Source organism: Methylocaldum sp., assembly GCF_039794385.1.
GTDB lineage: Bacteria > Pseudomonadota > Gammaproteobacteria > Methylococcales > Methylococcaceae > Methylocaldum.
Genome location: NZ_JBDIVO010000007.1, coordinates 1 through 46,259 on the forward strand (window position 1 = coordinate 1; position 46,259 = coordinate 46,259).

Consider the following 46,259-nt stretch of genomic DNA (forward strand, 5'->3'; position numbering starts at 1 on the left):
GCTCCGGATAAAGCGGGACGATCGAATCGGGACCCTGCCGCTGTACATAAACGTCGAACTCGAAGCGCGCGCCGAACGCCTTCAGCCGTTCCAAATCGTCCGTGGAAGCATCCTCGAGGATGCGAAACACCAGCGCGGTGCGTTCATCGCCCACGGCGACCTCGATCTGCGGGAGCCTATCCTTGATACTCAACAAACCGATCAATTCCGACAGTTCTCGGAGGCGCTCGCCGACCTTTGGATGCAGCACGGGGCAGGATTCCAAATCGGCGATGAAGGGACTGGAGCGCTCGCGAAACCCGACCAGCACCCGCCCTTTCTTCGGCACGTATTTCACGCCGAGACGGGCCTTGTGGCGATAACCCCAGTGGGGGCCGGTCAACGGCGGCCACAGCGGCACCTCGTCGATTTTGCCGATGCGCCGGAACTGATCCGCCAAAAGCTTTTGCTTTTCTTCGATCTGCGCCGCGTCGGTCAGATGTTGAAAGCTACAACCGCCGCAGACGCCAAAGCTCGGACAACGGGGTTGAACCCGTCCCGGTGCCGGCGTTATGACCTCCTCGACCTTGCCTTCGGCATAATCGCGGCGAACGGACGTATAGACGAAGGTCACGTCCTCGCCCGGCAGCGCGCCGTCGATGAAAACGGCCTTGCCTTCGACGCGGGCGACGCCCCGTCCGTCATGAGCGAAGGAATCGATGTGCGCCCGGAAAGCTTCCTGGGGAAGGTTTTTTTTGCGTGCTCGTGCGGCCATGGTCAGTCCGGAAATACGCCGGTGGACAAATAGCGGTCGCCGCGATCGCAGATGATAACGACGATCACCGCGTTTTCGACTTCTTTAGACAGGCGCAGGGCCGCCGACACCGCGCCGCCGGACGAGATGCCGGCAAAAATGCCTTCGCGCGCCGCCAGTTGGCGAGTCGTTTCCTCCGCCTCTTCTTGCGTTACGTCCATGATGCGATCGACTCGGCTGAAATCGCAGATTTTCGGCAGGTATTCCTTGGGCCAGCGGCGTATGCCGGGAATCTTGGCCTGGTCCTTGGGCTGAACGCCGATGATCTGCACCGCCGGATTTTTCTCTTTCAAAAACGTCGACGTACCCATAATGGTGCCGGTGGTTCCCATCGAGCTGACGAAGTGGGTCACCGTGCCCTGCGTGTCGCGCCAAATCTCCGGGCCGGTACCTTCGTAGTGAGCGCGCGGATTATCCGGATTGGAGAACTGATCGAGGATTCGACCTTCACCCTTTCGCTCCATGTCCCGGGCCAGATCGATGGCCGCTTCCATGCTGCCTTCGGCGGGAGTCAAGATGATTTCGGCGCCGAACGCTTTCATCACGGCGCGCCGTTCCGCGCTCATGTTTTCCGGCATGATCAGAGTCATCCGATAACCTTTGATGGCCGCCGCCATCGCCAGGGCAATGCCGGTGTTTCCGCTTGTGGCTTCGATCAGCCGATCGCCCGGCTTGATCTCGCCGCGCTCTTCGGCGCGCTTGATCATGCTGATCGCCGGCCGGTCCTTCACCGATCCCGCGGGATTATCGCCTTCCAGCTTCGCCAGAATGGTATTGCTCGTCTCCCCCGGAAGACGCTGCAATCTGACCAATGGCGTATTTCCGACAAAGGATTCTATGGTGGGAAAAATCATGGCCGTTCTCGAGAGGTTGATATTCCTGAGCGATACGCTCAACTATGGGATAATAGGAAAAGTTCAAATTTTACCATTTCACGTTTTGTGCCATGCAAAAAGTCGAATTGCTGTCTCCGGCAGGCACCCTCAAAAACATGCGCTATGCCTTCGCTTACGGCGCCGATGCGGTCTACGCCGGCCTGCCGCGCTACAGCCTGCGGGTTCGGAACAACGATTTCCTGGAAAGGAATCTCGCAATGGGCATATCCGAGGCTCATGAACAGGGCAAATCCTTCTATCTCGCGACCAACGTCCTCCCGCACAACGCCAAGGTGAAAACCTTCATCAAGGATTTGACGCCGATCGTCGCCATGGGGCCGGATGCCCTCATCATGGCCGATCCCGGCTTGATCATGCTGGCCCGGGAGGCATGGCCGGACATGCCTATCCATCTCTCGGTCCAGGCCAATACGCTCAACTACGCGGCGGTGCGCTTCTGGAAATCGGTCGGGATCGAGCGGATCATTCTGTCGCGCGAGCTTTCCCTGGATGAAATCGGAGAAATCCGGCAACAGTGCCCGGACATGGAGCTCGAAGTGTTCGTGCACGGCGCCCTATGTATTGCCTACTCGGGACGCTGCCTGCTGTCCGGTTATTTCAATCACCGCGACCCGAACCAGGGCACCTGCACCAACGCCTGCCGCTGGAAGTACGATTTGGCGCCGGCGGAAGAAAACGCCGAAGGCGATTACATTCCCGGACAGCTCCGCCTGTCGTTGTCCGACCTCAATCAAAATCTCTCGGCTTGCGGCGATCAGGCCCGCCATCCCTTGGCCGACCAGGTCTATTTTCTCGAAGAAGAAACGCGGCCGGGCGAACTCATGCCGGTCATGGAGGACGAGCACGGCACCTATATTCTCAACTCGAAGGACCTGCGCGCCGTGGAGCACGTGCAGCGCCTGGTGGCGTTGGGCGTCGACAGCTTCAAGATCGAAGGGCGCACCAAATCCTACTATTACGTGGCGCGCACCGCGCAGGTCTACCGGCAAGCGATCGACGACGCCCTGGCCGGGCGGAAATTCGATCCCACGCTGCTGGGCGTGCTGGAAAACCTGGCACAGCGCGGCTATACCGACGGCTTTTACGTGCGCCACCACACCCAAGACTATCAAAACTACATCCGCGGCCATTCGGAAAGCCACCGCCAGCAATTCGTGGGGGAAATCGCCGATTTCGACGAGAACTCCGGACTCGCGGCCGTCTTGGTGAAAAACAAATTTGCCGTGGGCGACCGGCTCGAACTGATTCTGCCGCAGGGCAACCGCGACATCGTGTTGCAGCACATGGAAGACGAACGCGGCAACCCCATGCAGGAAGCACCGGGCGGCGGCTATAACGTCAGGATACCGGTGCCGGTCGGCGATTGCCGGAACGGATTGATCGCCCGGTATCTGTAAGCTTCCTGTAAGCTTCGGAAAGGCGGCCTCCTCGAATGGTCCACCCGCGAAGCTCGGTCGGGTATCATAACGCCTCCTGAATCTTACCGTGCGGAGACTGCTTATGACGTTTACCACCCCCGATCTTTGCGATCGATACTCCGGCACTCATCATTTGCAGATCGCCGAACCGATGTTTCGCCCTTTCGGCGGCAAGAGCGCCTTCAGCGGTCGCGTCACGACGCTCAAGATCTTCGAGGATAATATCCTGCTTCGAGCGGTGCTCGAAGAGAAGGTCGAGGACCGGGTTCTCGTCGTCGACGGAGGCGGTTCCCACCGCTGCGCCTTGCTTGGGAGCAATCTAGCCAGGCTCGCCTGCGACAACGGCTGGCAGGGCATCATCGTCTACGGCTGTATCCGGGACTCGGTGGAAGTCAACCGGCTACCCATCGGCATCCGGGCGCTGCATACCCATCCTTTGAAAAGCCACAAAAAAGGCGGCGGTGATCGGGACATCCTCGTCACTTTTGCCGGCATCAATTTCAGGACCGGTTATTACGTCTACGCCGACGAAGACGGCATCGTCGTGACCGAGGATCAGTTGGCCTGACCATGGGACACCGACTCACCAAGATCTATACGCGGACCGGCGACAAGGGCACTACCGGGCTCGGCGACGGAACCCGCGTCGGCAAGGATGCCCCGCGCGTCGAGGCCTATGGCGCGCTCGACGAACTCAACAGTCATATCGGATTGGTCCTAGCTTATACCGCACCGCCCAAGGTGGCGGACTGCCTGACCGAAGTTCAACAAGTTCTATTCGACCTCGGCGGAGACTTGTGCATTCCCGGACGCCGCTCCATCGACCAAAGTCATATCGACTGGCTGGAACAGTGGTTGGATCATTTCAATAACCAACTGCCTTGGTTGCAGAATTTCATATTGCCCGGCGGAAATCCGCCCGCGGCACATTGCCATGTCGCCCGTGCCGTCTGCCGCCGGGCCGAACGGGTGCTGGTTTCGCTGGGAAAAGCAGAGCCTGTAGATACGTTTGCCCTCGCCTATCTCAACCGTCTATCGGACTTCTTGTTCGTGGTCGCGCGTATCTTGGCTCGGCAGGGCGACGGAACGGAAACGCTGTGGCAGCCTCGTCGTCCCGCTCCGCAGCCGCCACATTGATTCGGCTTGCCTAAAATGTAAGAATCTCCCACCCTCTTAGTCAGAAATTACCCACACGCCTATGGAAATCATACTCGCCAATCCCCGCGGTTTTTGCGCTGGCGTCGACCGCGCCATCGAAATCGTCGAACGCGCCATCGAGGTTTTCGGAGCTCCGATTTACGTACGGCACGAAGTGGTCCATAACCGCTATGTCGTCGACGGCTTGCGCGATCGGGGAGCGGTATTCGTGGAAGAGCTTTCGGAAGTTCCGGAAAACTCCACCGTGATTTTCAGCGCACATGGAGTTTCCAAGGCCATTCAGGAGGAAGCTCAGGAACGCGGTCTCCAGGTGTTCGACGCCACCTGTCCCTTGGTCACCAAAGTGCATATCGAAGTACATCAACACGCGAACGAAGGGCGGGAAATCATATTCATCGGCCACGCCGGACACCCCGAAGTGGAAGGCACCATGGGACAGTACGTCAATCCGAACGGCGGGATTTATCTCGTGGAATCGCCGGAAGATGTCGACACGCTTCAAGTCACGAATCCGGACAATCTGGCCTATGTTACCCAAACCACCCTCTCCATTGACGACACTCAAGCCGTCGTGGATACCTTGAAAAAGCGCTTCCCGAATATCATCGGCCCAAGAAAAGACGATATCTGCTACGCCACGCAAAACCGCCAGGATGCGGTGAAGAAGCTCGCCACCCATTGCGACGTCATTCTAGTGGTCGGCTCCCCGAATAGCTCCAATTCCAACAGGCTGAGAGAAATCGCCGAGAAGCTCGGGCGTGCGGCCTACTTGATCGATGATGCCGATCAGCTTCAACGAAATTGGATAGACGGCGCTCAGAAAATCGGCGTTACAGCCGGCGCTTCGGCTCCTGAAATTCTCGTAACCAAAGTCATCTCCAAGCTTAAGGAATGGGGCGGACGGACGGTAATGGAGACCCGAGGCATCGAGGAAAAAGTCGTATTTTCTCTGCCCAAAGATCTTCGGCGCACGGCCTAAGAATCGTTATCCGCCGGTAAATCGCGTCGCAAGACCGGCGGATAAAACTCCTTTAGCACCTTCTGATCCGCGGCGGACCAGAAGGTGCACCTCCTCTCCCCGCGTCCCGCCTGACTCGTACCTCACTCTAACAATCGAGTTGGCACCGCCTCAGCAATCTATTCACTGCAATTCAACACTGGGAAGCTAGACTTACTTCTAGAGTGCCTCCATCTTGGTGTAGAGTCGCTCATTCGACCGGATTCCGGTCGAGACCGTTGAGACTACAGGAAGTCGGAACCGAAAATGCTCTTTTTGGAGCTTTTCAAGCATGCGGAATCGGGATTGAGCGCCAGATGTTAAGAGCCCAGGAAAATCGTTTCGAAGAACTGAAGACCACAGGGAAGCTGCCTTCCCCTTTCGGCGTCGCACTCGAAATCATGCGCCTGACCCACAAGAAAGACGCAACCGCACAGGAAATCGCCCAACTCGTGCAAATCGATCCGGCCTTGACGGGCAGAGTGATCCAATTTGCGAACTCGGCACACATCGGTGCACGTCGGCCGGTTGTAGCGGTCGTCGATGCCATTGGGCTTTTGGGCACGAATACCGTACGTCAGTTCGCGCTTAGCCTTTCAGTAATCCAAGGGAATCTGAGAGGGGCCTGCGGATCATTCGATTACCGGGTTTTCTGGTCCGATTCTTTAGCCCGGGCCCTATCCATCCAAGCCATAGCGACACGTGATCGTACTTTCGCTCCGGAAGAAGCGTTTACTTGCGCTCTTTTGTCCGAGATCGGCCAACTGGCATTGGCCAGCGTGTACCCGGATGAATACGCTCAGTGCCTAGCCGCATGCAGGCCCGGAGATGACGATGGGTTAATCGAGTCGGAACAGGAACGATTTTCCATAGACCATCGCCAAATCACGCTCGGTTTATTGAAAGAGTGGGGCTTCCCTGCCGTTATGCTCGAAGCGTTAGCGCTTAGTAATACCGACGCGGGGCCATTGACATCAGAGAGCACCAGAGCCGAGCGCTTTGCCGCGCAATTGCGGCTGGCGACTTTGCTCGGCCGCTGTTGCGATGTGGATGCGGACGCTAGAAACGCGCTGCTCCCGCAAATCATCGCCATGGCACAGACACTCGGCCTGGACGAATCCGATTTGGAGGAGCTTTGGGATCAAGTCACTCAACAGTGGCAGATAACGAGCCGTTTCCTGAGCATTCCGGTCGGCGAACTGCCGCTGATAAAACCGCCCGACACCGATCAAATCGGCATCGATCCAAAACCGGCTGGCCTCAAAATTCTCTTGCTGGATAGCGGTTACGAGCGCATATCCGATCTTGAAAAGCTATTAGACGCCGATGGCCACGAAGTGCTCACGACGAGCAACGCCGATGAAGGCATACAGATCACTGTCACGGAAAAGCCGCAGCTTATTATTGCAGCCTCCGACAAATGCCCCATCGACAGCATACAGTTCTGCAAAGCGCTTCGAGCCTCCGAGCTCGGGCGTCAAATCTATTTGATCGTTCTGACCTCCGCGCCGGACAACGAGTTCTTGGTGCAAGCTTTCGACGCGGGAGCCGACGATTTCATCGTAACCCCGGTCCACGACAGGGTGCTTATCGCTCGAGTGCGCGGCGGACAACGCATCATACAACTGCAGGAAGAAATGGCCCGCGAGCAGCAGGAAATCAGCCGATATGCCCGCGAACTGGCGATCGCAAAGCGAAAAATGGAAGTCATGGCGATGACGGACTCATTGACCAAGGTTCCTAATCGCCGCTACGCATTCGCCAGGCTCGACGAAGAATGGTCTGTTTGGCGCCGCACAGGCAGGCCCTTAACCATCATGCTCCTGGACCTGGACCATTTTAAGCAGATCAACGATATCTTCGGGCATCAAGCCGGCGACCAAGTATTGGTACACACAGCCAAAATCATACGCTCCATGCTGCGCTCCACCGATGTCGTGTGTCGATTGGGCGGGGAAGAATTTATCGTAATAGCGCCGAACACCGATGTAGCCGTTGCGAAAACCTTAAGCGAAAGGCTGCGAGGCGATGTCGAAAAGCATCAGATTCAGACGGTAAAGTTGACCAGACTGGTGACGATAAGTATCGGTGTCGCGGTTTCGACGGACCAGACGGTCAATGAGAACGACTTGCTTCACCGCGCGGATCAGGCCCTCTATCGCGCGAAGCACGCCGGACGCAACGCCGTTCGGTTCTACTCGCCGCAGCGAGCCGCTTAGAGATGCCGTAGCAAATCAGGAATTCATTTTCGTAGGGTGGGTTAGGCGCACATCAGCACTGACCAACCGCCGATCACTGCGCTTCGCGTGCGCCGTAACCCACCGAACGACCTAACTCACTCTACATAATGTTCACTCGAATGCCGAACGGAATTAGACTCGGCTTCAAAGAGGGTGAACGGAGGATAATACTTGCACCAGCCTGTCTGGCGCTTCCGCGAGCGATCAGCGAGAAGTACCGGCAATCTTTAATCGACGGACTCGTTTGGAATACTTCGAAAACGGTTTGAGCGCCTTGCGATCTGATGGCATGGAAAAATGATGATCGAACCTCGTTTCACGTGTCTTCCCGGGTTCGTTTGTATCTCCAGCCCCCTGCGGCGGCGGAATTTCTTCAGATGAATTCGTATCCACCAAGGGCAACCGCACCACGAATTCGCTACCCGCGCCAGTGCCGGCGCTGTAGGCTTCCACTTCTCCGCCATGCATTTCTACCAATCGCTTGACCAGGCTTAAACCGATGCCAAGACCGCCTTGTGCCCGATCAAGGGAACGCGGCTCCTGGGTAAACAAGTCGAAGATGTGCGGGAGACTCGAAGGCGATATGCCCATCCCGTTATCCTGCACCCGTATCACCGCCTTTTGCTCCTCCGCCTCGACCAGCAACTGGATAACACCGCCCTCGTCCGTATATTTCGCCGCATTATCCAAAAGATTGGAAAATACCTGCGTCAATCGAGCGAAATCGGCTTCCACCCAAAGCGGCGCGGACGGTAATTGTATGCACAACTCATGCTGACTGGCCTCGATAAGCGGACGACTTGCTTCGACGGCTTGCAGAACAGGCGTCGTGAGCTCCAGGACTTGAGGCTTGAGCGTTACCTTGCCACAGGTGAGGCGCGACATGTCCAGCAGATCGTCGACCAAGCGCGTAAGCTGGCTCAACTGGCGATCGATGATGCCCTGCGCCCAATCCACGTGAAACGGCGTAACATTCGGTTGTTTCAAGACTTCGACCGCATTGCGGATGGGCGCGAGCGGATTGCGCAACTCGTGGGACAGCATGGCGAGAAATTCGTCCTTGCGGCGGTCGGCCTCTTTCAGCGCCTCCTCGATTCGCTTGCGTTCTATGGCATAACGAATGGACCGGATGAGCAGGTTACCCTGAAACTGCCCCTTAATGACAAAATCCTGAGCCCCTTCCTGGATCAGGCGAAATCCGACAGCCTCATTGTCCAGACCGGTGAAGACGACGATGGGAACCGAACCCGCCATATCGCGGATCTTCAACAGCGTATCGACGCCTTCGGCATCGGGTAAGTTGAGATCCAAAAGGATCACGTCGAACCGCTGCCGCCTTAGGATTTCCTTCGCTTCGCTGAGCCGAGCAGCCCGTTCCAAATCGAAACACACCATGCCGACCTGGCCTAACGCATCTTCGACCAGGAAGGCATCGCTCGGGCTGTCCTCCACCAGGAGAACGTGGTAGTGCTGCTGCATAGGCTAAACTACCGGGTAGGAAGGCTCACCACCGTAAACCAGAAACTCTCGATGGCCTGAACCACTTTAACAAAACTGTCGAAATGGACCGGCTTGGTGATGTAGCAGTTGGCATGCAATCCGTACGCCCGAAGAATGTCCTCCTCCGCCTTGGATACCGTCATCACCACTACCGGAATCATTTTTAGATTCGCATCGCTCTTGATTTCGGCGAGAACCTCGCGGCCGTCCTTCTTCGGCAGATTAAGATCGAGAAGAATTAGGTCCGGACGTGGCGCATCAGCGTATTTACCCTCCCGCCGGAGAAACGAGGTGGCTTCCACGCCGTCCTCCACGATAAACAGCTCGGTGAGCAGCTTTGCGGATTCGAGCGCTTCTTGGGTGAGAAGCACATCGGTGGGGCTATCTTCAACCAGCAGGATATTGACGGGTCTCATCGGATCGCTCTGAGCTTGGTAGGAAAAGTAAAAAAGAAGGTCGTACCGCGGCCGGGCTCGGATTCCACCCAAATCCGCCCGCCATGTCGCTCCACGACTCTCTTACAAATCGCGAGTCCGATCCCGGTGCCGGGATAGTCGTTCCGCGCGTGCAATCGCTGAAAAATCCTGAATATCCGTTCGAAATAAGGGGATTCTATACCGATGCCATTGTCGGCGACCGCAAATACCCACTCGTTGTTTTGTTTTTTTACGCCGATATGAATCTGTGGTGTTCGGTCACCGCGGAATTTGACGGCGTTGCTGATCAAATTCTGAAACAGTTGGATGAGTTGGCCGGAATCCGCGGAAATCGTGGGCAGGTGGTCATGGGTTATCTTGGCTCCGCTTTCGCTGATGGGGACTTCGAGATTGGCCAAGACTGTGTTTAAGATCGCTTGACAGTCCGTCGGTTCAAAAGGTTGATCCCGTGAGCCGATACGCGAATATGCCAATAGATCATTGATGAGGTTTTGCATGCGTGCGGCGCCGTCCACCGCATGCGAAATCACCTCATCCGCCCGCACGTCCAGCTTTTCCTGGTATCGCCGCCGAATGATTTCCACGCAACCCGCCACTGCCCGTAACGGCTCCTGTAGATCATGGGAAGCCACATAAGCGAATTCCTGCAATTCGGCATTGGAGCGCGCCAGCTCCTGCGCTTGCGCGGCAAGTTGCTCCTCCGCCGTCTTGCGTTCGGTCACATCGAGCATGATACCGATCATGCGGACGGGACGACCGTACCGACCGTACAAGACTTGGCCTCGATCGTTGACCCACCGAATGCTGCCGTCGGTGTGCAAGACGCGATATTCCAGATTGAACGCATCCTGCTTCCTTTGCGTCATAAACCGTTTGATCACCGAATCCACAGCCTCTTTTACGACGGCTCGATCATCGGGATGCACTCTTTCGAGCCAATTCTTGGCGGACGCCTCGCACTCTCCCGGCTTGAGCCCAAGCAGATGATAAGAGCCATCCGACCACATCACTTTGTCCTGAAGTATGTCCCAGTCCCAGGTTCCCGCCCTTGCAGCGCTCAAAGCCAAATTCAAACGCGCTTCGCTTTGCCGCACAATCTCTTCGGCCTGCTTGCGCTGAGTGATGTCGGCTATGGCTGCCAACACATAGTTTTTCTTATCGACATGTATCGGATTCAGAGCGATTTCGACGGGAATTTCCTCGCCGTTCTTGCACAAACCGTAAAGGTCCCGCCCCATGCCCATGGGTTTTCGCTCGGGATCCTTGTTAAAGCTTTGGCGATATGCCTCGTGCCCGATTCTAAACCGCTCGGGAATGAAAACGTCGATCGAGCATCCAAGCAATTCGTCTCTTGAATAACCGAACAACTGCTCCAAATACGCATTGACTAAAACGATCCTGCCGTCATGGTCGACCAGCACCAGCGCATATGGCGCACTCTCCGTAATCATACGGAAGAAGGATTCTGGTCTGTTGCCTGCTTCATCCATGAGGAGAAACGAGAAGTGAGAATTTAAAGCGTCACAGATTGCGGGACTTACGTTGCCCCAAGCCCGGTCGAAAGCGCATCGACCATCAATAACAAGTGACCTGTTAGGGAATCAAATTTTTGTCCAAAGGTCAACCAGATGTTACGAATGATAGAAAACAAATTTGCATGCGTTTCTGATCATTATGCGCTGACAATTTATTTTCATTCGCGTTCCGGGAACGCATGGAAAATCTCGAGCCAGCGCTCTTTCAATTCGGGTGTAAAGGCAATCGAGTCGTCCCTGTACGTGCATTTAATTCCAAATCGCTTTCAATCAGGAATTAATTTTTGTAGGGTGGGTTAGGCGCACATCAGCACTGATCGACCGCCAATCACTGCGCTTCGCGTGCGCCGTAACCCACCGAGCGACCTCGGACCGGTGGGTTACGCTGCGCTAACCCACCCTACGATTAACGTGCATTCGAATGCCGAATGGAATAACACCGAATGTTGTTAACGCGGAATGAAAATGGTTTAGCGGGGCTGTTGCCCCGGCGTGGTCATGGTTGCAGGATTGTAGGCGCGATTGTGCACGCCGGTTGAAGATTGCAATGATGGCAGCAGCGGAATTCAGCCGTCTAGGTCCGCTGAAATTCGCGTCCTGCCTTGACTTCAAGTACATAGCCCGCCCGGATAACGAAATCGCCGAAAGACTCTCCCGTCCGACGCTCGTGCGCATAGTGCGCGATGATAGGACCCAGTGCATCCACAATTTCGTCTTCCGAAAGCCCTTCCCGGTACAGGGAGTTCAAGCGGCTACCGTCGGAGCCCGCCCCCAGATAAAGGTTGTACTTTCCCAAACTCTTGCCGACCAGTCCGATTTCGCCGAGATACGGACGCGCGCAGCCGTTGGGACAGCCGGTGACCCGGAGAGTAATGGCGTCTCTTTCCAATCCGGCCTTTTTCAGCAGCGGCTCGAGCCGCGCGAGAAGCGCCGGCAACCAGCGTTCGCTCTCGGCCATGGCCAATCCACAGGTGGGCAAGGCCACGCACGACAAGGCTTGCCGCCGCAAGCCGCTCCAGCGCTCGGCGTCCGGAATTCGATACCGGTCGAGCAAGGCTTCGATCTTAGGTCTAGCGGATTCGCCGATCTTGGCGATAATCAGATTCTGGTTGGCGGTCAAGCGGAAGTCGCCCTCATGGAACTCGGCGATTTCGCGCAGACCCGTCAGCCAGGCGGCCTCGGGCGTATCTCTCAGACGCCCGCTGAGGATGCCGAGCGTCAGGTGCCACTGCCCCCGGTCGTCCCGCACCCAGCCGAAGCGGTCGCCGGTGCTTTCGAAACGAAACGGCCGCGCCGGTTCGAGCCGCCAGCCGAGCCGAGTTTCCAATTCGGCCTTGAACCATTCCGTGCCTCGGTCGTCCAGGGTGTACTTCAGCCGGGCATGTTTGCGGTTACTCCGGTCGCCGAAGTCGCGTTGCACCTTGAGTACGTTTTCGGCGACTTCGATGAGACGATCGGGCCGGCAAAAACCGATGCCTTCGGCGAGACGCGGGTAAGTCAAAGGCTCGTTATGGCTCATGCCCATGCCGCCGCCCACAGCGACATTAAAACCGAGCAACTCTCCGCGTTCGGCGATGGCAATGAATCCCAAGTCCTGGGCAAAGACATCGATATCGTTATGGGGAGGCAACGCAATGCCGATCTTGAACTTCCGCGGCAGATAATGCTTGCCGTACAAGGGCTCTTCCTCGGCCGGCGTCCCGGCGACGCGCTCGCCGTCCAGCCAGATTTCGTGGTAGGCCCGCATCTTCGGGAGCAGGTGCGCGCCAAGGCGTTTGCTCCAGTCGTAAAGTTCTTCGTGCAGCGGGGAAAGATAGGGGTTGTTGTGGCAAACCACGTTGCGGTTAACATCCCCGCAGGCGGCGATGGTATCCAGCAAGGCGTGATTGATGCCGGCGATAGTCGCCTTGAGGTGCCGTTTCAAGACGCCATGAAACTGGAAGGTCTGGCGGGTCGTGATGCGCAGCGAACCGTAGCCGTAACGGCGCGCCAGTTCGTCCAGTTGCAGCCATTGCCGAGGCGTGCAGACGCCGCCCGGCATCCGCACCCGGACCATGAAGCCGTAGGCCGGCTCCAGCTTCTGCCGCTGGCGCTCGTTGCGGAGATCCCGGTCGTCCTGCTGATAGGTGCCGTGGAACTTGAGCAGCTTGGCGTCTTCCGGGGATACGGCGCCGGTCGCCCGATCGGCCAGGCTTTCCTCGATTGTTCCCCGCAAATAGAGGCTGCGCGCCTTGAGGTCTTCGTCTTCGCTGGCTTGCATGCGTTCTTCCATCATCGCCTCCTCAATACACGTCACGCTGGTAGCGCTTCGAGGACTGCAAGTTCCGGACATATTGCTCGGCCCGTTCACGGTCGATGCCCCCTTCTTTTGCCACGACGGCGATCAAAGCCTCGTGAACGTCGGGGGCCATACGCTTAGCGTCGCCGCAGACATAGAAATACGCCCCCTCTTCCAGCCACGCATACAGTTGACGGCTTTGTTCGAGCATCCTGTGCTGCACATAGACCTTATTGTCGTCATCACGCGAAAACGCCACATCGATCCGGCTCAAGAGACCGTTCCTCCGATGAGCTAACCACTCCCGCTGATACAGAAAATCGGTGTGGAAATTTCGGTCGCCGAAAAACAGCCAGCTCTTGCCCCTGGCCCCCGCGATCTCGCGCTCCGCCAGAAAGGCGCGAAAAGGCGCCACGCCCGTTCCCGGTCCGACCATGATGATCGGAGCGCCAGGGTCCTCGGGCAGCCGGAAATTGGTGTTGCTATCGACGTATACCGGCACCTGCCTCTCCTCGGCCACCCGATCGGCGAGAAATGTCGACGCGACGCCATGACGCTCCATCCCGTGACTTTCGTAGCGCACGACACCGACGGTGAGATGCACTTCGTCGGGATTGGCATTAAGGCTCGATGCGATGGAATAAAGCCGGGGCGGAAGTTTGCGCAGCATGGCGACGAACCGATCGGCGCTGATGCCGGGCACCGGATACCGCCGCACCACATCGATGATTTCCCGACCGCCGAGAAAGTCCCGAAAACGCGACCGGTTTTCGTCCTTGAGCAATTCGGCCAATTCGGCGGAACCGGACAGCTCTGCATACTTCTCCAAAAACGGACGGGTAAGCGTCGTAATTTCAAAATGATGCAGAAGCGCGTCTTCCAGCGTGGTTTCGACGCCGTCGGAGCCGGAAACGGCTGCGCTTGGATCGAGCCCGATGCTCTCCATAAGATCGGCCGCCCGCTCCGGCCGGTTCGAGGGAACCACGCCCAGAGCATCGCCCGGCTCGTAGCGCAATCCGGAGCCCTCGATGGAAAGTTCGATATGCCGCACGTCCTTGGTGGAGCCTCGTCCCGTCAATCGGACGTTTTCCAGCAGGGTAGCCGGGAACGGCTGTTTCTTAGAGTACGCGGATACCTGATCCGACGCGGCCGGGGTCGATACCTCCACCCGCGGCTCCCGAGATCGGGCCAAGGCCGCCAGTACGCCCTCCATCCAGCCTTCCGCCGTTTCCTCGTAATCGACGTCGCAATCCGCACGGGGATGAAGGCGGGTCGCGCCCAAGTCTTCCAACCGGCTGTCGAAATCGCGCCCGGTTTTGCAGAAATATTCGTAGCTGGTATCGCCAAGGGCCAGGACGGAAAACCGCAAACCCTCCAGCTTGGGTGCTTTCTTCCCGTGCAGGAACTCATAAAACGGGCGGGCATTGTCCGGCGGCTCGCCCTCGCCGTGGGTGCTCGCGATCACGAGGAGGCAACGGTCGCGTCTGAGTTGGGCGCTCTGGTAGCTGCCCATGTCCTCCAGCCGCGCCGCGATGCCGCTTTGCTGCAATCGAGCATGCAGCGCTTTGGCGATCTTTTCGGCGTTTCCGGTTTGCGAGCCGAAAAGCACGGTTACCCCCGCGGACGCCTCCGAAGATCGAAGCGGAGGTGATGGAATGCGTTTCTGCTCGGCATCGCCGAATCCCGCCAGATAACCGCTGGCCCAAACTCTCTGCTCGTGGGAAAGCCCTTCTGCCAAGCGTCTCAAGATATCCCATTGTTGTGGGTTCAAGGGGCCGCTGAGTGTGCTCACTGAATAGTCTCTTGAAGAAGTTGCTGCCGAACTGGCGATTAGACCGGTCCACATGGCCTGCTACGCCACGATCATGGACCTAAAGCCGGCGGCCTTGCCGCATCGCGGTCGGATTCGAATCGCCACTAAACGCCATGCCACAGGAAACCTGAGGATCCAACGCCCTACAAGACAAACGAAAGCCAGTGACCCGCACGGACGCACTGGCTTTCGGCCACCCTGTCGGCATGGCTTGAATACATTGGGAAAAAATATATCAAAAATGCATGAATAACGATAAAGAATATTAATTCATTTCATTAAACCATTTCGGAATAAAAAGATGCCGCAGAACCCGGGGGTGCGCTCTAATCCTTCCCGGCAGACCGAGTATCAATCCCTCACCCAATCCTCGATCAGCCGGCTCGGTATGTGAGGCGATTCGCTGAGCGGCGGATGGGGTTTCCGGGCCAGAATCAGCCCGCACACCCGCAAGGTGTCACCGGCCAGGATCCAGGAAACGGCCAGGAACAGCGCAGTCAACCCGGCGTCGAGATAATCGTTGAAGATGAGCTGTGACGCCTTGGCGGCTTGATCCTCGGGCAGCAGCCCCGCCGCCAGCTTGTCGCTTAAATCCCGTGCATGCGCCAGAAACCCGATGCGAAGCTCCGGGCTGAACAGCTTTTCCCATGCCGCCGAAGTGGTGATGATCAGAAGCCACGCGAGCGGCACGCCGGTTACCCAAGCGAAACGAAGCTTCCCCGTTTTGACCAGGATGGTGGTGGCCACGCAGAGAGCAATTCCCGCCAGCATCTGGTTGGCGATACCGAACAAAGGCCACAGGCTGTTGATACCGCCCAAGGGATCTATGGTGCCGATGTAGAGGAGATACCCCCAGCCGGCCACCACTAATCCGGACGTCAGAATCACGCCGGGATACCAGGAGGTCCGCCCAAGCGCGGGCATCCAGTTACCCAACACGTCCTGTAGCATGAAGCGGGCAACGCGGGTACCGGCATCCAGGGTGGTCAAAATGAACAGCGCTTCGAACATGATGGCGAAGTGATACCAGAGCGAGAGCAAGCCCTGCCCGAAAGCGCTGGCAAAAAGAGATGCCATGCCCACCGCCAGCGATGGCGCTCCGCCGGTGCGGGCGAACAGGGTAGATTCGCCCATTTGCTGAGCCAGCGCATACATCTGCCCGACGGTTACCGGAAATCCCCAGGCGGAAATCTTCGCTACCGCTTCCGCCGCATCTTTGCCCACCACGCCCGCGGGGCTGTTGATGGCGAAATAAACACCCGGATCAAGGACGGTCGCCGCCACCATGGCCATGATGGCTACGAACGACTCCATCATCATCGCGCCGTAGCCGATGAATCGGGCGTCGGCTTCATTGGCCAAAAGCTTGGGCGTAGTCCCCGACGAAATCAGGGAATGGAAGCCGGAGATGGCGCCGCAGGCGATGGTGATAAAGACGAACGGAAACAGCTTGCCGCCGAAAATGGGTCCGCTGCCGTCGACGAACCGGGTCAGGGCCGGCATCTTCACTTCAGGGTGAAGGATGACGATGGCCACCGCCAAGGCTGCTATCGTTCCCAGTTTCATGAATGTGGACAGGTAATCGCGCGGAGCCAGAAGCAGCCATACCGGCAGCACGGCCGCTGCAAAGCCGTAAGCGATAACCATGAGCGCCAACTGCGGTCCCTCGTAGTCGAACCAGCCACGGAGGCCCGCCACCTCGTCGATGGCGCCGCCGCCCCAAACCGCCAGCAGCAGCAGGCTAACGCCAAGCACCGTCGCTTCGATCACTCGTCCCGGCCTGAGATGCCGCATGTAGATACCGACCACCATGGCGATGGGAATGGTTGCCGCCACCGTGGATGTAGCCCAGGGGCTGTGTTTCATGGCGTTCACCACCACCAGGCCCAGCACCGCGATAAGGATGATCATGATGCACATGACGCCCAGCAACGCCGCGTTACCGCCGATGGGACCGAGCTCGTCGCGCGCCATCTGGCCTAAGGAGCGCCCGTCGCGCCGGATCGAACAGAACAGGATCACGAAGTCCTGCACGCAGCCGCCGATGACGGCTCCGATCAGTATCCACAAGGTGCCGGGCAGATAGCCGAACTGCGCCGCGAGGGTCGGACCGATCAAGGGTCCTGGGCCGGCGATGGCGGCAAAATGATGGCCGAATACTACCCAGCGATTGGTCGGCACGAAATCGCGCCCGTCGTTGAAACGCTCAGCCGGCGTCGCCCGCGTGCCGTCCAGACCCAGAACCTTGGCCGCAACGAAGGCGCTGTAGAAACGGTAGCCCAGAGCGTAGACGCAAACCGCCGCGGTCACGAACCAAAGGCTGTTGACGCTCTCCCCCCGATTCAAGGCGATCCCGCCGAACGCCGCCGCTCCGATCAGAGCCACCAAGAACCAAATCGCCAATTTTTGAATACTCGAACCCTGTTCTCTCATTTCTTGCGCTCTTTTCCGAAATAGCCGAGGCAAACGTCGTCAAAATGCGCCATAGGATAAAGCCAAATCCAGCCAAAGCGTGAATTTGGGATATGCCTGTTCCTGAAAGCTTTCCACTATCTTCGAATCCGGCGCTCATTTACTAGCGGTCATACAACCCATCGGCACCTGACAAAATTTGCAATCAACATGATCAGAACGCTGTGCTCGGCCTTGTCCTCAAAACTGTCATATTTCTGTGACATCTTCGTCACAAAATTCTTGGCACTAGCAACACTGTTTCAAGCAGACGTCTCACTCATGACTTTCAAACAAAAAATTTTTCTCTCTGCCGTAATTGGCTTTTCCTGTGTCGGTCTGATTACCGGGCTCGCCTGCTGGGGGCTGTTTGCGCAGTCCGAAAGCGTCACCAAGTTGCACTTGAAAGTTCAAGCGCTGAAAAGCAGCGCCGAAGCGGATCGGTTGCATCACGGCTTGTTCGGCGCAGTCAGCCGCGCGTTGTTGCTGCACCCGGACGCTGCTTCGGAAGAACGTGAGGAAATTCGAGGCGTGTTGCGGGACACCAGCGAACGACTGCGGCAATCCATCTCATCGCTCAGCACCTACAATCTTCCCGAAGCGGCATTGCACGAACTGGACGCGGTCAAGCCGCTGATCGAGATCTACGAGTTCGACGCCAATGTACTGGTTTCGAGGGCCTTGTCGGACGGAGAAACGTCCCGTGATCTTCCTCCCGATTTCCTGGGCACGTTCCGGGACATCGAGACCAAGCTCTCGTCCTTGTCCAGCATGATCGAAAATACCGCCGACGAGGCCAGTGCCGAAGCCGACCGTTCCAAGGAAAAAGCGCTGGCGATGCTACTCTCCTTCGGACTCGTGACCTTGACCTTATCAATGCTTTCCTGTGTTTACCTGTACCAAGGTGTTTATCTTCCCCTACGGAAGGTCGCCGACCATTTCTCGACCATCAGCCAAGGTACCAGCGACTTGACGATTCGCCTGAACGATCAAGGCCGCAACGAAGTCGCGTCGATTGCCGGCAGCTTCAACCGCTTCGCGGCCAAACTCCAGGACACCTTGCATCAGCTGCTGGCCTGCAGCGAAAGGATCAACCAGGAATCAAAACACTTGCTGAACGTCAGCGATTCCGCAAGTCAGGGCGTCCAGCAGCAGCAAAACGGAATACACCAACTGGTTGCGGCCGTGGAGCAGATGACGGTCGCGATTCAAGACGTTGCCCGTACGGCACATGCCACAGCCGAAGCGGTTCAGGCGACTAATCGGGAAACGCAGAACGCCAAACGGATCGTAGACAAGGCAACGGAAGCTATCGACGTCTTGGCGATCGATATGGGCAAAGCCACCGAGGTCGTCGGCATTCTGGAAAAGCAGACCGAACGCATCGGCGCTGTCTTGGATGTGATACGCAATATCGCCGATCAAACCAACTTGCTGGCCTTGAACGCCGCCATCGAGGCCGCGCGGGCCGGCGAATCGGGACGCGGCTTCGCGGTCGTCGCCGAAGAAGTCCGCAGTCTGGCGAGCAAGACCCAGCAATCGACCGCCGAGATTCAAGCCACTATCGAACAGCTTCAAGCGGAAGCGAAATCCGCGGTCCAAGCTATGGAAGACGGCCGCAATCAAATGAAAGCGACCATAACCGAGGCCGGCAAAGCGGGCGAAGCCCTTGCGCGCATCACCCAGATGATCGGCCAGCTCACCGACATGAACACGCAAGTCGCAAGCGCCGCCGAGCAGCAAACGGCGGTCGTGGGCGACATCAATCGCAACATCGTTGCCATCGGACGCATCTGCAATTCGACCGCGGAGGGCGCGACCCGGTCCGCCCAGGCCGCCCGCGATTTATCGCTGACCGCCGATTCGATGAACCGCGTGACGGCGTTGTTCAAGGTCTAAAACTTCCGACGGATGCTCAGCTTCGGAGTCGCCACCCAGAATGCTCCAAAGTTGTAAGCCTTTGGCAGCTTCTCGGGGCAACTGAGATCCGAAGCCATCTTCAGCGAGATAATCCCATGCGTCCAATGCATCCCTTTCCGGCAGTACACAAATATTTGGAGCAGAAATTTCCGGACATGGACGTCTCTGAGGTCATTCACCAAGGGACGGTGGCGCGCCTCTTGAAATACGTACCTCCTCTTTCGCGGAATACCGGCTGCCTTGATGTTTTGAGCTTGTTCATCAAGGATCAGGAGCTTTATTCGGCTGCCATAACGGACGAAAACCTCGTGCCGATCGGCATCGTCGATCGCCATTCCCTGGTCGAAATCTTTATTCAGCCCTTTGCACGCGACCTGAACTACAAGAAAACGATCGACGAGTTCATGGACCCCAGCCCCATCGTCGTCGAAGCGCATACTGGCATCGACGATCTGGCCAGCATCATCGTCGACGCTGGAATGCGGCACATGGTTAACGGCTATATCGTTACCAAAAACGGCATCTATGCCGGCATGGGCACCGGACACGACCTGCTCGACGAGATTACTCGAAGAAAACAGGCTCACCTCTATTATCTCGCCCACTTCGATCAACTCACCGGACTTCCGAATCGCTTGCTCTTCGAAGATCGACTGCAACGGGCATGTCTCAATGCGCAAAGACACGGCAGCAAGGTTGCGCTGCTCTTCATCGATCTGGACCGGTTCAAATTCATCAATGACACCTTCGGACACGCCAGCGGAGACTTGCTGTTAAAGGGCGTGGCCGAACGGCTCGTTGCCTGCGTCAGAAAAAGCGACACAGTGGCCCGGCTGAGCGGCGACGAATTCACCGTCATCCTCGAGAACCTTCACAACGCCTCCGATGCCGTCTTGGTGGCCGAATCGATAACGGCTGCCTTGGCCAGGCCTTTTTCCGTATTGACCAATGACTTGCATATCACTTCCAGCATCGGCGTCTCGCTTTTCCCCGACCATGATCTAACTACCGACGGATTGATGCGCAAGTCGGATGCCGCCATGTATAAGGCGAAGGAAAACTACGGAGGACAGTGCCTTGTTTATGACGAGCACATGGAGAACGGGGTGCTGGAACGGTTGACCATCGAAAAAGGGCTACGTACGGCACTCGACGACAAGGAATTCAGACTCCATTACCAGCCTCAATGCAATGCAGTCACGGGCGAAGTCTTGGGGGTGGAAGTCCTCCTACGCTGGCATCACCCGCGGTTAGGGCTGGTCTCCCCAGCCAAATTCATCCCGATTGCCGAGGAAACCGGACTCATTGTCCCCATCGGCGAATGGGTGCTGCGTGAAGCGTGCCGACAGCATATGGCCTGGCAAGGCGAGGGACTGCCCCCAATCCGCATAGCGGTTAACATTTCGGCCGTGCAGTTCCGCCAGAGGGATTTTCATGGCCTGGTGAAAGGCATCATCGAGGAGAGCGGCATCAAGCCCGAATACCTCGAACTTGAACTTACCGAAGGCGTGGTCATGGGCGATGCGCCAACTACGATCGATTCTCTGGCCCAACTCAGGCGGTTGGGAGTGAGGCTTGCCATCGACGATTTCGGTACGGGGTATTCAAGTCTTAGTTACTTGCGGGAGTTTCCTCTGGATCGACTCAAGATCGACCAGTCGTTCATCCGCAATATCGACAAGGTTCCGGCGAACCTTGCCATCGTGCGCGCCATCGTGGCGCTCGGAAAAAATCTGGGGCTGGAAATCATCGCCGAAGGCATCGAAACCAACTCAGAGTTGGCCTTGGTTGCGGCGAACGATTGTGCCGAGGTGCAGGGTTACCACATTTCCAAACCCGTGCCGCCCGATCATTTCGCCGCATGGTTCCTAAGCCGCCCCGATTGCCGAATGAACTTCGAATCCGGCATCGTCTAGCCCAGATGCTGCTCACCCAGACTCACGCATCGACAACGGCGCGCAATCCCCCCACGAGCCGCCGAGTTCCCTCGGCGGCCGTCTCGGGCTCCAGAGCACCGTAGGCAACCCGCAGATAACAGCCTGTTTCCAGCCCGAAAGCCTTGCCCGGAATGACGGCCACCTTGTGCTCCCGGATCAGGCGTTCCGCGACCATCATTGAGTCGAGCTCGGTATCGAGCTTTAGCAGAAGATAGAAAGCGCCCTGGGCTTCCGGAACCCGGCAGATATCGGCCAGATTCCGCAGTCCGTCCAAAACGATCTCGCGAACCCGGCCGATGGTCTCCAGTTTCTCGCGGCAATAGCCGGAACCTGTCTCGAGCGCTCCGACCGCTGCGTGCTGCGAAATCGAGGGCGCGCAGATGAGATTGGTGTCCTGGGCTTTCAGCACCGCCTCGTACAAATGCTCCGGAATCACCATGTAACCAATGCGCCAGCTCGCGAAACCGTAAGCCTTGGAAAGCGAGAACAGCGAGATGGTGTGCGGCTCGGAATTTTGCACTGAGGCCGGCGAAAAATGCTTCGCGCCGTAGGTGAAATATTCGTAAGCCTCGTCGCTGATATGGTATATCCCGTGTTCTCGGCAAATCGCGTTGACCGCCCGCAAGGCGTCTTCCGAATAAACCGCTCCGCTGGGATTGTTCGGCGAGATGGTGACGATTGCCCGGGTCCGATCGTTAACGGCGGCCCGGATGAGATCGGTCCGAAGTTGATAGTTCTCGTCCGTCGGCACGAACACCGGCGTGCAGTTGAGCATCCGGATCGCCATTTCCTGGTTGAAATAGTACGGAAGCGGCAGGATGATTTCGTCGCCCGGATCGGCGATGGCGAACAGGGCATTGAGAAAACCCATGTTTCCGCCGGCCGTTACTACGATGCGTCGCTCTGCGCCAACGCGGATACCGTTCTCTGCCGCCAGTTTTCGCTCGATCAACTCGAGCAGCCGAGACATGCCCTGGACGGGGCCGTACTTCTGATTTTCCGGTTTCGCGAAGAAACCGCGGATCGCTTCGTGGGCAGCCGCTGGCGGACCGTAGAACACCACGCCCTGCCCCAGCGAAACCGTTCCGGGATGGCTTCGGATCAACTCGGCAATTACCGGAATGATGGGGGCTTGCACGGCGCTCATGCGCCGGCTGACCTTCGGTCGATGCTTCGTCATGTCACACTGCCAAAAACGCGAATTGTAAGGCGCTTTCCCGCATCGGTTAAAATGCCTCTCGCTCGGCGCAGGATGCACAAGCCGGACGCCCCATGATAAAGTTTAGTGAAACACTAGGTTATCGAATGCAAATCGACACTCTGCTAAAGGCGCGCTGGATCATCCCGGTGGAGCCCGATCGTATTGTTCTGGAACATCATGCTCTCGCCATAGACGGCGGGCGGATCGTGGACATCCTGCCGATTTCCGAGGCCGAACTTAAATATCAAGCCGCGTCGGTGGAGTCGCTCGATCGTCATGCTCTGATCCCAGGCTTCGTCAACGCCCATACCCATGCCGCCATGACCTTGTTGCGCGGCGTGGCCGACGACCGGCCGCTGATGGAATGGCTGCTCGACCATATTTGGCCCTTGGAACAGAAATGGGTCGGCGAGAACTTCGTGCGCGACGGCACCGATCTGGCGATGGCGGAAATGATTCGCGGGGGCGTCACTTGCTTCAACGACATGTATTTCTTTCCCGAGGTTACTGCCCGCCAGGCGGCACGTTGCGGCATGCGCGCCGTGGTCGGCCTGATCCTTATCGATTTTCCGAGCGCATGGGCGAGCGGCCCCGACGAGTATTTATCCAAGGGACTGGCGCTGTACGACGAACTTCGCCACAACCCTTTGATCACCACGGCGTTCGCCCCGCATGCGCCCTATTCCGTTTCGGACGAGCCCTTGCTGAAGGTTCGTACCTTGGCTGCGGAACTCGACCGCCCGATCCACATGCATCTGCACGAAACCCGGGACGAAATCGATCAGGGCCGCCAGCGTTACGGCATGCGCCCCATGAAGCGGCTTCAGCAGCTGGATCTTTTGGGCCCGTCCTTCGTTGCGGTACATATGACCCAGCTCACGGATGAAGAAATCGGCCAATTCGCCGAATCCGGCGGCAGCGTCGTGCACTGTCCCGAATCGAATCTGAAGCTGGCCAGCGGCTTTTGTCCCGTCGCCAAGCTCGTTAAGGCGGGTATCAACGTCGCCATCGGCACGGACGGCGCGGCCAGCAACAACGATCTCGACCTGATGGGTGAAATGCGTGCCGCGGCCTTGCTCGCCAAGGCGGTATCGGGAGATGCCGCCGCGGTTCCGGCCCATACCGCATTGCGGATGGCGACGCTCAACGGGGCCAAGGCCTTGGGACTCGAGGCGGAGATCGGTTCGCTGGAAATCGGAAAGTCTGCCGATATCACGGCTATCCATCTCGACGAACTCGAAACCCAACCCTTGTACGACCCGATTTCGAATGTCGTCTATGCGGCCGGACGCCATCAGATCACTGACGTCTGGGTGGCGGGACGCCAGCTTCTGAAAAACCGCGAGCTCACGACTCTGAACACCGAAGAACTTTTCCAGAAAGCCGCCGCCTGGCGGGAGAAATTAATCAGCGTACAGGAACGGCCATGACGAGCACCGAAAACGTCCACGAACACGAAATCCACAAATTCGGCGTGCTGGCCGATCGCTGGTGGGACCTCGACGGGGAATTCAAGACCTTGCATGCGGTCAACCCTTTGCGCATTCAGTTCATTCGCTCCTTCGCGGAACTCGAAGGCAAGCGTGTCGTCGATGTCGGTTGCGGCGGTGGAATACTGAGCGAGGGACTGGCGCGGGCCGGCGCCCAGGTAGTCGGCATCGACCTAGCCGAAGAGCTTTTGGATATCGCGAAATCCCATGCGGACGAATCGGGGATCGAGGCAGATTATCGACGGATCAGCGCCGAGGCGCTTGCCGAAGCGGAACCCGGCAGCTTCGACATCGTGACCTGCATGGAAATGCTGGAACACGTGCCGGACCCCGCTTCGGTCGTCAGAGCCTGCGCCAAACTGGTCAAGCCGGGCGGCCGAGTCTTTTTCTCGACGCTGAACCGGAAGCTCAAAGCCTATCTCCTCGCGATCGTCGGCGCGGAATACCTCTTGAACATGATTCCCAAGGGAACCCACGACTACGCGACCTTCATCAAACCGTCCGAGCTCAGCCGATGGGCACGGGAAGCGGGACTCGAGCTTCTCGGCATGGAGGGCATCGCCTACAACCCGATCACCGGGCAGTTCACCCTGAGCCGCGATTTGGATGTCAATTACCTGGCGGCATTCGCCAGACCCGAGGAATAAACGCATGGCAGCAAACCCGACGGTTTCCGCCGTGCTGTTCGATCTGGACGGAACTCTGCTCGACACCGCGCCCGATCTGGTCTTTGCCGCCAACGCCGCGCTCGCCGAGGCCGATATTCCGCCGCGTTCCGTGGACGAACTCAAGCCCTGCATCTCGGGCGGCGCCGCCGTCATGCTGCGCTGCGCGTTCAACGGGGATTACGAGCCGGCGCTCTTCGGCCGAGTGCAGCAACGGATGCTGGAGCTTTACCACGCCCATGTCGCCGACCGCACCCGCTTCTTCGACGGTACCGAATCCGTGCTCGGCGAGCTCGAACGGCGCGGCATTCCCTGGGGCATCGTCACCAACAAGATGAGCAGGTTCACCGATCCCTTGCTGAAAAAACTAAATCTGGCCGACCGTGCCGGATGCGTCATCAGTGGCGACACCACCGCCGAAAAAAAGCCGCATCCCCTTCCCCTTCTGGAAGCCAGCCGGCGTTTGAATCACCCCCCGGAAGAGTGCGTCTACATCGGCGATGCTCCCGGCGACGTGGAAGCCGGCCGCCGAGCCGGCATGACGACCCTCACGGCGCTGTACGGTTATATCGCGGCGGAGCATGCGCCTCATGACTGGGGCGCCGACGGCCTGCTTGCGACACCTCGGGATCTGCTGCCCTGGCTGGACGGAGCGCTGTCATGAGCGGCTCGATGCTTGCTGACCGCGTCATTCTCGTTACCGGTGCCGGCGGCGGGCTCGGCTCGGCGGTTTCGAAGACTTGCGCCGCCGAGGGCGCGACGGTCATCCTGCTCGGAAAGACCATACCGAAGCTGGAGAAGGTCTACGACGCCATCGTAGCTGCCGGAGGACCGCAACCGGCGATTTATCCACTCGATTTGGCCGGCGCTACCGAGGACGATTACCGCGATCTCGCAGCCTCGGTCGAGCGGGAATTCGGCGCGCTGCACGGACTGGTGCATTGCGCTGCCGAGCTCGGCGCACTCGGACCGGTAAGCGATATCAGCGGTGGACTGTGGCAACGTCTGCTTCACGTCAACCTGACCGCGCCGTTCCTGCTGACCCGGGAACTCCTGCCATTGATAGCGAAATCTCCCGATTCGGGCATCGTATTCATCACCGACTCGGTGGCCCGAACCGGAAAAGCCTATTGGGGTGCTTACGGGGTGGCCAAGATCGGCCTGGAAGGCTTCGGGCGAATCCTTTCGGACGAGCTGGAAAGCCGCAAGGTTCGCGTTCACCTGTATTCGCCGGGTCCCATGCAGTCCCCGCTTCGCCGGCGCGCCTATCCGGCCGAGAACCCGGCGGGGCTGCCTTTGCCGGACATCCATGCGGAGCAAATCGCCCGCCTGCTGAGTCCAAACGAAACACCTTCAAACGCTTATCTGATTAACAACGCATAACACTTATGTACGGTTACGGTCGCGAAAGCATCGTCCTTCAGCGGGATGTCAACGTCGTCCAGATCCCCGACGGCACCCCCGGTTCACTGCCGAAAGGCCACGTAGTAAGTCTGTATCAGTCTTTGGGCGGCAACTTCACCGTGGTCACCGAAATGGGCCAGATGGTGCGCATCGCCGGAAACGACGCCGATGCCCTCGGGAAAGAACCGCCGATCATGGGCAATCTCGTGAGCGGCACGGATCCCGAATCCGTCGAAAAAAACGTTTGGGAAGTGCTGAGGACCATTTTCGACCCGGAAATACCGGTCAACATCGTCGACTTGGGGCTGGTCTACCACTGCAAGGTGACTCCCGTCGAAGAGGGCAAGAACGATGTCGACATCATCATGACCCTGACCGCACCCGGCTGCGGCATGGGCCCTGTCCTGCAATACGACGCCGAAGCGGCGGTAAGAAATCTCCCGGGCGTGAACAGGGTGAACGTCGAAGTGGTCTTCGATCCGCCCTGGTCGCGCGACATGATGTCCGAGGTGGCGAAACTTCAGCTGGGAATGATCTAGAGCATTTTCCGGTTTGGTACGGTCCCCCAGGCTGCCCGTAAGTCGGCCATCCTTTGCCAACAAAACCTCTGGCCGATCTGTAAACGTCGGGAAAGGATTCCCGACCTACTCGGCCGCCCAGGCGCATCGTTGTAGGTCGGCAATCCCTTGCCGACAACCCGCTGTGTTGAGAACCGACGTCCTGGCGCTGCCGGAGCGTCCGTTTGCGATTGGGGTGGGATTCCCGACCTACAACTGATCACACGTCGCCAGACGCGCCTACCACATCAAATCGTCGGGGATCTTGTAATCGGCATATTCGTCGTCGGCATCTTGCGCTTGATCGGGCTGATTGAGCAGAACGATTCGGGTTTCATCCCGCTGCTTGATTTTTTCGGCCACCGGCAGCGGGACGATCTCATACCGAGACTCCAGGCTGGCTATTGCAAGCCTGCCCGCCACAAGACTTTGATGTACCGTTTTGGACACATAGAGGGTTTTGACCTTGTTGTCGTGCGCGAACCGGTAAGCGATCTCGTCCTCCCCCGGCGAGACGCGGTTCATCTCGATCAGCTGCTTGATTTGCGCGGCAAGCGCTTTTCTTTCCGCTTCTTTGGCTTTTTCCAGATTGAGCTGGCGGTCACGCTCGACTTTTGCCGCCATAGCGTCCTGAGCCGCGCGCTTGCTCTCGTCCTTTGCGGCGGCATTTCCGTGGCGATTCTGCTTTTCTTGTTTCCGCGCTTCCTTGCTGGCCTGTTTGGCTTGCTTGTCGTTGACCAAGCCCGCCTTTAGAAGCTGATCTCTCAGGGAGTTACTCATGCCCATGGCTCCTGTTTCGTCTCATATTCAATGCCACACCCACATCTTTCAATACCGACGGCAGAACGGTCAATCCACATCCCGTTTCCCAACGGACGGCCAGGCGACCAGTAAGGCCAATAAGCTGGAGCCCGCCGCCGCCGTATAAACCCAGTGAGGCCCCCACGCCGTCCAGAAGTATCCGCTGTATAGACTACCCAGCGCGCCGCCCAAACCGAAACTGAGGGCACTGTAAAGGGCTTGTCCTTTGCCGTGATGCGGACCGCGGAAATGGCGATGCACCAGATGGATGGCGGCCACGTGGGCCGAGCCGAAACTCGCCGCGTGAAGCAGTTGGCCGGAGAAAATCGCCGCAAGGCTATCGACACCCCAGGCAATCAATAGCCAGCGCACAACGCTCAGGGCGAGGCTCGCCAGAAAGATCCGGCGCAGACTGTAGCGCGCCAGTAAACGGTGCAAGAACGCGAACAGCACGATTTCCGCCAGGACGCCGAGTGCCCATAACTGACCGGTCTCGCCGCTGCTGAAGCCGTGATCCCGAAGATATACCGAGAAAAAGACGTAGTAAGGACCGTGTGCGAGTTGTTGCAGCATACACGCCAGGAAAAAAGCAATGACGTCGCCACGCTTCAAGATATTCGACAAAGAGCTCGGTTCCGGGCCATGAATTTCCTTCGGACCTCTCGGCACAGCCAGGCTGACCAGCCACAGCCCGCCGAACAGCAGCACGATCAACTGCGGTAGACAACCGATCGAAAGGACGCGCTCCAAAGCCTTGCCGATCGACACGACCGCCGCGATGAAGCCAATCGAGCCCCATACCCGCACCCAACTGTAGCGATACGTATCATGGCGCAGGTGATTGAGCGTGACGGTTTCGAAAAGCGGCAGCATGGCATTCCAGAAGAAACTGAATACCAGCATGACCAGGGCGAATCCTGCGAATCCTTGCAGTCTTAAAACCAGGCTGAAAGCGACTAGGGTGAAAAATCCGGCGAGCCGGACGACGGACAGGGTCCGCCCCGTTCGATCCGCCAGCCACCCCCAAAGATTCGGCGCGACGACTCGGGTCGCAGCGGTAATGGCGATCAACTGGCCGATCTCCGCCGCAGAGAATCCCGTGTCCTGGAGATAAAGCGCCCAGTACGGCAAAAAGGCGCCCAGCGCCGCGAAATAGAAAAAATAAAAGCCGGACAACCGGCCGTAAGGCACTTTACGCGCCGAGAGCATGGCTGGCGGAAGATCGTTCGGGGCTACGGAGCCCTGGATGGAATCGGCGCCAATTCCGTCTTCACGTCCGGATTCTGGGCGCGATGCCGCAGGTAATGATCCATCAGCACTAGGGCCGTCATCGCTTCGGCGATGGGGGTGGCCCGGATGCCGACGCAGGGGTCGTGCCGACCCGTGGTGATCACCTCCACGGGCTCGCCCCTGACGTTCACGGAACGGCCCGGCAGGCGCAAGCTGGAGGTCGGCTTCAGTGCGATGCTGGCAACGATATCCTGTCCCGAGGAAATGCCGCCCAATACTCCGCCGGCATGATTGCTCAGGAAACCTTGCGGACTCATCTCGTCGCGGAACTCGGTGCCTTTCGCCTCGACGCAGGCGAAACCGTCGCCGATCTCCACCCCTTTGACGGCGTTGATGCTCATCAAGGCATAAGCCAGCTCGGCATCCAGCCGGTCGAAAATCGGTTCGCCCCAGCCCGGCGGCACGCCGGTCGCGACGACGTTGATGCGCGCGCCGATGGACTCCCCTTCTTTGCGCAGAGCGTCCATATAGGCTTCCAGTTCCGCGACCTTCTCGGGGTCTGGGCAGAAGAACGGGTTGTTGTCCACCTCCTCCCAAACCACCCGATCGATCTTGATCGGGCCGAGTTGGGCCAGATAAGCGCGGATCGTCACGCCGACCCGTTCTTTCAGATATTTCTTGGCGATGGCGCCGGCAGCCACCCGCATGGCGGTTTCGCGAGCGGACGAGCGCCCGCCGCCGCGGTAATCCCGGAAGCCGTATTTCATATGGTAGGTGTAATCGGCATGACCCGGCCGAAAGGAGTCGGCGATCGTGGAGTAATCCTTGGAACGCTGATCCACGTTTTCGATCAGCAAACCGATCGGGGTGCCCGTGGTACGCCCGTCGAACACCCCGGACAAAATCTTCACTTCGTCGGGCTCGCGGCGTTGCGTGGTATGCCGGGATTTGCCGGGGCGCCGCCGTTCCAGCTCCCCCTGAATGTCGGCCTCGGACAACTCCAGGCCCGGCGGGCAGCCGTCCACGATGCAGCCGATGGCGGGACCGTGGCTCTCGCCGAAGGAAGTGACGGTAAAGAGTTTGCCTAGGGTGTTTCCGGACATGGTAAAGATTTCAAACGTTCCTAAACGACGGAGCTATTAAGGTTCAAATCGCCCCCGCCACCTTGAGCCGATCCGCCACTGCCTCGGCCAGCATCCGATAGCCCGGCCCATTCGGGTGTACCCCATCGGATTTGAGCGAATTGTCCCGGATGATTTTGCTCAGCGTCCCGGTTTCGAAGGGAATCGCGAACTCTTCGGCGATCTTTGCATAAAACTCGGGCGGCGAGAACATCAGCCCGAACTTGGGCACGGCGATCAAAACCACGCTGATGCCGCGGTCCCTGGCCAATTTGACCATGGCCCGGACGTTGTCGGCCGCCTGCTGCTCGCCCAAGTTGCGCAGAAAATCGTTACCGCCGTGGCATAGAATCAACAGCGTGGGCTGATGCTCGTCCAGCAGTGCCGGCAGGCGCTCCAGACCTTCCGCACTGGTTTCGCCCGGCACGCCGGCGTTGATGACCTCTCGCCCGATCAAGCCTTGCAATACGGATGGATAACTCTGCTCGGAACCGGCGCCGGTTCCGAAAGTCAGACTGTCGCCAAACGCGAGCACCTTCGCCTCCGTCGGAAGCTTCGGCAGTTTCGCGCTAGAGCCACAGGCCACCAGCCATAACAGCAGAACAGACATACCGGCGAATTTTAACTGAACTCTCATTGTTTCCCTCTGCTTGATCTTGTTCGTTAGTAACGGGTCGATCACGTTGAATCAACGTGCAACAAATCCTGGGCTGTGGTTACGAGGAACCGCATAGTGAACGAAGCATACGGTTCGCGTACTCATCGCCCCCGACAAGAATAGTCGTGCCTCGGATTGCTGCTAGCAGAGATTCCATGAGAGATTGCAATATTGTCCCAGCGCTGGCGGACTTGTCAGCTTCTTCTAACTCTTCTGAAAAAGCTTGTTACACCGGTCGACCTGTTCGGCAGTCAGCAGGAACACACCCTCGCCGCCCCGCTCGAAATCCAGCCAGTAGAAGGGAACTTCCGGGTAGGCGGTTTCCAGGGCTTCGGCGCTGCTGCCGACTTCGACGACAAGAACGCCCTCCGGTTTAAGGTGGCGATGGGCGTCCCGGAGGATGCGGCGCACGCAATCGAGGCCGTCTTCGCCCGCTTCCAGGCCCAGCCTCGGCTCGGCGTGATATTCCGGCGCCAAGCCGCGCCACTCGTCGAGGTTTACGTAAGGAGGATTGCTGACGATCAGATCGTAACGCCGGTCGCCCAACTCGGAGTAAACGTCCGATTTGATGGCGTTCACCCGGTCTTCCAGGTGGTGCTTCTTGATATTGATACGCGCCACTTCCAGCGCGTCCGACGAGATATCGACGGCGTCGACCCGTGCCTCCGGAAAGGCGTAAGCGCAAGCGATGGCAATGCACGCGCTGCCGGTGCAAAGATCGAGCACGTCGTGCACCCGGTCCGCCTCGATCCAGGGAGCGAAATGGTTTTCGATCAGTTCGGCGATGGGCGAACGCGGCACCAGTACCCGTTCGTCAACATAGAAGGGCAAACCGGCAAAAGAAGCCTCGTGAATGAGATACGCCAGAGGCTTGCGCTCGACGATGCGGCGCTGGATGAGTGCGAGGACACGCTCGCGCTCGTCCATGGTCAACGTGGCCGCGAAATAGCCGCCCGGGAGATCGTAAGGCATATGCAAGGTATGAAGCACCAAGGCGGCGGCTTCGTCCAGTGCGCTGGCGGTACCGTGGCCGAAAAACAACTCCGCTTGCACGAAACGGCTGGCGGCCCAACGGATGTAATCGCGGATGGTGGTTAAGGTTACGGACGGATGGGGTGATGTCGACATGGCCGAAGATTCCGGTAGACCCGGTATTGTAATGGAAAATCGCCCCGTACCGACGAGGCTTATGGAAAATCCGCCGACGGACGCACTAGAACCAACGGGTACGTTACCACCAGAGCTACGGTTTACGCGAACGGTCTACTTGAGTCTCTGCCCGTCACCATTGAAACCGCTTTAGGGATAAAGCCCGATATTTCTGAGCCCTTTCGTTTCCTCCAGGCCAAACATCAGGTTCATGTTTTGCACCGCTTGGCCGGCTGCACCTTTCACCAAATTGTCTATGACCGACAAAATTACCACCGTATTGCCGTCCATAGGCCTATGGACGGCAATCTGGCATCGGTTTACGCCGCGCACGTCGCGAGTGTCGGGATGGGAACCCGCCGGCAGAACGTCGACGAAAGGTTCGGCTCGATAGCGCTCCTCGAATAGCGCCTGCAAGTCGCCGTGCGCGGCGCTCAGTTCGGCATAAACCGTGGCGTGAATACCCCGAATCATGGGGATCAAATGGGGCACGAAGGTGAGGCCCACGTCCTGTCCTGCGGCTTGGTCCAATCCCTGCTTGATTTCCGGCCAATGACGATGGCCTTTGACGCTATAAGCCTTGAGGCTCTCGCCCGTTTCGCTCATAAGCATGGGAATTTCTGCTTTGCGCCCGGCGCCGCTAACACCCGATTTCACGTCGGCGATGATGCGGTCCAAGCGAATCGCCCTCGCCTCAATCAATGGCAATAATGCCAGTTGAACCGAAGTCGGATAACAACCGGGGCATGCGATCAGCCGCGCCGACCGAATCAGTGCCCGATTCACTTCGGGCAGCCCGTAAACGGCTTCTTCCAACAGCTGGGGAGAAACGTGCGGCTCTCCGTACCAATGAGCCCATACATCCGGGTTTTTGAGGCGGAAATCGGCGGACAGGTCGATAACTTTGACGCCCCGCGCCAACAAGGCTTCGGCCGTCCGCATCGCAGTACCGTTGGGCGTCGCAAAAAACACCACGTCGCATCCGGCTAGCGCATCCGCCGAGGGCTCGACGAAGATCGCATCGACGAAACCCCGCAGGTTCGGATACAACTCGTCGACTCGTTTTCCGGCATCGGCCCGCGAGGTGACGATGGTTATGGCGACGTCAGGATGAAGCGCGAGAATCCGCAGCAACTCCACACCGGTATAGCCGGTACCGCCTACAATGCCGACTCGGATCATTCTCGGCTCTCTCGTTCGAAACGAATTAGGGACGATTTCCGCGAAGGAAGCAGGTCAAGAAAACTCAAGACCCTCGAGATTTTTTCGCACTCGGCGCTTCGCTTTCTAGCCGAACGTTCTCGGCGTTTTGTCTCGAATACGCTTCCACGCTGACCTTCAATTTCTGTCCCGGCTTGAACGTCACCACACGGCGCGCGGTGATCGGAATCTCTTCACCGGTTTTCGGATTTCTGCCCGGCCGCTGATTTTTGTCGCGAAGATCGAAATTGCCGAACCCAGACAACTTCACTGAATTTCCTTGCGCCAGCGCGGCCTTGATCTCTTCGAAAAACTGGTCGACCAACTCCTTGGCATCCCGCTTGTTAATGCCGTGGTTCTCGAAAAGCCTCTCAACCATGTCTGCTTTGGTCAGTGCCATCTTTTCAATCTCTCAACCTAGCATTGAATTCTATGCTCAGACGTTCCAAAACGCGTCCTACCGTTTCATCGACCCTGGCGTCGGTCAAGGTTTCGGCCTCATCCTGCAACACCAAACCGAGAGCGACGCTCTTCCGACCGGTCTCGACACCCTGCCCCCGGTAAACGTCGAACACCACGACCTGGCGCAAGATAGAGCTATCCGCTTCTTTCACGCACTCGATCAAACGATCGATCGTGACGGATTCGTCAACGATGACCGCGATATCCCGGCGCACCTGCGGGAACTTCGATATTCCGTGGAATACCGGAATATGCCTTCCGAGCAGCACGTCTTGATCGAGCTCGAACAGAAACACGCTCTGTTCGAAGCTTAGTTGCTTTTCCAGGCGAGGATGCAGCATTCCGATCCAACCGAGCCGTTCGCCGTCGAGCCGGATTTCCGCCGATTGCCCCGGATGAAGTGCCGGATGAGCAGCGGCGACAAATTCCAAACCAGCCTCCCGGCCGGTCAGTTTGACGATGCCCTCGACATCGGCCTTCACGTCGTAAAAATCCACGGAGCGAGCCGCTTCTCCCCACTGCTCTTCATGTACCGCCCCTATCGCCAGGCCAGCGATAGATTTCCGCTGTTCGATGCCGCTGCCCCGCCTCGCGAAACGCAGACCTGCTTCGAATAGGCGCACCCGGTTCTGCTGGCGGAACGTGTTCTTGAGAGCCGCGTCCAGCAAACCGCACCAAAGGCCGGTGCGCATGACGGCCAAGTCGGAGGAAATCGGATTCTTCAAGGCCAGATAGGGAATTTCCGGCTCGATCAGCGCCTGCCGAGCTTCGTCCACGAAACTGTAGGTAATCGCCTCCTGGTAACCGCGATCGACCAGGAGGTTCTTAACCCGGTCCAGATCGAGTATTCGTTCGGACACCGGACGCATCGCCGTCGCCATGACCGGATGGCGGCGCGGCAACGATTCGTAGCCGTAGACCCGTCCGAGCTCCTCGATGAGATCGGCCTCTATGGCGATATCGAAACGAAATCCGGGCGGCGTCACGGACCATCCCTCCGGATGGTCCGCGAGAGTCATTCCCAGCCGTTTGAGAATTTCGGCGACCTTCGGTCGTTCGATGCTCATGCCGAGCAGACGGGTAATCCTCTCGTAACGCAGCGGAATCGGCGCGCGTCGCGGCAAATGCGGGGGGCTGGCCGCTTCGACGATGGGTCCCGCTTCTCCGCCAGCAATGGATAATATAAGTTCGCTGGCCCGCTCGATGGCACGAGTCTGCAACTCGGGATCAACGCCTCTCTCGAAGCGATGGGACGATTCGGTATTCAGCCCGTAGCGCCTAGCCTTGCCCATGATAACGCTCGGCGTGAAAAAAGCGCATTCGACGAAAATATCGGCAGTGCCATCGCCCACCGCGGAGTCGCTGCCGCCCATGATGCCCGCCAATGCCAAGGCTTTTCGTTGATCGGCGATCACCAAAACATCGGAGTCCAGCGCGATTTCCTCGCCGTTCAAGAGGCGCAGCTTCTCGCCCGGCGCCGCATAGCGAACGTGGATGCCGCCCTCCAGCTTGGCCGCGTCGAAGGCGTGCAAAGGTTGTCCCATTTCCAAGAGCACATAATTGGTAACGTCCACTACCGCATCTAGGGATCGGATACCGGCGCGCCGCAAACGTTCGCGCATCCATAGCGGCGTCTGAACGGTACGCGATACGCCTTTGATCAGCCGCCCCAAATAGCGCGGGCACGCTTCGGGTGCGGAAACGCTCACCGGGTGCTCTTCTCGAATCGTTGTAGGAACGGCAGGAACGTCCGGTACTGCCCAATCCAGAGCGTTGAGCGAGGCCACTTCGCGCGCAATGCCTTCTACGCTTAGACAATCCGCGCGGTTCGGTGTCAGATCGACCTCGATGATGCAATCGTCCAGTTTCAGATAATCCCGAACATCGGTCCCCACTGGAGCATCCGAGGGCAATTCCATCAGCCCTGTTTGGGGATCGTCTATTCCCAACTCCTTGGCCGAACACAGCATGCCAAACGAGGCGATGCCGCGAAGCTCCGATTTCCGAATGGAAACATCCCCCGGCAGACGTGCCCCTTCGATGGCGAGTGGCACACGCATCCCGACCCGGACGTTAGGCGCTCCGCATACGATTTGAAGAGGCTCACCGGAACCGCCGGACACCAGACAGACTCGCAGCCGGTCGGCCTGTGGATGGGGCGAGACCTCGAGGACTTCGGCCACGATAACGCCGCTGAACGATGCAGCGGCGGGTTCGGCGCTATCGACCTCAAGACCCGCCATCGTCAACTGATGAACCAGTCTTTGCGTGTCTATCGATGGATTGACGTATTCTCGTAGCCAGGCCTCGCTGAAGCGCATGGGAAGGACCGTATGTTGTTCTTAAAATGCCGCGAATTGTGAAAGAAATCTAAGGTCGTTCTCGAAAAACAGCCTGAGGTCATTGATGCCGTAGCGCAGCATCGCGAGCCGTTCCACGCCCAAACCGAAGGCGAAACCGGTATAGCGTTCCGGATCGATTTTGACGAATTCGAAAACCCGCGGATGGATCATCCCGCAACCCATTACCTCCAGCCAACCGGTCTGCTTGCAAACGCGGCAACCGTCGCCTCCGCACATGACGCACTCGATATCGACTTCGGCGGACGGTTCGGTAAACGGGAAATAAGACGGGCGGAAACGTACCTGCATGTCCTTTTCGAAGAACAAGGTCAGGAACTCGTAGAGAATACCCTTGAGGTCGGCAAAGCTGACGTCCCGATCGACGACGAATCCTTCCACTTGATGAAACATCGGGGTGTGGGTCAAATCGGAATCGCAGCGATAGACGCGGCCCGGCGCGATGACCCTAAGCGGCGGGCTCTGGGTCTCCATGATCCGCACCTGCACCGGTGAGGTATGGGTACGCAGGAGGGTGTGCTCGTCGAAATAAAAAGTGTCGTGCATCGCCCGCGCGGGATGATGGGCGGGTATGTTCAACGCTTCGAAGTTATGGTAATCGTCCTCGACTTCGGGGCCTTCGACGATGTCGAATCCAACGTTCTTGAAGAGTTGGCTAATGCGCCGCAACGTCAGAGTGACCGGATGGAGCCCTCCCGTACGCTGCCCGCGCCCCGGCAGGGTAACGTCGATGGTTTCCCGCTTGAGACGTTCTTCCAGCTCGCTCGCCTCCAGAACACTCTTTCGGGCCTCCAAATCGGCTATAAACTGGTCTTTGGCCCGATTAACCCGGCCTCCGGCCTCCCGTCGCTGTTCCGCCGGAAGCGTACCGAGTTCTTTCATGCGCTCGGTAAATACACCTTTCTTGCCGAGATAATGTACTCGCACTTGATCGAGTTTTCCGAGCGTATCGGCCTCGGCCACTTGCTTTCTGGCCTGCACGAGAAGCTCTTCAAGGGGTGTACTCACAGCCTTGCTCGCTTGGACAACGGTTTTGAAATGAAGAACGGGAAAAACTCTGGGCGAGTCTTTCCCGTGAAGATCAGGCGCGGGCTAACCCTGGGCGATCTTGGCCAATTCAGCGAACGCATCTTTGTCGCGAACAGCCAAATCCGCCAGAACTTTACGGTCGATTTCGACGGACGCCTTTTTTAGGCCATCCATAAAACGGCTATAAGACAGTCCGAATTCCCGCGCCGCGGCATTGATTCTCACGATCCAAAGCGCACGGAATTGGCGTTTTCTCTGTCTGCGATCCCGATAAGCATATTGGCCGGCTTTGATAACCGCCTGCTTGGCAACGCGATAAACTCGGCTACGGGCGCCGTAATAACCTTTCGCCTGCTTGAGAACCTTTTTGTGCCGGGCTCTCGCAGTGACGCCTCGTTTTACTCTAGGCATGGGCTTCTCTCTCGATGGGCAAGAAAAAATCAGCTATAAGGCAACAAGCGAGTCGCGCTCCGCACATCCGAAGGGTGTAAGGCAGCGGGATTGCGCAGTTGGCGCTTCCTCTTGGTGCTCTTCTTCGTCAGAATGTGACGACGATGCGAATGATTGCATTTGAAACCGCCGGACGCAGTACGCTTGAAGCGTTTCGCTGCGCCGCGATTGGTCTTCATCTTAGGCATATAAATCTCCAACAACTCAAGATTATTTTTTTCTCTTCGGCGCAAGCGTCATGCTTAACTGCTTACCTTCCATTTTCGGAAACTGCTCTACGACGGCGTGCTCCACGAGGTCCGTCTCGATCCGCTTCAGAAGGTCAATGCCCAATTCGCGATGACTCAATTCTCGACCGCGAAACCGAACAGTGACCTTTGCCTTATCGCCGTCCGATAGAAAGCGAATGAGATTGCGCAGCTTGACCTGGTAATCGCCCTCGTCCGTACCCGGCCGGAATTTGATTTCCTTAACCTGAATCTGCTTTTGCTTTTTCTTGGCCGCTTGCAGCTTCTTATTCTGCTCAAAACGGAATTTACCGTAATCCATTACCCGGCAAACGGGAGGATCGGCTGCCGGCGAAATCTCGACCAGATCCAGATTCGCATCATAAGCAATTTGCCTGGCTTCTCTGGTCGACACGACTCCTACTTGATTACCGTCGGGTCCGATCAACCTGACAGTGGGCGCCGTGATCTCTTCATTCAGGCGCGGCTCTTTTCTTTCAGCAGTGATATCCTATTCCTCCGAACGCAATTATTGAAACGCAGCGCGACTCGCCACCTCGTCGGTAAACTTGCCGATCAAATCCGGCAAGCTGAAACCGCCTAGATCCTGGCCTTTCTGTGTACGAACAGAAACGGTACGGGAATCCAGTTCTTTATCGCCGACGATTAATAAATAAGGCACACGCTGCACGGTATGCTCGCGGATTTTAAAGCCGATCTTCTCATTTCTCAAGTCGGACTTTACCCGAAAGCCTTGTTTTACAAGCTCCGCAGCCAATTCGGCGGCATATTCGGCTTGATTTCCGGTAATGTTGAGCACCACCGCCTGAACCGGCGCCAGCCAAAGCGGAAAATACCCTGCGTAATGCTCGATGAGAATGCCGATGAAGCGTTCCATCGATCCTATGATCGCCCTATGCAGCATGACCGGCGTATGGCGGGCATTGTCTTCGCCCACGTATTCGGCACCGAGACGCCCCGGCATCATGAAATCCACCTGAATCGTCCCGCACTGCCATACCCGACCGATCGCATCCTTCAACGTGAACTCGATCTTGGGGCCATAGAAAGCTCCCTCACCGGGCTGCAATTGGTATTCGATGTCTTGCGCGGCCAAAGCAGCCATCAGCGCAGCTTCGGCCTTATCCCAAATTTCATCGCTGCCGAGCCGCTTGGGCGGGCGCGTGGACAGTTTGTACTGGATATCGGTAAAGCCGAAATCCGCGTACACCTTACGCAAGACACCTATGAATGCGACAACTTCCGCCTGAATTTGATCCTCGGCACAAAAAACATGGCCATCGTCCTGATTGAAACCGCGCACACGCATGATCCCGTGCAAGGTGCCGGAGGGCTCGTTGCGATGACAGGAACCGAATTCCCCGAACCGGATCGGCAGTTCGCGATAGCTATGCAGATGCTGTTTGAAAACCTGGATGTGACCGGGGCAGTTCATGGGCTTTACCGCATACTCTCTATTCTCGGACGCGGTAAAAAACATATTCTCGTGAAAGTTGTCCCAGTGGCCCGAAGCTTTCCAAAGGCTTACGTCCAGAATCTGAGGACAGCGGATTTCTTGATAGCCATTCTCACGGAACACCCGGCGCATGTACTGCTCGACCTGCTGATACAGCGCCCATCCATTGGGATGCCAGAACACCATTCCGGGAGCTTCCTCCTGAGTATGGAACAGGTCCTGCAGCTTGCCGATCTTGCGATGATCGCGCTTATCCGCCTCTTCCAGCCGATGCAGATAGGCGTCCAAATCCTTCTTGTCGGCCCAGGCGGTGCCATAGACACGCTGCAGCATGGCATTGCGGGAATCCCCCCGCCAATAGGCACCCGCCACCTTCATGAGCTTGAAGGCTCTAAGCTTTCCGGTATCCGGCACATGGGGACCGCGACAAAGATCGGTAAAATCCCCTTGCGAGTAGAGGGAGATTTGCTCGCCCTGAGGTATGGCTTCGATAATTTCGGCCTTATAGTGCTCGCCCTGGTCACGGAAAAATTTGACGGCTTCTTCCCGACGCATCACCTCCCGCCTGACGGGAATCGCCTTTGCCGCCAATTCCGTCATTTTCTTTTCGATTGCCTCGAGGTCTTCCGGCGTAAAGGGACGTTCGAAGGCGAAATCGTAGTAAAACCCGTTTTCCACCACCGGACCGATCGTCACTTGCGCGCTCGGATACAACGCCTTAACGGCCTGAGCCAGCAGATGGGCAGTTGAATGGCGAATAATCTCCAGCCCGTCCGCGTCCTTACCCGTGACGATTTCGACTGCGGCGTCATGTTCGACAAGAGTCGACAAATCGACCAGTTTCCCGTCGATTCGACCAGCCAATGCCGCCTTAGCCAATCCCGGACCAATGGACTGCGCCACCTCCATAAGCGTTACGGGGTGATCGAATGTGCGAGCGGAACCATCCGGCAGACGTATCACGGGCATCAGTCGAAACCTCTTCAACAAATAAAGCATCGCCCAGCGATGCTTTTCGGAATTGGTAGGCGCGATTGGACTTGAACCAACGACCCCCACCATGTCAAGGTGGTGCTCTAACCAACTGAGCTACGCGCCTAAAATCAAGAGACGCAATTATAGAGCTATTTTTTGTTTAATTAAAGCCTTTCGTTCTCATCGCATTTAAGCGGCAAAATTTCACGGGTGGCAACGACGGGAATTGGTTATGATGGCCACTAGATGTGAATTCGGCAGGAGCAGTTCTGTCCAATTAAGAGGAAAGCAGTTCCGCAAGGGTGATAAACATGGCCATGTCACCGATCGAAACCTCGATTTCGGAAGTTTGTTTGGGTAGATCGAAGTTGTTCCGATTAGTATTGTTATGGATAACGCTCTTAAGCATAGCGGGGTGCGCAACCAGCCCGTTTTCGAAACCCATTCGGACGGCGACGAAAACGCAGCCATCGTTCTCGGAAATCAGCGCCCGCCCCGACGCCTACAAAGGCAGGACGGTCATGCTGGGCGGCGTGATCGTCCAAACCAGCAACCGCCCACAGTTCACCGAAATCGAAGTCTTGCAAAAACCGCTAGAAAGTTCGGATCGCCCGGAAGACGTCGACACTTCCGCCGGACGATTCCTGATTCACTGCAACCGCTTCCTGGATTCGGCGGTCTATGCGAAGGGACGCGAAGTGACGGTCGCCGGAGAGGTCCAAGGCAAGGAAACCAAGCCTCTCGATCAAATCAACTACACCTACCCGGTAATCGGTTGCAAGGAAATTCATCTTTGGGCCAACCGGCCGACTTACACCTATTATCCGACGCCATACTGGTACGATCCTTGGTGGCGAGGCTGGCCCGGCTATTACCCTTATTGGTACCCTTATTGGTAAGACTCATTCAACTCAAAAGGCTGCAACGCTACTGTGAGAGAATCTCGGATCTCGAAAAAGGACATCCGATCCGGCTACCCAATATCCTGGCCCCGCTTTCTCGGCCTGGCCGCCTTACTTGCGATCACGCTACAACTCAGCGGTTGCGGCTCGGTACTGTCGCGAGCGACCATGGACCAGGTCGATCCGAAACTTTCGCCCGAAACTGTCCTGAATAACCCAAAAGCGTTTATCGGCCAAGCCATTCTCATCGGCGGAACTATCCTTAGCGCCGAAAATCTACAGGAAGGCACGTTAGTCGAAGTACTGACCTATCCCACCGATAGACGAGGCGAGCCGGAACTCAGTGAGCCCGCATTGGGCCGATTCTTAATATTGTATCCCGGCTATTTAGACACACTCATCTACGAACAAGGCCGGCGAATTGTTGCAGCCGGTCGCGTCATCGGCGAACGCACGACGGAAACCGGCGAAGCGACTCGTGCATTTCCGTTGTTACGTCCTTTGGAGATCAAACTGTTATCCGAATATGACACCGGACCTCGGATCGGTATTGGCTTAGGCGTTGGATTTGGCTTTTGATCGATGATCATAGCCTCGCGTCTTGCCGGTCCCTGCAACACTCAATCCCACCCGATAAACCAGTTAGAAAACGTGCGGATTGAAAATCCATTCGATGCTATCCAAAATGGCGTCGCGTGCATTCGCCAAGGCGGATGCTTTTTCCAATTCGTGCTCTTTGAGGCAACTCTATGGAAAGATTTGCAGCCCCTTAAGGATTGTTAGTTAATGCCCATCTCTTATTTTTTATTTTTATAGTGAAAAAATGATTAACGGTTTACTCGACCTCCCCTGGTGGGGACTTATTGCCGTTACGCTCGGTCTGACCCACATCACCATTGCCAGCGTCACGATTTTCCTACATCGCCACCAGGCGCATCGCGCTTTGGACCTTCATCCGGCGGTCAGCCATTTTTTTCGGCTCTGGCTGTGGCTGACAACTGGCATGGGCACCAAGGCCTGGGTCGCGATTCATCGCAAACACCACGCCAAATGTGAAACCCCGGAAGACCCCCATAGCCCTCGCGTGTTTGGCATAAGCAAGGTCTTATGGGAAGGCGCGGAACTCTACCGGACCGAAGCAGCCAATCCGGAAACCTTGGATCAATACGGCTACGGCACGCCTGATGACTGGCTGGAGCGAAAACTTTACTCGCCGCACCCCGGTCTTGGCGTCGCGCTTATGTTTCTCGCCGACGTTGCGCTGTTCGGCTTCTTCGGCATTACCATTTGGGCCGTACAAATGCTCTGGATTCCCTTTTGGGCAGCGGGCGTAATCAACGGCCTGGGGCATTTCTCCGGTTATCGCAATTTTGAAACCCGCGATGCGTCCACCAATCTCTTCCCGATAGGCTTACTGATCGGCGGCGAGGAACTTCACAATAACCACCATGCCTATCCCTCTTCGGCGCGGCTATCCTCCCGTTGGTGGGAATTGGACATCGGGTGGGCCTACATTCGCCTGATGGAACTATTGAAGTTAGCAACGGTTCGCCGGGTTGCTCCAAAAATTCGCATTCTTCACGACAAGAAATTGATCGATTTGGCGACAATACAGGCCGTAATGCGTAACCGGGTCCATGTGCTGGCTTTATACGGCCGTAGCGTGGTGCTTCCGGTCCTGCGTCAAGAATTAAAGACTGCCCTCCCGGCATCCCGACGCCTGCTCCGCGATGCAAAGCCGCTCTTGGTTCGAGAGGATATCCAATTCGATGAGGCCGCCACCCACATCCTTGATCGAGCACTGAACTTGAGCCAAACACTTCACACCGTTTACCAATTCAAGGAGGAATTGAAACAGCTTTGGGCGAACTCTTCAGTCGGCTACGAAGCACGTGTGCAGTCGCTCAGAGAGTGGTGCCAACGAGCGAAGGAGACTGGCATCCAATCACTTCATGAGTTTGCCGACTTGTTGCACGGCTATACCATTACAAATCGGCTGTCCGTCAATTATTTACCCAGCACTTAAGCCAAGCACCACTCACATGCTGCCGTGCGGCGTCTCATGTGAGTCATGATATGGTCGGGAAAGTAGCGACCTGTTCATCCAGGATCAGGCTTTCTCGGCCTTCCGCAACGATCATTTGCGATTGATAAGAATCCCCGATTTACTTGGCGCACCGGTCCTTAGGTCGGCAATCCATAGCGACAAACCCATTGCGTAGAAAAAGGATTTTCGACTTACAAGTCGTGCAGCGCTGTAAGCCGGAATAAGCATTTCCGCGGGTTTATCCATGTAGCTTTGGACAGCGATGCCAAGGACACGGGCCCAAAGCTGAAAATGCTTCAAAAAAAAGCCCCATCCGAAGATGGGGCTTTTTTACACTTAAATGATCGGTCGGCGATTACATCATGTCGCCCATGCCGCCCATTCCACCCATGCCTGCCGGCATCGGAGTCTCTTCCTTCGGCTCTTCGGCAACCATTGCCTCAGTGGTGATCATGAGACCCGCCACGGAACCGGCGTTCTGCAGCGCGGTACGGGTCACTTTCGCCGGGTCCAGAATGCCCATGGCGACCATATCGCCGAATTCGCCGGTTGCTGCGTTGTAGCCGAAATTTCCGGAACCCTCGGCTACCTTGTTCAGAACCACGGACGACTCGTCGCCGGCATTGGCCACGATCTGGCGCAGCGGCTCTTCCATCGCGCGGCGGGCGATGCTGATGCCGACATCCTGATCGTGGTTTACGCCTTTCAGATCCTTGATCTTTTGCAGAGCGCGGACCAGAGCCACGCCGCCGCCCGGCACGATGCCTTCTTCAACCGCAGCGCGGGTCGCGTGCAACGCGTCTTCCACGCGGGCTTTCTTCTCCTTCATCTCGACTTCGGTGGCCGCGCCGACCTTGATCACTGCCACACCGCCGGCCAACTTCGCCAAGCGCTCTTGCAGCTTTTCTCTATCGTAGTCCGACGTGGTCTCTTCGATCTGCTTACGGATCTGGGTGATACGGCCCTGGATTCTTTCCTTAGCGCCGGCGCCATCGATGATGGTGGTTTCTTCCTTGCTGATCTGAACCTTCTTGGCATTGCCCAAATCGTTCAGACTCGCTTTCTCCAGGCTCAGACCCACTTCTTCGGAAATTACGGTGCCGCCCGTCAGGATAGCGATGTCTTCCAACATGGCTTTACGGCGATCGCCGAAACCGGGCGCTTTAACGGCGCAAACCTTGATGATGCCGCGCATGTTGTTGACGACCAAGGTCGCCAGCGCTTCGCCTTCGACATCTTCCGCGATGATCAGCAGCGGACGACCGGCTTTAGCGACGCCTTCGAGTACCGGCAGCATGTCGCGGATATTGGAAATCTTTTTCTCGCAGATGAGGATCAGCGGGTTTTCCAGCTCGGCGCTCATGCTTTGCTGATTGTTGATGAAGTACGGCGACAAATAGCCGCGGTCGAACTGCATACCTTCGACGACATCCAGGCTGTTTTCAAGGCCCGAACCTTCCTCGACCGTGATCACGCCTTCCTTGCCCACCTTGTCCATCGCTTCGGCAATGATCTTGCCGATGCTCTCGTCTGAGTTGGCGGAAATGGTGCCGACTTGAGCGATCGCGTTGCTGTCGGTGCAGGGAACGGACATTTCGTGGATAGCGTCGACGGCGGCGGTGACCGCCTTGTCGATACCGCGTTTCAGATCCATAGGATTCATGCCGGCGGCCACGGCCTTCAGGCCCTCGACCAGAATCGATTGCGCCAGAACGGTGGCGGTGGTGGTGCCGTCGCCCGCGACATCGGAAGTCTGAGACGCGACTTCCTTCACCATCTGAGCGCCCATGTTTTCGAACTTGTCGGAGAGCTCGATATCTTTCGCCACGGATACGCCGTCCTTGGTGACGGTCGGCGCGCCGAAACTCTTTTCGAGCACCACATTGCGGCCTTTCGGACCCAAGGTCACTTTCACCGCCTGTGCCAGAATATTGACCCCGCGAACCATGCGGATCCGCGCGTCATCACCGAATCTTACGTCTTTCGCTGCCATTACGATTTACCTTCGTTGGTTGATGTTGAATTCCGGGCGTGCTCAGTCTTCGAGCACAGCCATGATGTCGTCTTCGCGCATGACAAGGATATCCTCGCCATCGAGTTTCACCTCGGTGCCGGAATATTTGCCGAACAGCACCTTGTCGCCCGCTTTGACTTGCAGCGCGCGCACTTGCCCGTTATCCAGAGTCTTGCCGTTACCCACCGCAAGAACTTCACCGCGCATCGGTTTTTCCGCAGCCGTATCCGGAATCACGATTCCGCCCGGCGAAGTCCGCTCCTCTTCGAGGCGCCTCACGATAACACGGTCATTCAAAGGACGAATTTTCATCATACTCTCCTGTTCCTACTGATGATGTATTGACTGACGAGCGGTCGACCAGACCCTAGCTTTGTTAGCACTCGACTAAAACGAGTGCTAATCATAGCCGTCGAATATTTCATGTCAAGATCAACGCTCCCCCACCACATGTGGAAGAGCTGCGCGAATCCGCGTTTTTCCTGGGTTAAGATTCGTGCGCAACCAGCTTCGAGAAAAGAACATGGACCGCACCGAACGCTTCTACAAAATCGATCAACTGATCCGCGAGCGGGAAAACGTCTCTCAAAAGGCGTTCCTTGAAGAATTGGGTATATCGGCAGCCACTTTCAAGCGTGATATCGAATATATGCGCAATCGATTCAACGCGCCGATCGTTTGGGACCGAAAAACCCGCGGCTACCGCTTCGGGCCTCATAGCGGCGATGCGGCCTACGAGCTGCCCGGCCTTTGGTTCAATGCCTCGGAAATCCATGCTCTCCTCACCATGCGCCAACTGCTCGCAGACCTTCAGCCCGGGCTGCTCGAACCGCATATCCAGCCGCTGCTCGCCCGCCTCAATGCCCTGCTCGGCGCCGGCGATCACGAGTGGCAGGAAGTCGAAAAACGGGTCCGGGTGTTCCATGTCGCACGGCGAACGGTGGATCTACAGCATTTCGAAGTGGTTGCGACGGCCCTGCTCAGACGCCGCCGGCTGCGAATTGTCCATTACAACCGCAGCACCGATGAAACATCCGAACGCACGGTGTCGCCGCAGCGCCTGATCCACTACCGCGAAAACTGGTATTTGGACGCCTGGTGCCATCTCCGTGAAGCGATCCGAAGCTTCGCCGTGGATGCGCTCCGCTCCGCATTGGCGCTGAACGAACCCGCCGTAGACATCCCGGACGAAGAACTGGATCGAGAACTGGCGTCCGGTTATGGCATCTTCTCCGGCGCCGAAATCCGCTGGGCGGAATTGCGTTTTACGCCCGAACGCGCCCGCTGGGTCAGCCATGAAATCTGGCATCCCAAGCAAAAAAGCCGGTTCGAGCCGGACGGCAGCTGCACGCTCGAAATCCCCTACGCCGACGACCGCGAACTGATCATGGACATCCTTAAGCACGGCGCGGACGTCGAAGTCCTCGCTCCCGAATCGCTCAGAAGCAAACTGCAAGAGACGATTCG

The 46,259-nt window shown here is 57.5% G+C and carries 40 protein-coding genes and 1 tRNA gene; 16 read left to right on the forward strand and 25 right to left on the reverse strand.

Features of this window, described 5'->3' with window-relative positions:
* Positions 1–754: TRAM domain-containing protein (locus ABJK70_RS01060; protein ID WP_347257273.1), on the reverse strand; the 754-nt coding region annotated here is incomplete at its 3' end.
* Positions 755–756: 2 nt separating this feature from the next.
* Complete coding sequence (gene cysM / locus ABJK70_RS01065) at positions 757–1,647, reverse strand: cysteine synthase CysM (protein ID WP_347257274.1); 891 nt, start codon at positions 1,645–1,647, stop codon at positions 757–759.
* Positions 1,648–1,739: 92 nt separating this feature from the next.
* Between cysM and yegQ the strand changes: the two genes are divergently transcribed.
* The 5 genes from yegQ to ABJK70_RS01090 all read left to right on the forward strand — a co-directional run bounded on the left by yegQ (position 1,740) and on the right by ABJK70_RS01090 (position 7,481).
* Positions 1,740–3,086 carry a tRNA 5-hydroxyuridine modification protein YegQ gene (gene yegQ / locus ABJK70_RS01070; protein ID WP_086135282.1) on the forward strand — a complete coding sequence of 449 codons (1,347 nt, stop codon included), beginning with the start codon at positions 1,740–1,742 and terminating at the stop codon, positions 3,084–3,086.
* Positions 3,087–3,189: 103 nt separating this feature from the next.
* Positions 3,190–3,675 carry a ribonuclease E activity regulator RraA gene (gene rraA / locus ABJK70_RS01075; RefSeq protein ID WP_077731177.1) on the forward strand — a complete coding sequence of 162 codons (486 nt, stop codon included), beginning with the start codon at positions 3,190–3,192 and terminating at the stop codon, positions 3,673–3,675.
* A gap of 2 nt (positions 3,676–3,677) precedes the next feature.
* Entirely contained in the window at positions 3,678–4,244 is a 567-nt protein-coding gene (locus ABJK70_RS01080; RefSeq protein ID WP_077731176.1) for a cob(I)yrinic acid a,c-diamide adenosyltransferase, read from the forward strand.
* 61 nt (positions 4,245–4,305) lie between these two features.
* Positions 4,306–5,244, forward strand: a complete 939-nt coding sequence (gene ispH, locus ABJK70_RS01085) for a 4-hydroxy-3-methylbut-2-enyl diphosphate reductase (RefSeq protein ID WP_077731175.1) — start codon at positions 4,306–4,308, stop codon at positions 5,242–5,244.
* Between the two features lie 335 nt (positions 5,245–5,579).
* Positions 5,580–7,481: a diguanylate cyclase gene (locus ABJK70_RS01090; protein WP_139841148.1), complete on the forward strand. Its 1,902-nt coding sequence runs from the start codon at positions 5,580–5,582 to the stop codon at positions 7,479–7,481.
* Positions 7,482–7,706: 225 nt separating this feature from the next.
* Here the strand turns inward: ABJK70_RS01090 and ABJK70_RS01095 are convergent, their stop codons facing one another.
* From ABJK70_RS01095 to ABJK70_RS01120, 6 genes are all read right to left on the reverse strand, one after another.
* Positions 7,707–8,981 (reverse strand): hybrid sensor histidine kinase/response regulator, encoded by a 1,275-nt coding sequence (locus ABJK70_RS01095; protein WP_077731173.1) that lies wholly within the window; start codon positions 8,979–8,981, stop codon positions 7,707–7,709.
* Between the two features lie 8 nt (positions 8,982–8,989).
* On the reverse strand, positions 8,990–9,418 hold the full coding sequence (locus ABJK70_RS01100) for a response regulator (protein WP_077731172.1): 429 nt from the start codon (positions 9,416–9,418) through the stop codon (positions 8,990–8,992).
* On the reverse strand, positions 9,415–10,929 hold the full coding sequence (locus ABJK70_RS01105; RefSeq protein ID WP_347257275.1) for a PAS domain S-box protein: 1,515 nt from the start codon (positions 10,927–10,929) through the stop codon (positions 9,415–9,417). The genes ABJK70_RS01100 and ABJK70_RS01105 overlap by 4 nt, the downstream gene beginning before the upstream one ends.
* A 619-nt stretch (positions 10,930–11,548) precedes the next feature.
* Entirely contained in the window at positions 11,549–13,306 is a 1,758-nt protein-coding gene (cysI, locus tag ABJK70_RS01110; protein ID WP_347257276.1) for an assimilatory sulfite reductase (NADPH) hemoprotein subunit, read from the reverse strand.
* Entirely contained in the window at positions 13,257–15,044 is a 1,788-nt protein-coding gene (locus ABJK70_RS01115; RefSeq protein ID WP_347257277.1) for an assimilatory sulfite reductase (NADPH) flavoprotein subunit, read from the reverse strand. Before ABJK70_RS01115 ends, cysI begins: the two co-directional genes overlap by 50 nt.
* 372 nt (positions 15,045–15,416) lie before the next feature.
* Positions 15,417–17,498: a carbon starvation CstA family protein gene (locus ABJK70_RS01120; protein WP_086135280.1), complete on the reverse strand. Its 2,082-nt coding sequence runs from the start codon at positions 17,496–17,498 to the stop codon at positions 15,417–15,419.
* A 300-nt stretch (positions 17,499–17,798) separates the two neighbouring features.
* Here ABJK70_RS01120 and ABJK70_RS01125 point away from each other — a divergent pair, with 300 nt between their 5' ends.
* The gene (locus ABJK70_RS01125) at positions 17,799–19,415 is read left to right on the forward strand and encodes a methyl-accepting chemotaxis protein (RefSeq protein ID WP_347257278.1); all 1,617 of its coding nucleotides are present in this window, start codon (positions 17,799–17,801) and stop codon (positions 19,413–19,415) included.
* A gap of 116 nt (positions 19,416–19,531) precedes the next feature.
* Positions 19,532–21,352 carry an EAL domain-containing protein gene (locus tag ABJK70_RS01130; protein WP_086135278.1) on the forward strand — a complete coding sequence of 607 codons (1,821 nt, stop codon included), beginning with the start codon at positions 19,532–19,534 and terminating at the stop codon, positions 21,350–21,352.
* Positions 21,353–21,374: 22 nt separating this feature from the next.
* Here the strand turns inward: ABJK70_RS01130 and ABJK70_RS01135 are convergent, their stop codons facing one another.
* Positions 21,375–22,553, reverse strand: coding sequence for a pyridoxal phosphate-dependent aminotransferase (locus ABJK70_RS01135; RefSeq protein WP_205781135.1), 1,179 nt, complete (start codon positions 22,551–22,553; stop codon positions 21,375–21,377).
* 125 nt (positions 22,554–22,678) lie between these two features.
* Here ABJK70_RS01135 and ABJK70_RS01140 point away from each other — a divergent pair, with 125 nt between their 5' ends.
* The 5 genes from ABJK70_RS01140 to sufT are packed head-to-tail and all read left to right on the forward strand — an operon-like array spanning position 22,679 to position 26,672.
* A complete protein-coding gene (locus tag ABJK70_RS01140; protein WP_086135277.1) occupies positions 22,679–24,004 on the forward strand; it encodes a TRZ/ATZ family hydrolase in 1,326 nt (441 codons plus the stop codon).
* Positions 24,001–24,711, forward strand: coding sequence for a bifunctional 2-polyprenyl-6-hydroxyphenol methylase/3-demethylubiquinol 3-O-methyltransferase UbiG (gene ubiG / locus ABJK70_RS01145; protein ID WP_086135276.1), 711 nt, complete (start codon positions 24,001–24,003; stop codon positions 24,709–24,711). Before ABJK70_RS01140 ends, ubiG begins: the two co-directional genes overlap by 4 nt.
* A 4-nt stretch (positions 24,712–24,715) precedes the next feature.
* Positions 24,716–25,393, forward strand: a complete 678-nt coding sequence (locus ABJK70_RS01150; RefSeq protein WP_347257279.1) for an HAD-IA family hydrolase — start codon at positions 24,716–24,718, stop codon at positions 25,391–25,393.
* Positions 25,390–26,112, forward strand: coding sequence for an SDR family NAD(P)-dependent oxidoreductase (locus tag ABJK70_RS01155; protein ID WP_077731162.1), 723 nt, complete (start codon positions 25,390–25,392; stop codon positions 26,110–26,112). Before ABJK70_RS01150 ends, ABJK70_RS01155 begins: the two co-directional genes overlap by 4 nt.
* 5 nt (positions 26,113–26,117) lie before the next feature.
* Positions 26,118–26,672, forward strand: coding sequence for a putative Fe-S cluster assembly protein SufT (sufT, locus tag ABJK70_RS01160; protein WP_077731161.1), 555 nt, complete (start codon positions 26,118–26,120; stop codon positions 26,670–26,672).
* A 258-nt stretch (positions 26,673–26,930) separates the two neighbouring features.
* On the opposite strand, the gene ABJK70_RS01165 is transcribed toward sufT, so the two are convergent.
* The 14 genes from ABJK70_RS01165 to ABJK70_RS01230 all read right to left on the reverse strand — a co-directional run bounded on the left by ABJK70_RS01165 (position 26,931) and on the right by ABJK70_RS01230 (position 39,953).
* Positions 26,931–27,470 carry a DUF2058 domain-containing protein gene (locus ABJK70_RS01165; RefSeq protein ID WP_086135488.1) on the reverse strand — a complete coding sequence of 180 codons (540 nt, stop codon included), beginning with the start codon at positions 27,468–27,470 and terminating at the stop codon, positions 26,931–26,933.
* 69 nt (positions 27,471–27,539) lie between these two features.
* Entirely contained in the window at positions 27,540–28,700 is a 1,161-nt protein-coding gene (locus tag ABJK70_RS01170) for an MFS transporter (RefSeq protein ID WP_347257280.1), read from the reverse strand.
* Positions 28,701–28,723: 23 nt separating this feature from the next.
* Positions 28,724–29,824, reverse strand: a complete 1,101-nt coding sequence (gene aroC / locus ABJK70_RS01175) for a chorismate synthase (protein ID WP_077731159.1) — start codon at positions 29,822–29,824, stop codon at positions 28,724–28,726.
* Between the two features lie 43 nt (positions 29,825–29,867).
* On the reverse strand, positions 29,868–30,479 hold the full coding sequence (locus tag ABJK70_RS01180; protein ID WP_086135274.1) for an arylesterase: 612 nt from the start codon (positions 30,477–30,479) through the stop codon (positions 29,868–29,870).
* 225 nt (positions 30,480–30,704) lie between these two features.
* Positions 30,705–31,628 (reverse strand): 50S ribosomal protein L3 N(5)-glutamine methyltransferase, encoded by a 924-nt coding sequence (gene prmB / locus ABJK70_RS01185; protein ID WP_077731157.1) that lies wholly within the window; start codon positions 31,626–31,628, stop codon positions 30,705–30,707.
* A 171-nt stretch (positions 31,629–31,799) separates the two neighbouring features.
* Positions 31,800–32,831 carry an N-acetyl-gamma-glutamyl-phosphate reductase gene (gene argC, locus ABJK70_RS01190; RefSeq protein WP_347257281.1) on the reverse strand — a complete coding sequence of 344 codons (1,032 nt, stop codon included), beginning with the start codon at positions 32,829–32,831 and terminating at the stop codon, positions 31,800–31,802.
* 64 nt (positions 32,832–32,895) lie between these two features.
* The gene (locus ABJK70_RS01195) at positions 32,896–33,249 is read right to left on the reverse strand and encodes an integration host factor subunit alpha (RefSeq protein ID WP_077731155.1); all 354 of its coding nucleotides are present in this window, start codon (positions 33,247–33,249) and stop codon (positions 32,896–32,898) included.
* A gap of 4 nt (positions 33,250–33,253) precedes the next feature.
* Positions 33,254–35,632 (reverse strand): phenylalanine--tRNA ligase subunit beta, encoded by a 2,379-nt coding sequence (pheT, locus tag ABJK70_RS01200; RefSeq protein ID WP_347257282.1) that lies wholly within the window; start codon positions 35,630–35,632, stop codon positions 33,254–33,256.
* Between the two features lie 21 nt (positions 35,633–35,653).
* Complete coding sequence (gene pheS, locus ABJK70_RS01205; RefSeq protein WP_347257283.1) at positions 35,654–36,679, reverse strand: phenylalanine--tRNA ligase subunit alpha; 1,026 nt, start codon at positions 36,677–36,679, stop codon at positions 35,654–35,656.
* 84 nt (positions 36,680–36,763) lie between these two features.
* Positions 36,764–37,111, reverse strand: coding sequence for a 50S ribosomal protein L20 (rplT, locus tag ABJK70_RS01210; protein WP_077731152.1), 348 nt, complete (start codon positions 37,109–37,111; stop codon positions 36,764–36,766).
* A 29-nt stretch (positions 37,112–37,140) separates the two neighbouring features.
* Positions 37,141–37,338 (reverse strand): 50S ribosomal protein L35, encoded by a 198-nt coding sequence (gene rpmI, locus ABJK70_RS01215; protein WP_077731151.1) that lies wholly within the window; start codon positions 37,336–37,338, stop codon positions 37,141–37,143.
* A gap of 22 nt (positions 37,339–37,360) precedes the next feature.
* Positions 37,361–37,885, reverse strand: coding sequence for a translation initiation factor IF-3 (gene infC / locus ABJK70_RS01220; protein WP_077731150.1), 525 nt, complete (start codon positions 37,883–37,885; stop codon positions 37,361–37,363).
* Positions 37,886–37,906: 21 nt separating this feature from the next.
* Positions 37,907–39,823, reverse strand: a complete 1,917-nt coding sequence (gene thrS / locus ABJK70_RS01225; protein WP_077731212.1) for a threonine--tRNA ligase — start codon at positions 39,821–39,823, stop codon at positions 37,907–37,909.
* Between the two features lie 53 nt (positions 39,824–39,876).
* A tRNA-Val gene (locus tag ABJK70_RS01230) sits at positions 39,877–39,953 on the reverse strand.
* Between the two features lie 229 nt (positions 39,954–40,182).
* On the opposite strand from ABJK70_RS01230, the gene ABJK70_RS01235 reads away from it, so the two are divergent.
* From ABJK70_RS01235 to ABJK70_RS01245, 3 genes are all read left to right on the forward strand, one after another.
* Positions 40,183–40,728: a Slp family lipoprotein gene (locus ABJK70_RS01235; RefSeq protein ID WP_166642486.1), complete on the forward strand. Its 546-nt coding sequence runs from the start codon at positions 40,183–40,185 to the stop codon at positions 40,726–40,728.
* Between the two features lie 33 nt (positions 40,729–40,761).
* Positions 40,762–41,310, forward strand: coding sequence for a Slp family lipoprotein (locus ABJK70_RS01240; RefSeq protein ID WP_276205404.1), 549 nt, complete (start codon positions 40,762–40,764; stop codon positions 41,308–41,310).
* 244 nt (positions 41,311–41,554) lie between these two features.
* A complete protein-coding gene (locus ABJK70_RS01245) occupies positions 41,555–42,757 on the forward strand; it encodes a fatty acid desaturase (RefSeq protein WP_077731147.1) in 1,203 nt (400 codons plus the stop codon).
* 376 nt (positions 42,758–43,133) lie between these two features.
* On the opposite strand, the gene groL is transcribed toward ABJK70_RS01245, so the two are convergent.
* Positions 43,134–44,771: a chaperonin GroEL gene (gene groL / locus ABJK70_RS01250; protein ID WP_077731146.1), complete on the reverse strand. Its 1,638-nt coding sequence runs from the start codon at positions 44,769–44,771 to the stop codon at positions 43,134–43,136.
* A 42-nt stretch (positions 44,772–44,813) separates the two neighbouring features.
* Entirely contained in the window at positions 44,814–45,104 is a 291-nt protein-coding gene (gene groES, locus ABJK70_RS01255) for a co-chaperone GroES (RefSeq protein WP_077731211.1), read from the reverse strand.
* Between the two features lie 211 nt (positions 45,105–45,315).
* On the opposite strand from groES, the gene ABJK70_RS01260 reads away from it, so the two are divergent.
* Positions 45,316–46,259 (forward strand): WYL domain-containing protein (locus tag ABJK70_RS01260; RefSeq protein WP_347257284.1); only part of this gene is annotated, 944 nt, incomplete at its 3' end.

Bases quoted from the DNA above. Each gene is read 5' to 3' on its own strand.
- ABJK70_RS01195 (WP_077731155.1), bottom strand. From the start codon at position 33,249: ATGGCACTGACCAAAGCAGACATGGTTGAGAGGCTTTTCGAGAACCAC.
- pheT (WP_347257282.1), bottom strand. From the start codon at position 35,632: ATGCGCTTCAGCGAGGCCTGGCTACGAGAATACGTCAATCCATCGATA.
- aroC (WP_077731159.1), bottom strand. From the start codon at position 29,824: ATGTCCGGAAACACCCTAGGCAAACTCTTTACCGTCACTTCCTTCGGC.
- ABJK70_RS01120 (WP_086135280.1), bottom strand. From the start codon at position 17,498: ATGAGAGAACAGGGTTCGAGTATTCAAAAATTGGCGATTTGGTTCTTG.
- sufT (WP_077731161.1), top strand. From the start codon at position 26,118: ATGTACGGTTACGGTCGCGAAAGCATCGTCCTTCAGCGGGATGTCAAC.
- ABJK70_RS01150 (WP_347257279.1), top strand. From the start codon at position 24,716: ATGGCAGCAAACCCGACGGTTTCCGCCGTGCTGTTCGATCTGGACGGA.
- cysI (WP_347257276.1), bottom strand. From the start codon at position 13,306: ATGTCCGGAACTTGCAGTCCTCGAAGCGCTACCAGCGTGACGTGTATT.
- ABJK70_RS01105 (WP_347257275.1), bottom strand. From the start codon at position 10,929: ATGGATGAAGCAGGCAACAGACCAGAATCCTTCTTCCGTATGATTACG.
- ABJK70_RS01135 (WP_205781135.1), bottom strand. From the start codon at position 22,553: ATGACGAAGCATCGACCGAAGGTCAGCCGGCGCATGAGCGCCGTGCAA.
- ubiG (WP_086135276.1), top strand. From the start codon at position 24,001: ATGACGAGCACCGAAAACGTCCACGAACACGAAATCCACAAATTCGGC.
- rraA (WP_077731177.1), top strand. From the start codon at position 3,190: ATGACGTTTACCACCCCCGATCTTTGCGATCGATACTCCGGCACTCAT.
- ispH (WP_077731175.1), top strand. From the start codon at position 4,306: ATGGAAATCATACTCGCCAATCCCCGCGGTTTTTGCGCTGGCGTCGAC.
- rplT (WP_077731152.1), bottom strand. From the start codon at position 37,111: ATGCCTAGAGTAAAACGAGGCGTCACTGCGAGAGCCCGGCACAAAAAG.
- argC (WP_347257281.1), bottom strand. From the start codon at position 32,831: ATGATCCGAGTCGGCATTGTAGGCGGTACCGGCTATACCGGTGTGGAG.
- thrS (WP_077731212.1), bottom strand. From the start codon at position 39,823: ATGCCCGTGATACGTCTGCCGGATGGTTCCGCTCGCACATTCGATCAC.
- groES (WP_077731211.1), bottom strand. From the start codon at position 45,104: ATGAAAATTCGTCCTTTGAATGACCGTGTTATCGTGAGGCGCCTCGAA.
- ABJK70_RS01155 (WP_077731162.1), top strand. From the start codon at position 25,390: ATGAGCGGCTCGATGCTTGCTGACCGCGTCATTCTCGTTACCGGTGCC.
- ABJK70_RS01180 (WP_086135274.1), bottom strand. From the start codon at position 30,479: ATGAGAGTTCAGTTAAAATTCGCCGGTATGTCTGTTCTGCTGTTATGG.
- ABJK70_RS01130 (WP_086135278.1), top strand. From the start codon at position 19,532: ATGCGTCCAATGCATCCCTTTCCGGCAGTACACAAATATTTGGAGCAG.
- ABJK70_RS01140 (WP_086135277.1), top strand. From the start codon at position 22,679: ATGCAAATCGACACTCTGCTAAAGGCGCGCTGGATCATCCCGGTGGAG.
- cysM (WP_347257274.1), bottom strand. From the start codon at position 1,647: ATGATTTTTCCCACCATAGAATCCTTTGTCGGAAATACGCCATTGGTC.
- groL (WP_077731146.1), bottom strand. From the start codon at position 44,771: ATGGCAGCGAAAGACGTAAGATTCGGTGATGACGCGCGGATCCGCATG.
- prmB (WP_077731157.1), bottom strand. From the start codon at position 31,628: ATGTCGACATCACCCCATCCGTCCGTAACCTTAACCACCATCCGCGAT.
- rpmI (WP_077731151.1), bottom strand. From the start codon at position 37,338: ATGCCTAAGATGAAGACCAATCGCGGCGCAGCGAAACGCTTCAAGCGT.
- ABJK70_RS01165 (WP_086135488.1), bottom strand. From the start codon at position 27,470: ATGAGTAACTCCCTGAGAGATCAGCTTCTAAAGGCGGGCTTGGTCAAC.
- ABJK70_RS01170 (WP_347257280.1), bottom strand. From the start codon at position 28,700: ATGCTCTCGGCGCGTAAAGTGCCTTACGGCCGGTTGTCCGGCTTTTAT.
- yegQ (WP_086135282.1), top strand. From the start codon at position 1,740: ATGCAAAAAGTCGAATTGCTGTCTCCGGCAGGCACCCTCAAAAACATG.
- ABJK70_RS01100 (WP_077731172.1), bottom strand. From the start codon at position 9,418: ATGAGACCCGTCAATATCCTGCTGGTTGAAGATAGCCCCACCGATGTG.
- ABJK70_RS01095 (WP_077731173.1), bottom strand. From the start codon at position 8,981: ATGCAGCAGCACTACCACGTTCTCCTGGTGGAGGACAGCCCGAGCGAT.
- ABJK70_RS01090 (WP_139841148.1), top strand. From the start codon at position 5,580: ATGTTAAGAGCCCAGGAAAATCGTTTCGAAGAACTGAAGACCACAGGG.
- ABJK70_RS01125 (WP_347257278.1), top strand. From the start codon at position 17,799: ATGACTTTCAAACAAAAAATTTTTCTCTCTGCCGTAATTGGCTTTTCC.
- ABJK70_RS01245 (WP_077731147.1), top strand. From the start codon at position 41,555: ATGATTAACGGTTTACTCGACCTCCCCTGGTGGGGACTTATTGCCGTT.
- ABJK70_RS01080 (WP_077731176.1), top strand. From the start codon at position 3,678: ATGGGACACCGACTCACCAAGATCTATACGCGGACCGGCGACAAGGGC.